The organism is Rubrivivax benzoatilyticus JA2 = ATCC BAA-35 (assembly GCF_000190375.1).
GTDB classification, from domain to species: domain Bacteria; phylum Pseudomonadota; class Gammaproteobacteria; order Burkholderiales; family Burkholderiaceae_C; genus Rubrivivax; species Rubrivivax benzoatilyticus.
Genome location: NZ_AEWG01000047.1, coordinates 1 through 54,250, shown reverse-complemented (window position 1 = coordinate 54,250; position 54,250 = coordinate 1). Strand labels below are relative to the sequence as shown.

Genomic DNA, 54,250 nt, shown 5'->3' with positions numbered 1-54,250 from the left:
CACGCGCCCAGCGCGGCCAGCGACAGCGCCAGTTCGCGGTCGTCGGCCTGGTCACGCGCGGCTTCGCAGCTGTCGTGGGCCAGCGTCAGCGCGAGGTCGAAACGCGCCAGCTCGCAGGCCGACAGCACCATGCGGCGCAGCAGGTCGCCGAGCTCGCGGCGGCGGTCGCTGGCCGCCAGGCGCGGGCGCAGCAGCGCGCCGTCGTCGAGCATGCCGACGTGGTCGCCCAGGCGCAGGTCCAGCGCGTAGCAGGCCAGGCCGGCCTCCAGCGCGATGTCGTCGGCGCCTGCGGCCGCGGCGGCGGCGAAGACGGCCCGCGCGGCGTCGCGCGCGGCGGCCAGATCGCCGGCCTCGCGCAGCCGCGCGACCTCGGCCAGGCGCGCGTCCAGGCCCTGGGGACCGTCGTCGTCGTTCACTTGGCCGTCGGCATGACGAACTCGGCGCCCTTGCCGATGCTCGCCGGCCAGCGCTGCATGACGCTCTTCTGGCGGGTGTAGAAGCGCACACCTTCCTCGCCGTAGGCGTGCAGGTCGCCGAACAGGCTGCGCTTCCAGCCGCCGAAGCCGTGCCAGGCCATCGGCACCGGGATCGGCACGTTGATGCCGACCATGCCGGCCTCGACACCACGCGCGAACTCGCGCGCCACGCCACCGTCGCTGGTGAAGCAGGCGACGCCGTTGCCGTACTCGTGCGCGTTGACCAGCGCCAGCGCCTCGGCGAAGTCCTTCACCCGCACGCAGGCCAGCACCGGGCCGAAGATCTCCTCGCGGTAGATGCGCATCGAAGGCGTGACGTGGTCGAACAGCGTGCCGCCGGTCCAGAAGCCGTCCTCGAAACCCGCCGCCTTGAAGCCGCGGCCGTCGACGACCAGCGTCGCGCCTTCGGCGACGCCGGTGGCGACGTAGCCCTCGATGCGGTCGCGCGCCTCGCGCGTGACGATCGGGCCCATCTCGGCGTCGAGCTCCATGCCGTTCTTGATCTTCAGCGTGCGCGCACGTTCGGCCAGCTTGGGCACGATGCGCTCGGCGATGTCGCCGACCAGCACCGCGACCGAGATCGCCATGCAGCGCTCGCCGGCCGAGCCGTAGCCGGCGCCGATCAGCGCGTCGACGGCCTGGTCGAGGTCGGCGTCGGGCATCACGACCATGTGGTTCTTGGCGCCGCCCAGCGCCTGCACACGCTTGCCGTGGTGGGCGCCGGTCTCGTAGATGTACTGCGCGATCGGCGTCGAGCCGACGAAGGACACGGCCTTGACGTCCGGGTGCACGAGCAGCGCGTCGACCGCGATCTTGTCGCCCTGCACGACCGAGAACACGCCGTCGGGCAGGCCGGCTTCCTTCAGCAGCTGCGCCATGAACAGGCTGGCGCTGGGGTCGCGTTCGCTGGGCTTGAGGATGAAGGCGTTGCCGCAGGCCAGCGCCACCGGGAACATCCAGCACGGCACCATCGCCGGGAAGTTGAACGGCGTGATGCCGGCGACCACGCCCAGCGGCTGGCGCATCGTCCAGTTGTCGATGCCGGTGGAGACCTGGTCGGTGTAGTCGCCCTTGAGCAGCTGCGGGATGCCGCAGGCGAACTCGACGATGTCGATGCCGCGCGCGACCTCGCCCTGGGCGTCGGTGAAGACCTTGCCGTGTTCGGCGGTGATCATCGCCGCCAGCGTGTCGCGGTGCTCGTTGAGCAGCGCGAGGAACCTGTTCATCACGCGCGCACGGCGGATCGGCGGCGTGTTGCCCCAGGCCGGCTGGGCGGCGACGGCGGCGGCGACCGCCGCGTCGACGTCGGCCGGCTCGGCGAGACGCACGCGGCGCGCGACGGCGCCGGTGGCGGGGTTGTAGACCGGCTGCGAGCGCGCCCCGGTGCCGGGCGTGGGCTGGCCGGCGATCCAGTGACCGATGTCGGCGGTGGCGGTGTAGGCAACGGGTGCGCCCATGGGAAACGGCTCCTGAACGGGAAGACGGGTGAGGCGGAAGCTGACCCGCCAGTCTAGTGCGGCGGCCTGCCGGACGACGCCGGCGGCCGCAGGCCGCCGGCAGGCGAGCAAAAAAAGGCCCGCCGGTGACGGCGGGCCCCGCAAGTCCTTCGAAAAGGACGTCGTTGGGACCGGCGGGAGGGGCGGGTGCGCTTGCACCACAATTGCCACTTCCCCTGGCCGCGCAATCTACCGGCCTGCCGCTTGACCGACCATCCCCACGCACGGGGACGTCCCCTCTGCCGATGAACACCAATCCGCTGACCGACGCCGACATCACCCGGCTGCAGAGCCTTCTCGACCGCGTGCCCGAGCCGCTGGAGCCGCTGGACGCGGTCGCGCTCGACGGTTTTCTCGCCGGCGTCGTGCTGCAGCCGCAGACCGTGCCGCCGACGCAGTGGCTGCGCTGGGTGACCGACCTGGAGGGCCGGGCGCTGCCCGCGGCCTATCCCGCGGCCGAGCTGCACGCGCTGGTGCGCCGTCGCCACGCCGAGATCGAGACCGCGGTGGCCGAACGCGACTGGTTCGACCCCTGGATCTTCGAGCTCGACGAGGACGCGCCGCCGTCCGAGGCCGTGCTGCCCTGGGTGGCCGGCTTCGCCGCGGCGATGGACCTGTTCCCGGCACTGATGGCGATCGAGGACCCGGAGCTGGTCGAGCCGCTGGCGCTGCTGTACCGCCACTTCGATCCCGCCGACCTGGAGGACGCCGACGCGCTGGTCGCCGTCATCGAGACGCTGGAGCCGGCCGAGGACCTGGCCGAGGCGGTGCAGGACCTGGTGCGCGCGCTGATGCTGATCGCCGACGTCTCGCGCCCGCTGCCGCGCGACGAGCCCAAGGCCAATGCCAAGCCCAACACCCGGCCGGCCGCCAAGCGCCCCGCGGCCAAACGCGCCGGCGCGCAGCGCCAGGGCGCCAAGCCGCGCCGCGCGTCCTAGCCGTCCGCGCGGCAGAACCGATCCCGCAGCGGCGTTGGCGCTGAACTGGCGTTGCATGCGGGTGCACGGCGCGGCCCGAGAGGCGCAGGACCGCTCGTCGAACTGACCGGAGCCTCCCTCGCGGAGGGAGGCTGGAGGGAGCCCTCGGACGCGCTGGAGCACCCTCGCGGAGGGGGCTCGGGGGAGCTGTGCGTAATGCCGCAGGCTAGGCGTCTGCGCGGCAGAAGCCGCGCAGACGCCTAGCCGAACACCGTGCGCGCGTGCAGGCCCAGGCCCTGCGCGACGCTCGCGAAACGGTCGCCGCGCACGCGGCGCGCCGCCGGGAAGCCGGCGGCGATGCGCTCGACCAGCGCATCCAGCCCGGTCGAGCCGCCGGTGAAGTACAGCGTGCCGACGGCCTCGGCGGCAACGCCAGCGCGGCGCAGCGTCTCGCGCGAGCCTTCGACGATGCGCTCCAGGTCGTCCTCGATGGCCGCGGCGACGGCCGCCGACTCCACCGTCGCCGCCAGGCCGGACTCGACGAGCGACAGGTCGAGTTGGGCCGTGCCCGCCCCGGCGACCTCGATCTTCGCGCGCTCGGCCTCGGCGGCCAGCGCGTGGCCCAGGCGGTGCTCGACGACCGACATCAGACGGCGGTGGTGCGCCGCGTCGGCGTACCAGCTCTTCAGCCGGCGCAGCTCGGCGACGCGGCCGGCGTTGTAGACGGTGTTGATCAGGTGCCAGGTGGCGAGGTCGAAGTAGACCCGGCTCGGCACCTCGCGCGGCGCGCGGCCGCCTTCGGACGGCCCCAGGCTGCGGTAGCCCAGCAGCGGCATCAGCGTCTCCAGCTCGACGCGGCGGTCGAAGTCGGTGCCGGCGACGTGCACGCCGTGGTTGGCGAGGATGTCGTCGCGCCGGTCGGCGCGGCCGCGGCGCTCGGGGCCGACACGCACGATCGAGAAGTCCGAGGTGCCGCCGCCGATGTCGGCGACGAGCACCAGCTCCTCGGCGTCGACGTGGCGCTCGTGGTCCAGCGCGGCGGCGATCGGCTCGTACTGGAAGGTGACGTCGCCGAAGCCGGCGGCACGCGCGGCGGCCTCCAGCGCCGCCGCCGCCTGGGCGTCGCGCTCGGCGTCGTCGTCGACGAAAAACACCGGCCGGCCCAGCACCACGCGCGACAGCGGCGCGCCGGCGGCGGCTTCGGCCGCGCGCTTCAGGTGCCGCAGGTAGCCGACGACGACGTCGACATAACGCACCGAGTGGCCACCGCCGAGATCGGTGGCCTGTTCCAGCAGCGACGAGCCGAGCAGGCTCTTCATCGAGCGCATCAGGCGGCCGTCGTGGCCCTCGACGTAGGCCGCCATCGCGGCGCGGCCGTACAGCCGCGTCGGCTCGGCGGCAGGGTGCGCCTCGTCGAGCCGGTAGAAGACCGCCGTCGGCATCGTCGGATGGCCGGGTTCGAGCTCGACCAGGCGCACGCCGTCGTGCGCCGGCAACGCGATGCCCGAGTTGGAGGTGCCGAAGTCGATCGCGGCGAAGCCGGATGCTGGGTTCATGGGGGGGATGCCGTTCGCCGAAGGGGCGCGGATTGTAGTGACGCCGGCACGAGGCGCGTGCCGGTGCGTGCACTCCGTCACGCGGCGTCACGAACACGGGACAACCCGGGCTCCACGCCGGGCGCGCAGGGCCGATGCTGGTTACACACAGCGACAAGAGGAGACCCGACATGAACACGCAGCGCACGACCGGTTGGTGGCACCGCCTGACGCGCCGTGCGGCCGCGGCGTCTCCCGACGAACAGGACGCGGCCGACCTCGGCACCTGCTTCGGCCTCGAGGCCGTGCTGCAGGCCGAGGCCGAGGCGAGGGCCCGGCCCTCGCCGGCTCCGAGGCCGGCGCCGATGCCGGCGGCGGCGCCGGCGCCTCGTCCTGCCACCTGAAACCCGGCCGTCCGCGCCGGCTGCACGGCGCCGATAGAATTTCCGCATGGCAAGACTGTCGTTTCGCGAACAGGTGCTGAGGGTTCGCGAAGACGCGATCGTCGCCTCGGTCAACCGGCTGCTGGCCGAAAAAGGCTTCGACCTGATGACGGTCGACGAGGTGGCGGCCGACGTCGGCATCGCCAAGGCGAGCCTGTACAAGCACTTCCCGTCCAAGGAGGCCCTGGCCGCCGCGGCGATGGTGCGCCTGCTCGAGCAGACGCACAGCATCGTCGAGAGCCAGGATGCCGAACGCGCCATCGACCGGCTGGCCTCGGTGACACGCTGGGCGCTGCACCTGCAGATCGCCGGCGAGATGCCGTCGCTGCCGTCGCAGAACTCGACGCTGCGCGCCGAGCTGCTGGCCAACAAGGCCTACGTGGACCTGCTGATGGAAGTCAGCGACCGCCTGGGCGAGTGGATCGTGCAGGCCCAGGCCGACGGCGACATCGACCCGGCGCTGCCGCCCGAGGTGGCGCTGTACACGATCTTCGCGCGCGCCTGCGACCCGGTGCCAGCCTATCTGAAGGCCGGCGGCCGCTACAGCGACGAGCAGATCGTCGAGTGGGTGCTCGCGGTCTGCATGAACGGGCTGCGCCCGCGCGCCGCCGGCTGAATCAGCGGATCAGCAGCGCCGGCGTCTTGCAGCGCGCCAGCACCTTGGTCGCCACCGAGCCGAGCACGAGGTTGGCCAGGCTGCCGTGACCGTGCGAGCCGAGCACGACGAGGTCGTAGTCGCCCTTCTCCGCCAGCGCGACGACGACGTCGGCCGCCGGGCCGACCTTGTAGACGAAGTCGGCCTTGATGCCCTGCTTGGCGAAGAAGGCGCGGATCGGCTTGAAGACCTTCTCGGCCTCGTCCTCGTAGTGCGACTTCAGCACCGCCTTGTCGAGCACCGCGGCGGCACGCGGGGGCACGGCGCCGACGGCGTTGACGATCGTGTACTGGTGCTGGCCACCGAACCAGTCGTCGTGGGCGGCGAGATAGGCCAGCATGCGCTTGGTGAACTGGCTGCCGTCGACTGCGGCGAGGATCTTCATGCGCGGGGTCTCCTAGTTCTGGTGCATCGAGTGTGGCACCGCACCGCCGCCGCGGCGCGATTCCCCCCAGCGCGGCACTCGGAACTCGATCAGACCTCGATCGGCTTGAAGGGGTCGAGCCCCTCGTGCTCGGCCTTCTTCTGCAGCCCGCGCGCCTGGCAGACGACACGCGTCGGACGGGCCCCGGCGCGCTCGACGCGGTAGTCGTGGCGGCAGTGCAGGTGGCCGTGCAGCCAGAGATCGGCGCGCGGGATCAGGTCGTCGTCGGCGTTGCAGAAGCTGGCCGTGCCGGGCTGGCGGCCGTAGCGCGGGTCGGCGCTCCTCAGGCTGGGGCCGAAGTGGGTGACGACGACGGTGGCGTCCCAGCGGCCGCGCGGCGGCTCGGCCAGCGTGGCCTCGAGCCAGGCGCGGCAGGCCAGCGCCTCGGCGCGCACCGCCTCGACGTCGAACGGCCGGCCGCCGCGGCGCGCTTCCATCAGGCGCATGAAATAGGCCGCGGCGCGCTGGGCGCGCTCACGCTCGGCGGCGCCGAAGAGGTCGAAGTCGTTCCAGCGCACCGTGCCGGCGAAGCGGATGCGGCGTCCGTCGGCGGCCCCGACGACGACGGTCTCGCGCTCCAGCAGCTTCAGCCCGTGGCGCGCACAGGTCTCGGCCAGCGCCGGCCAGGCCTCGTCGAGCTCGCGGCCGTCGAACTCGTGGTTGCCGGCGACGACGAGCACCGGCACCGGCCAGCCGGCGAAACGTTCGTAGGCCGTCCAGGTGGCGTCGACGTCGCCGGCCAGCACCAGCAGCTCGGCGCCGGGCGCGGGCTCGGGGTCGAAGTGTTCGCTTTCGAGGTGCAGGTCCGACAGCAGCTGGATCTTCATCGTGGCGCGTGCAGCAAAACAAAACGCCCGGCCGAAGCCGGGCGTTGCAGTCTCGCACGGGCCGTGACGGGCACGGCCGCGGCAGGGGGATCAGGCCGAGAGGCGCTCCTCGAGGCGCGCCATCGTCGCCGGCAGCTCGGCCGGCAGGCCGGCGGCGAGCTGGTTGAACAGCTCGGCGTGCAGCTTGAGCTCCTGCTTCCAGGCTTCGGGGTCGATGCCGATGACGCTGGCGAACTGCTCCTTCGTGAAGGCCAGGCCGTCCCAGCGCAGGTCCTCGTAGCGCGGGCTGACGCCGAAGACGTTCTCGACGCCGTCGCCGGCCGTGCCGTCGGCACGCTTGAGCATCCACTCCAGCACGCGCATGTTGTCGCCGTAGCCCGGCCAGACGAACTTGCCGTCGGCGCCCTTGCGGAACCAGTTGACGCAGTAGATGCGCGGCAGCTTGGCGCCCTGGGCCTGCAGCTTGGCGCCGGTGTCCAGCCAGTGCTGGAAGTACTCGGCCATGTTGTAGCCGCAGAACGGCAGCATCGCGAACGGGTCGCGGCGCACGACGCCTTGCGCACCGGCGGCGGCGGCGGTCGTCTCCGAACCCATCGTGGCGGCCATGTAGACGCCTTCGGTCCAGTTGCGCGCCTCGGTCACCAGCGGCACCGTCGTCGAGCGGCGGCCGCCGAAGACGAAGGCGTCGATCGGCACGCCGGCGGCGTTGTCGTAGTCGGGGTCGAGCACCGGGTTGTGGATCGACGACACCGTGAAGCGCGCGTTCGGGTGCGCGGCCTTGGCGCCGGTTTCCTTGGCGATGGCCGGCGTCCAGTCCTTGCCCTGCCAGTCGATCAGGTGCGCCGGCGGCTCGTCGGTCATGCCTTCCCACCAGACGTCGCCGTCGTCGGTCAGCGCGACGTTGGTGAAGATGGTGTCGCCCTTGATCGAATCCATGCAGTTCGGATTCGTCTTGTAGTTCGTGCCCGGGGCGACGCCGAAGTAGCCGGCCTCGGGGTTGATCGCGTAGAGGCGGCCATCGGCGCCCGGCTTGATCCAGGCGATGTCGTCACCGATGGTCGTGACCTTCCAGCCGTCGTAGCCGGCCGGCGGCACGAGCATCGCGAAGTTGGTCTTGCCGCAGGCGCTCGGGAAGGCGGCGGCGATGTGGTACTTGCGGCCCTCGGGGCTGGTGACGCCCAGCACCGTCATGTGCTCGGCCAGCCAGCCTTGTTCGCGGCCCATCGTCGAGGCGATGCGCAGCGCGAAGCACTTCTTGCCCAGCAGCGCGTTGCCGCCGTAGCCCGAGCCGTAGCTCCAGATCTCGTGCGTCTCGGGGTAGTGCACGATGTACTTGGTCTTGTTGCAGGGCCAGGCGACGTCCTTCTGGCCCGGCTCCAGCGGCGCGCCGACGGTGTGCACGCAGGGCACGAACTCGCCGTCGGCCCCCAGCACGTCGTAGACGGCCTTGCCCATGCGCGTCATCAGGCGCATGTTGGTCGCGACGTAGGCGCTGTCGCTCAGCTCGACGCCGATGTGGGCGATGTGCGAGCCCAGCGGGCCCATCGAGAACGGGATGACGTAGAGCGTGCGGCCCTTCATCGCGCCCTTGAACAGCGCCTTCTCGCCGGTCTGCAGCAGCACGCGCATCTCGGCCGGGGCCATCCAGTTGTTCGTCGGGCCGGCGTCTTCCTTCTTCTCGCTGCAGATGAAGGTGCGGTCCTCGACGCGCGCGACGTCGCTCGGGTCGCTCTTGGCGAGGTAGCTGTTCGGGCGCTTGGCCGGGTTCAGGCGCTGCATCGTGCCGGCGTCGACCAGGCGTGCGCACAGCGCGTCGTACTCGGCTTCGGAGCCGTCGCACCAGTGCACGTCGGCGGCTTCGGTCAGCGCGGCGATCTCGGCCACCCAGGCCACCAGGCGGGCATGCTTGACGTACTCGGGCACGTTCAGCTGCAGGCCTTCCAACGCGGGACGGTTCATGGACACTCCAGTTCTGTTCGGACAGTCAAAAAAGGCGGAATCTGGTCAGCTCCCCCTCGCGGAGAAGTTCACCGGATGCCGCCCATCCCGGGCCCTCCCGGGCAGATGAGAATTCGCGCAAGCAATGTAATCGCGTCGTACCTTGCTCGACGGACAGCCCCATGCAAATTCCGAATAGTTCAATGCCGCCCGCGGTGGCGGCAGCGGTGTATTTCCGATGAAGCTGCTCAGCGTCAACGTCGCGGCAGCGCATGAACGCCTGATCGGCCAGCGCAAGGTGCTGACGGCCATCGACAAGCGCCCGGTCGACGGCGAGGTGGCGGTCCAGCCGCTGGGGCTGGCCGGCGACGAACAGGCCGACCTCTCGGTGCACGGCGGCCTGAGCAAGGCGCTCTACGCGTACCCCAGCGAGCACTACGCCTTCTGGCGCACGGTGCGCGCCCAGGCCCGGGTCTCGGGCTGGGACGACACGCTGCCGCCGGGCGCACTCGGCGAGAACCTGACGCTCGAAGGCGTGCTCGAGGACGGCCTGCACGTCGGCGACCGCCTCGTCTTCCCGGGCTGCGTGCTGGCCGTCAGCGAGCCGCGGTTCCCCTGCTTCAAGTTCAACGCGGTGATGGGTTTCCCGCAGGCGTCCAAGCTGATGGCGCAGTCGGGCTTCTGCGGCAGCTACCTGGCGGTCATCGAGCCGGGCACGATCGCCGCCGGGCAAAACTTCGAGCTGGTGCCGGGGCCGCGCGAAGTGAGCATCCGCGAACTCTTCCGCGCCCGGGTGCGGGCCTGAACCCGCCGTCCCCGGCGGGAACCACGACGCGGCGCCGGAGCGCCGCGTCGCGGGGCCGCGATCAGGCGGCGTCCAGCGTCGGGTAGTCGGTGTAGCCCTCGGCGCCGCCGCCGTAGAGCTTGGGCACGTTCAGCGCGTTCAGCGCCGCGCCGCGCTGCAGGCGCAGGCCGAGGTCGGGGTTGGCGATGAACGGGCGGCCGAAGGCCACCGCGTCGGCCGCGCCCGAGGCCACGGCTTGCAGCGCCATCTCCCGGTCGTAGCCGTTGTTGACGATCCACGGGCCGCTGAAGTGGCGGCGCAGCGCGGCGTAGTCGAAGGGCGCGACGTCGCGCGCGCCGCCGGTCTGGCCTTCGACGACGTGCACGAAGGCCAGGCCCAGGGGGGCGACCTTGTCCAGCGCCAGCGCGTACAGCGACTGCGCATCGCTGTCCTGCGCCGCGTCGTTGACCGGCGTCACCGGCGAGATGCGCACGCCGGTGCGGCCGCCGCCGATCGCGCCGGCCACCGCCGTCAGCACCTCGGCGAACAGGCGCACGCGGTTCTCCGCCGAGCCGCCATAGGCGTCGGTGCGGTCGTTGATGCTGTCGCGCAGGAACTGCTCGATCAGGTAGCCGTTGGCGGCGTGCACCTCGACACCGTCGAAGCCGGCCTCGATGGCGCAGCGCGCGGCATGCACGTAGGCGGCGACGACGCCCGGGATCTCGTCGGTGCGCAGCGCACGCGGCGCCGAGCAGTCGACGAAGCCGTCGGCGGTGAAGGTCTTGGACTTGGCCACGCGCGCGGTGGACGACACCGGCGCCACACCGCCGGGCTGCAGCGAGACGTGCGAGATGCGGCCGACGTGCCAGAGCTGGATCACGGCGCGGCCGCCTTCGGCGTGGATCGCCTCGGCGATGCGGCGCCAGCCGGCAACCTGCTCGGGCGAGTAGATCCCGGGCGTGTCCAGGTAACCCTGGCCTTCGGGGCAGATCTGCGCCGCCTCGGTGACGATCAGGCCGGCGCCGGTGGCCGGGTTGGCACGCTGGCGGTAGTACTCGACCATCAGGTCGTTCGGAACCTGGCCGGCGCTGGCGCGGTTGCGGGTCAGCGGGGCCATGACGATGCGCGAGCCGGCGTCGATGTCGCCGTAGCGGATGGGGTCGAAGAGAGTGCTCATCCACCGAGATTACTGCGGCGCAGCATTCCTTGCAGGCCGGCCATGGCACAGTCCGGCCCCATGCTCGCCTACCGACACGCGTTCCACGCCGGCAACCATGCCGACGTGCTCAAGCACCTCGTGCTCGTCTCCGTGCTGCGCCACATGGCGCAGAAGGAGAAGGGCTTCCGCGTCGTCGACACGCACGCCGGCGCCGGCGGTTATTCGCTCGAGAGCCGCTACGCGCGCCAGAAGGCCGAATACGCCGCCGGCATCGAACGCCTCTACGACGCCGCCGACCTGCCGCCGGCACTGGCCGACTACGTCGCCCAGGTGCGCGCCTTCAACGGCGACGGCGCCCTGAAGCAGTACCCGGGCTCGCCGGCCATCGCCCTGCAGCTGCTGCGCCCGCAGGACCAGCTGCGCCTGTTCGAGCTGCACCCGACCGACCACCGCATCCTGGCCTCGTTCATGGCCGACGCGCCGAACGTGCAGGTGGCGATGAAGGACGGCTTCGAGTCGCTGAAGTCGCAGCTGCCGCCGACCACCCGCCGCGGCGTCGTGCTGATCGACCCGCCGTACGAGATCAAGACCGACTACACGCGCACGCTGGCCGCCTTGCGCGAGGCGCTGGAACGTTTTGCCGACGCCGTCGTGATCATCTGGCTGCCGCAGCTGCAGCTGCTGGAGTCGCGCCAGCTGCCGCAGCGGCTGAAGGCCACGGCCGACAAGCACGCCAAGAAAGGCTGGCTGAACGCCCGGCTGACGGTGGCCAGCGCCGACGCGCGCGGTTTCGGCATGCTGGGCTCCAGCGTCTTCGTCGCCAACCCGCCGCACACGCTGCACGAGGCGCTGGCGCCGTGCCTGCCGCTGCTGGCGCGCACGCTGGGCGAGGGCCAGGGCCAGCACGCGCTCGAGAAGTCGACCCACGCCTGAGGCCGACATGACGAGCACCGGGAGGACGCACCTCGTCGCCGGCGCGCTGGCGCTCGCGGCGTCGATGGCGAATGCGCAGACCGCGCAGACGACGCCCGCGGCGCTGATCGCCGGTTTCGAACGCACCGAGCTGCCCGGCGGCGAACACATGGGGCTGGCACAGATCGCCTACCTCGTCGAGTTCGCGCCCGGCTGGCGCGCCGGCCCGGCGCTGTACGGCGCCGCCACCGGCCAGCGCGGCGGCCTGTTCACCTGGGGTGCCGAGGCGCAGAAGCTCTGGCGCTTCGGCGCGCGCTGGCAGGCCGTCGGCGGGCTGTACGTCGGCGGTGGCGGCGGCGCCAGCGCGCCGGTGGGCGGCGGCCTGATGCTGCGCCCGCATGCCGACCTGCTCTACGGCTTCGACGGCTGGGCGCTGGGTGTCTCGGCCTCGCAGCTGCGCTTCCCGAACGGCGACATCCGCAGCTCGCAACTGGGGCTGGTGCTGAGCGTGGACGACCGTTTCGAACACGGCACGCCGGGCGTCGCCTGGCGCGGCAGCGACGCCTCCTGGCTGCGTGTCGACCGCCTCGTGCTCGGCGGCGGCTCTTATGCCGAGCAGGCGCCGGGCGCCGACTCGCTGGGCGTCATCAGCCTGCGCGCCGAACACGATCTCGGGCCGGTCTGGATCGCGAGCGCCGAAGCCGGCGCCGCGGTGCAGGGCGACGGCGACGGTTATGCCGAGTTCGGCGCCGGCCTGGCCGCGCTGTGGCCGACGCCGCTGTCCGGCCTGCGCGTCGGCGGCCGCGCGATGCTGGGCCTGGGCGGCGGCGGCGCCGTGCCGACGGGCGGCGGCATCATCGGCAAGGCCGCGTTGCTGGCGCGCTGGCAGATCGCCGGGCCCTGGAGCCTGGAACTCGAAGGCGGGCGTGTGCACGCCTTCAGCGGCGGCGACCTCGACAGCCACTACGCGATGCTGTCGCTGGGCCGCAGCTTCGGCGCGCCCGACGCCGGCGCGCCGGCGGTCGAGACCGAGTTCGCGCTCGCGGCGCAGAGCTACGACGCGCAGCGCCGCGACGGCAGCCGCCGCCGGCTCGAGACCGTCGGCCTGAAGATCAGCCGCGCGATCAACGAACGCTGGTACGTCACCGGCCAGGCCTACGGCGCGGTGACCGGCGGGGCCGGCGCCTACTCGGTCGGCCTGGTCGGGCTGGGCGCACGCTGGCCGATGGGCGGCGGCTGGCGCGTCGGCGCCGAGGCGCTGGCCGGTGCGGCCGGCGGCGGCGGTGTCGAGAGCCAGGGCGGCGCCATCGTGCAGCCCAAGGTCTGGGTCGGCACCGACGTCGGCCGCCACGGCCGGCTGCAGCTGGGCGCCGGTTACATCCGCTCGCTGCGCGGCGAGTTGTCGGCGCCGCTGGTCGAGCTGAGCTGGGGCGTGGCGCTCGGCCGGCCCTGACGCCGGCCTGGCGCCGCAAGACGGGGCAGGTCGCAGAAGACGGGGTCAGGTCTTGCGAGAAGACGGGGTCAGGTCTTACGAGACCTGACCCCGGGCCACTGGCGCCAAAAGACGGGGTCAGGTCTTGCGAGACCTGACCCCTGGCCCGTGACCCCTGACCCGTTGCGCGGCGGGCGGCTTGCGTCAGCCGATCCCGCGCGACCGGTCGGCCTTGAACTGCTGGCGGAAGGCCTCGAAGCGGCCTTCGTCCAGCGCCTCGCGCACCTCGCGCATCAGGTTCAGGTAGTAGTGGATGTTGTGGATGCTGGCCAGCATCGGGCCCAGCATCTCGCCGCAGCGGTCGAGGTGGTGCAGGTAGGCGCGGCTGAAGTTGCGGCAGCAGTAGCAGCTGCAGGTCTCGTCGACCGGACGGTCGGACGCGCGGTGCTTGGCGTTGCGGATCTTCAGGTCGCCGAAACGCGTGAACAGGTGGCCGTTGCGCGCGTTGCGCGTCGGCATCACGCAGTCGAACATGTCGACGCCGCAGGCCACGCCGTCGACCAGGTCCTCGGGCGTGCCGACACCCATCAGGTAACGCGGCTTGTGTGCCGGCAGCCGGTGCGGCGTGTGCGCCATGATGCGCAGCATCTCGTCCTTGGGCTCGCCGACGCTGACGCCGCCGATCGCGTAGCCCGGCAGGTCCATCTCGACCAGCGCGTCCAGCGACTCCTGGCGCAGATGCTCGAACATGCCGCCCTGGACGATGCCGAACAGCGCGTTCGGGTTCTCCAGCCGCTCGAACTCGGCGATGCAGCGCTTGGCCCAGCGCCGGCTCAGCTCCATCGACGCACGCGCCTGGGCCTCGGTCGTCAGCTGGCCCTTGGTCTCGTACGGCGTGCACTCGTCGAACTGCATGACGATGTCCGAATTGAGCACCGTCTGGATCTGCATGCTGACTTCGGGCGTCAGGAACAGCTTGTCGCCGTTGACCGGCGAGGCGAACTTGACGCCCTCCTCGCTGATCTTGCGCATCTCGCCCAGGCTCCAGACCTGGAAGCCGCCGCTGTCGGTGAGGATGGGCTTGTTCCAGCCTTCGAAGCGGTGCAGGCCGCCGAAGCTCTGCAGCACGTCCAGCCCCGGGCGCATCCACAGGTGGAAGGTGTTGCCGAGGATGATCTGGGCGCCGGCTTCCTCCAGCGAGCGCGGCAGCACGCCCTTGACGGTGCCGTAGGTGCCCACCGGCATGAAGATCGGCGTCTCGACGACGCCGTGGTTCAGCGTCAAACGACCGCGGCGCGCATGGCCCTCGGTCTTCAGCAGTTCGTATCGCAGCATGGGATGGGGAAAGTTCAGGCGCGGCGCTCGAGCAGCATCGCGTCGCCGTAGCTGAAGAAGCGGTAGCGCGCCTCGACGGCATGGCGGTACAGCGCGTGCATGTGCTCGAAGCCCGTGAACGCGCTGACCAGCATCAGCAGCGTGCTCTTGGGCAGGTGGAAGTTGGTGACCAGCAGGTCGACGACGCGGAACTCGAAGCCCGGGCGGATGAAGAGGTCGGTGTCGCCGGCGCCGGCTTCGAGAGCGCCGCCGATCGCCGCCGACTCCAGCGCACGCAGCGTCGTCGTGCCGGCGGCGACGATGCGCCCGCCGCGCGCACGCGTCTCGCGGATCGCCTCGACGGTGGCGGCGTCGACCTCCCAGCGCTCGCGGTGCATGCGGTGCTCGTCGAGGTTCTCGGCACGCACCGGCTGGAAGGTGCCGGCGCCGACGTGCAGCGTGACCGCGGCGCGCTTCACGCCGCGGGCGTCCAGCGCCGCCAGCACGCCGGCGTCGAAGTGCAGCGACGCGGTCGGCGCGGCCACCGCGCCGGGGCGCGCGGCGAACACCGTCTGGTAGCGCTCGACGTCCTCGGCGGCGTCCTCGTGCGTGATGTACGGCGGCAGCGGCACGTGGCCGTGGCGCTCCAGCAGCACGAAGGGGTCGTCGGGCAAGCGCAGGTGGAACAGCGAGCCGTCGACGCCGTCGCGGCCCAGGACCTCGGCGTCGAAGGCGTCGGCGAAACGCACCGTCGTGCCCGGGCGCGGCGACTTGCTGGCGCGCAGATGCGCCAGAACCTCGTGGCCGCCGAGCACACGCTCGACCAGCGCCTCGACGCTGCCGCCGGTGGGCTTCTCGCCGTGCAGCCGGGCCTTGATGACGCGGGTGTCGTTGAAGACCAGCAGGTCGCCCGGGGCCAGCAGCTGCGGCAGTTCGCGGAACACGCGGTCCACCGGCAGCGCGCCGCGGCCGTCGAGCAGGCGCGAGGCGCTGCGTTCGGGGGCCGGGTGCTGGGCGATCAGCTCGGGCGGGAGCGGGAAGTCGAAATCGGAGAGGGCGTAGGAAGTCATCGTGCAGGCTGTACCGGCCTGGAGTCGCGACGGGGGCGATTGTTCCATGCCCTCGGCGGCGACAATCTCGCGCCATGCCGGAAACCGCACGCCAGAGCACGAAATCGGCCCCGCAGCGCGCGATGGAACGCCTGGGCCTGCTGCGCGACATCGACCTCGCGCTGCACCTGCCGATGCGCTACGAGGACGAGACGCGCATCGAGCCCGTCGCCGCGCTGCACGACGGCGACACGGCGCAGGTCGAGGGCGTGGTGCGCAGCTGCCAGGTCGAGATCCGCTCGCGCCGCCAGCTCGTCGTGCGCCTGGCCGACGACAGCGGCGAGCTGACGCTGCGTTTCCTGCACTTCTACCCGTCGACGCAGAAGCAGCTGGCGGTCGGCAGCCGGGTGCGCGTGCGCGGCGAGGTGCGTGTCGGTTTCCTCGGCCGCGAAATGGTGCACCCGACGGTCAAGCGCGTCGACGAGCACACGCCGCTGGCGGCCTCGCTGACGCCGGTCTACCCGGCCAGCGCGCAGCTGCCGCAGGCCTATCTGCGCAAGGCCGTGGCCGCCGGCCTGTCGCGCGCGCCGCTCGACGAAGTGCTGCCGCCCGGCGTCGTGCCACCGGGGCTGCCGCCGCTGCGCGAGGCGCTGCGCCTGCTGCACCACCCGCCGCCGGGCATCGCGATGGGCGCGCTCGAAGACCACAGCCACCCGGCCTGGCAGCGGCTGAAGTTCGACGAGCTGCTGGCGCAGCAGCTGTCGCAGCTGCAGGCGCGGCTGGAACGTTCGCGCCTGGCCGCGCCGGCGCTGCGCGACAGCACGCTGCCGGCACGGCTGCGCACCGTGCTGCCGTTCACGCTGACCGCGGCGCAGGAGCGTGTCGTCGCCGAGATAGCCGCCGACCTGGCGCTGGCGCAGCCGATGCACCGGCTGCTGCAAGGCGACGTCGGCTCGGGCAAGACCGTCGTCGCGGCGCTGGCCGCGGCCACCGCGATCGGTTCGGGCTGGCAGTGCGCGCTGATGGCGCCGACCGAGATCCTCGCCGAGCAGCACTTCAAGAAGCTCGTCGACTGGCTGCTGCCGCTGGGGCTGGAGGTCGCCTGGCTGACCGGCAGCCGCAAGGGCAAGCAGCGAGCCGCGATGCTGGCGAAGATCGCCTCGGGCCAGGCGGCGCTGGTCGTCGGCACGCATGCGGTGATCCAGGAGGACGTGGTCTTCGCGCGCCTGGGGCTGGCCGTCGTCGACGAGCAGCACCGTTTCGGCGTCGCCCAGCGCCTGGCGCTGCGGCGCAAGCTGGAGCTGCAGGCGCTGGAGCCGCACCTCTTGATGATGAGCGCCACGCCGATCCCGCGCACGCTGGCGATGACCTACTTCGCCGACCTGGCCGTCAGCACGATCGACGAGCTGCCGCCCGGGCGCACGCCGGTCGTCACCAAGGTCTTCGCCGACGACAAACGCGAGATGGTCGTCGAGAAGATCCGCGACGAGGTCGCACGCGGGCGCCAGGTCTACTGGGTCTGCCCGCTGGTCGAGGAGAGCGAGCACATCGACCTGCAGAACGCGACGGCCACGCATGCCCAGCTGAGCGAGGCGCTGCCCGGCGTGTCGGTCGGCCTGCTGCACGGCCGCATGGCCGCCGCCGACAAGGCCGCGACCATGGCCGAGTTCTCGGCCGGGCGCATGCAGCTGCTGGTGGCCACCACCGTCATCGAGGTCGGCGTCGACGTGCCCAACGCCAGCCTGATGGTCATCGAGCACGCCGAACGTTTCGGCCTGGCGCAGCTGCACCAGCTGCGCGGGCGTGTCGGCCGCGGCGCGGTGGCCAGCGTCTGCGTGCTGCTCTACACGGCGCCGCTGTCGCCCACCGGCAAGGCGCGGCTGCGCGCGATGGCCGAGACCACCGACGGCTTCGAGATCGCGCGCCGCGACCTCGACATCCGCGGCCCCGGCGAGTTCATGGGCTCGCGCCAGAGCGGCGACGCGCTGCTGCGTTTCGCCGACCTGGCCGAAGACGACGCGCTGCTGGAACGCGCGCGCGAGCTGGCGCCGAAGCTGCTGCGCGAGCAGCCTGCGGCAGCCAAGGCCCACGTCCAACGTTGGCTCGGCGGCAAGGCCGAGTTCCTCAAGGCCTGAAGAGCTGGAGCCCCCAAGCTCGCGTTCGCTCGCTACCCCCGAGGGGGCTCGGCTGGACGCGGACGGTCCAGTGGACCGGCTGCGCCCGCCGAGCGGCCGGGGCACTGCCCCGGCGCGGCCTGCAAGGCCGTCCGCCGACGGACCGGCGAAGCCGGATCCGTGGCGGGAAGCTTGCTCGCGTTCGCCGGGCATCGAAGCCGGCTCGCTGACCGCCCCCCGGCTCTGCGGCTAGCAGGCGACGATGGCTAAACTGACCGAATGAACCCCTCGAACATCGCCTTCATCGGCGGCGGCAACATGGCCGGCGCCTTGATCGGCGGGCTGCTGAAGAGCGGCCGTGCGCCGGCGTCCATCCTCGTCGTCGAGCCTTTTGCGGCGCAACGCGAGCGGCTGCAGCGCGAGTTCGGCCTCGCGCCGCTGGCCGAGGCCGGGCCGGCGCTGGCTTCGGCCGGCATCGTCGTCTGGGCGGTCAAGCCGCAGCTGTTCCGCGACGCGGCGGCGCCCTGCGCGGCGCACGTCGGCGGCGCGCTGCAGCTCAGCGTGATGGCCGGGGTGCGCAGCGACGCGATCGCGCGCGCCAGCGGCAGCCAGCGTGTCGTGCGCGCGATGCCCAACACCCCGGCGCTGATCGGCCGCGGCGTCGCCGGGCTCTACGCACGCGACGCGGTGACGCCGGACGAACGCGGCGCCGTCGAGGCGCTGCTGGCGCCGACCGGGCGCACCGTCTGGGTCGAACGCGAAGCCGACCTCGACGCGGTGACGGCGCTGTCGGGCTCGGGCCCGGCCTACGTCTTCTACGTGCTCGAGGCGATGATGAAGGCCGGCGTCGAGATGGGCCTGCCCGAGGCCCAGGCGCGTGCGCTGGCGCTGGCCACCTTCGACGGCGCGACGGCGCTGGCCGAGGCCTCGCCGCTGCCGCCGGCCGAGCTGCGCGCCCAGGTCACGTCCAAGGGCGGCACGACCTACGCGGCGATCACGTCGATGGAAGCCGACGGCGTCGGCGCGGCCGTCGTGCGCGCGATCGGCCGGGCGCGCGAACGCGCGCGGGAGCTGGGGGACGAGTTCGGCGGCTGAGCCCCCCCGGACAAGGGGCTGCTCTGCCGCAAGGCACGGGCACCCGAGCGGGCTATAACTCGCGGTTACGGGCCGCTCGACAGGCTCGACGGGGGGATCATGAATCCAGCAGCCAGCGGACGCAGAGCGATCGCCTGCGTGATGGCATGTCTCTTGGCCGCGGCGGCATCGGCTGCCGAGCCGTCGTCTTCGGCGCCGCCGGCGCCGACAGCGAAGAAGACGGCAACGAAAGCGGCGCCGCCAGCCCGCGCCTTCGACACCCGCCACGTCGCGCCGGGCTTCGCCGGCCTGAAGGCCCAGGACCGCGTCGCCGTCATGCCTCCCGACATCGAGCTGTTCTCGCTGAGCGCCGGCGGTGTGTCCGAACCGCGCGCCGACTGGACGATGGCGGCCCGGGAGCACATGAAGGCGGCCCTGGCGCAGCGCACCCGCACGCTGGGCCTGGCCGCCGACTTCTTCGACGAGCGCCAGGCCGACGAATTCGCCGAGCCGATCGGCCTCCAGAACGCGGTGGCGTCGGCGATCTGGGTGCACCATGCCGGACAGCGCACCCTGCCGCTGCCGACCAAACACGACAAGCTCGACTGGTCGCTCGGTGACTCGGTGCGGCCGATCGCCCAGCAGGGCGGCCAACGCTACGGACTCTTCGTCTTCGTGCGCGACAGTTATGCCAGTGCGGAGCGCAAGGCCGCGATGATCGGTCTGGCGCTGTTCGGCTTCGCGCTGATGCCTGGGGCGCAGGTCGGCTACGCCTCGCTGGTCGACCTGGAGAGCGGACAGGTGGTCTGGTTCAACCCCTTGGTGCGCATGACCGGCGATCTGCGCGAGATCGATTCGGCCACCGAGACGGTCGCGGAGCTGCTGGGGAACCTGCCCGTCGCGCCATGAAGCGCCGCGCCTGGCTGAAGTGGGGTTGCGCCCACTGCATGCTGCTGTCCGGCGCCGCGCTTGCGGCCGACTGGATGCCGCCCAACCGGCTGGGGCGCCCCGACCCGGCGTCAGACGAAGGCGGGCTGTGGGCGCTGCTGGACCGCGAGGAGACGCGCGTGCGCCGCAGCCCGCTGCGCATGCGTGACGACGGACTGCAGGCCTATCTGGAGGGTGTCGTCGGCCGGCTGGCGGGTGAACACGCGGCGGACATGCGCGTCTACGCGCTGCGCGTGCCGATGTTCAACGCCAGCATGGCGCCCAACGGGATGATGCAGATCTGGAGTGGTCTGCTGCTGCGCGTGGACAACGAGGCCCAGCTCGCCGCCGTGCTGGGACACGAGATCGGCCACTACCTCGAACGTCACTCCGTGGCCCAGCTGCGTGATGCCAAGTCGCGCAGCGCGCTCGGCACTTTTCTGGCGGTCTTCGGCCTCGTCGGTGCCGTCGGCGCACTGGCGACGGTGGGCGGCGCCTATGCGTTCTCGCGGGAGCACGAACGCGAGGCCGACCGCATCGGCGTCGAGCTGATGCGCCGCGCCGGTTACGAGACCGGCGAGGCGTCGAAGATCTGGGGCAACCTGCTGGCCGAACTGAAGGCCGCCGGCGTCGAGGATCCGGCCCAGAACGCGCTGTTCGCCACCCACCCGGCCAACGACGAGCGCCGTGCCGCGCTGCAAGCGCTGACGCAGCAAGACTCCCGCGGCGAAACACGCGAAGCCGAGTTCCGCGCGCTGATCGCGCCCTGGCGCTTCTCGTTGCTCGAGGACGAGCTGCGGCGCCGGCGCTTCGACGAGTCGATCGTGCTGCTCGACCGCCGCTTGGCGAGCGAACCGGGAGACCCCGAACTGCTGTACTTCCGCGGCGAAGCGCGCCGCCTGCGCAACCGCGACGGCGACCTCGACCTGGCGCTGGCGGATCTCGAGCAGTCGGTGCGCAGCGGTCGCGAGCCGGCCGTCGCGCATCGATCGCTCGGCACGCTGCACCGTACGCAGGAACGCCACGATGCCGCACGCCAGGCGCTGCAGCGTTACCTGGAGCGTGCACCCGAGGCACCCGACGCCGCCTTCATCCGACAGACCCTGGAGGAACTCCCGTCATGACTCCCATCGCCACGCGCCGAGGCGCGATCCTCGCGCTCGGCGCGCTGCTGGCCGGCTGCGCGGGCCCGGCATTCGTCGAGGTGGCTCCCGGCGAGACCGTGATCAAGAACCGCCTCGCCGTGACGGCGGGCAGAGCCTGGAACCGTTTCGACAGCTCCGCCGAGGGCAATCAGCACCCGGTCTGGACGCGCGACGGCTTCGCGCTGGACACGCTTCGCTTCTACGTCGGCCTCAAGAGCGGCGACCTGCTGGCACCGACGCCGCGCAACAAGGACGGCGCCAAGCCCCTGGCCTACACCGCCGGTATGGCGCCCCAGGACATCGTCGGGCTGTTCGAGTCGATGGTCTCGCGCGACGGCTCGAGCTTCACGCTCGACAAGATGGAGCCCGCGAGCTTCGCCGGACAGCCCGGCGTGCGCTTCGAGTACACCAGCGTGCGCAAGGGCGACGAGGTGGTCGTGCGCGGAGTCACCTGGTTCGCGGTGAAGAACGGCGAGCTGTTCGCGCTGGCCTTCGCGGCGCCACGCCTGGGTTTCTTCCCGCGCGGGCTGCCCGAGGTCGAAGCGATCGTGCGCTCGGCGCGCCTGGTCTGACGCCGGCGGTGCGCGGCGGGCCGGCCCGCTCAGCGCATCGCCAGGTCGACGACGACCCCGGCGAAGACCGCCAAACCCACCCAGTGGTTGACGCGGAAGGCGCGGAAGCAGCCTTCGCGGCCGCGGTCGCGGATCAGCGACCAGTGCCACAGCGCCTGCGCCGCGGCGGCGGCGATGCCGAGCAGGAACCATGCGCCCAGGCCGAGCGACACGCCGACGACGGCCCAGATCGCGAGGAACAGGCCGTAGAAGGCCATGATGCCGGCGACGTCGAAGCGGCCGAGCGTGATCGCCGAGGTCTTGATGCCGATCTTCAGGTCGTCGTCGCGGTCGACCATCGCGTACTCGGTGTCGTAGGCCAGCACCCAGAACAGGTTGCCGACCAGCAGCCACCAGGCCTGCGGCGGCACCGCGGCGAAGGTCCACTCCTGACCGCCCTGCGCCGCGGCGAAGGCCATCGGGATGCCGAAGCTGAAGGCCACGCCCAGCACCGCCTGCGGCATGGAGACGAAACGTTTGGCGTAGGGGTAGACCAGCGTCACCGCCAGGCCGAAGAACGACAGCAGGATCGTCGGCGGGTTGGTCGTCAGCACCAGCAGGAACGAGACGAAGGCCAGCGCCGCGCCGACGCCCAGCGCGTCGGGCACACCGAGCGCGCCGCTGGTGATCGGACGCTGCGCCGTGCGCTTGACGTGGCGGTCGAACTCGCGGTCGGCGACGTCGTTGATGCAGCAGCCGGCGCTGCGCATCAGCACCGTGCCCAGCGTGAAGACGGCGATCAGGTGCAGACCGGGGAAGCCGTCGGCGGCGATCCACAGCGCGGCCAGCGTCGGCCACAGCAGCAGCAGCCAGCCGGCCGGGCGGTCCCAGCGGATCAGGTCCAGGTAGAGATGGAAGCGGCGCGCGGCGATCACGGCAGCGATTATCCGGCGAGCGGCGGGCCTGGCCGCGACGGCGATGGGGCGGGCTCGCGGGTGACGGGTCACCCGGGGTCGTCACCGCCGCCGGCAGCCGGGACCGCATCCCTCTCGAAGCGGTAGAACCTCGCGGCAAGGGCCCCCGGACCAGAAGGCACTGCGATGGCATCCCTGCAGAATGCCGGCAAGACCAACAGGCTAGTGCATGCAATACGTTCCGGCGCTCGATGGAGTACGTGCCATTGCGGTGCTGGTGGTGCTGGCCTTCCACGCCCGCGTGCCGGGGTTCAACGGCGGTTTCCTCGGCGTCGATCTCTTCTTCGTCCTGTCCGGGTACCTGATCACCCGGATCCTGGCCGAAGAGCACCGGCATCGCGGTTCGATCTCCATCGGCTCGTTCTACCTTCGTCGCCTGCGCCGCCTGTATCCGGCGCTGCTGCTCTTCGTCGGCACCTACCTGCTCGTGGCCGAAACGGTGTTCGGGAACCGGGTCAACCACGTCAGAGACGCGATCGTCACGACGCTCTACCTTTCGGACTACGGACGGGCCTTCTGGCGCGTGCCGGTGGTCCTCCAGCACACCTGGAGCCTGGCGGCCGAGGAGCACTTTTATCTCGTGTGGCCGCTGCTGCTCGTCGGCATCCTGAAGCTCGCCCCGCGCCTTCGGATCGCCAGCCTAGCACTGCTGTTCGTCGCGGCGACGGCATGGCGCTGGAACGTGCTCGGAGAAGGCGACTGGCTGCAGACCTACTACCGTTTCGACACCCGCCTGTCGGGCCTGGTACTCGGGGCCGCGTGCGCCCTCTGGAAGCCGCAGTTCGGCGGCACGGCGGCGCTCGCCGGCTGGGCGATCTTCGCCTGGTGCGTGCACTCCGCGCACTGGTACGGGCGCGACAGCCTGATGGAGATCGCGCTCGCCGCGGAGCTGTCTGCCGCACTGATCATCCTCGGAGCGCAACACCTGAAGGTCTTTGCGTCCGGGCCGCTGACCTGGCTGGGACGCATGTCCTACGGCATCTATCTGTGGCACTACCCATTCGTCTACTGGATGCGCAACGAGGGCCTGCACTGGAGCATCACGTTCCTCGCGGCCGGCGGCGCCGCGATCACCTGCGCGGCGCTGTCGTACTACACGATCGAACGGACTTTCCGATCGCGCCGCGCACGGCGTGCTGGTCCGCCCGGATCGGCCGCAGGCGCCTGACCGACGCCGGCCACGGCCGTGCAGCCAATGCCGGCCGGTGCACGCCCCCAGGCGATGCTGGCGCGCCCGCCCACCGGCGCGGCATGGCGCAATGGCGAGCGCCGCTAAACCACCAGGAGGTTGATCAGCGCGCGCCCGCTGCGGTCGCGGTAGACGTCGAAGTCGGTGTCCACCGACAACAGATGGCGGATCTTCAGCCGGGCCTGCCGGTTGGCGGCCAGCCAGTCCCGCGTCCGGACATGCCAGGCGTCGTGACGGTTCATCAGCGCCAGCAGCGGCCCGCTGTCGACGAGCACCGGGCCACGATGCGGCCGCAGCGGCGCCGGCAGCGGTTCTTCGACGGCGATCGCCGCCGGGGCGGCGACGGCCGGCTCTGACGCCGGCATCGAGACCCGGCCGCTTGCCGGCCCAGACCTCGGCGGCGTGCTGCCGGTGCAGGCCCGCCATGTCGTCAGGACCTTCGTAGCGCCCGAAGATCTCGGCGCCCAGTTCGTAGGCCGAAGGCGGCGCGGCGCCGTCGCCGGCATCCAGGTAGGCCACCAGGGCGGCGCGGAAGCTGCCGCGCCGCCCGTCTCAACCCTCGAGCTGCTTCTGGAACACCAGCCCCGCGTGCTCGCGCAGCGCGTGGAACTTGATCTTCGGCCAGTTCTCCTGCATCGCCCGCAGTTCGCCGGCGTATTCGAGCAGCACGCAGGGCGCGTCGACGGCGTCGAGCGCGACGCGGTGCGAGTTGCCGTCGATGAAGCGCTTGAGCTCACGCTCGCCGCCGTCGGCCTCGTCGCAGGTGACCCAGCGCGCGACGTTGTAGCGCGCCGGCATGATGCGCGCCTTCACGCCGTACTCGTGCTCCAGGCGGTGGGCGACGACTTCGAACTGCAGCTGGCCGACGGCGCCCAGCAGCAGCACGCTGCCGGCGACCGGGCGGAAGACCTGGATCGCGCCTTCCTCGCCGAGCTGGGTCAGGCCGGCGCGCAGCTGCTTGGTGCGCAGCGGGTCGGCCACTTCGACGGCGCGGAACATTTCCGGCGCGAAGAACGGCAGGCCGGTGAACTGCAGGCTCTCGCCTTCGGTCAGCGTGTCGCCGAGCTGCAGCACGCCGTGGTTCGGGATGCCGATGATGTCGCCGCCGAAAGCCTCCTCGAGCAGCTCGCGGCGCTGCGACAGGAAGCTCACCACCGTGTTCGGCCGCAGCTCCTTGCCCGAGCGCACGACCTTCAGCCGCATGCCGCGTTCGAAGTGGCCGCTGGCCACACGCAGGAAGGCGATGCGGTCGCGGTGCGCCGGGTCCATGTTGGCCTGGATCTTGAAGACGACGCCGGTGAACTTGGGCTCGCCCGGCTGCACCTCGCGCTGCAGCGCCGGGCGCGGGCCCGGGGCCGGCGCCATGTCGACGAGTGCGTCCAGCACCTCGCGCACGCCGAAGTTGTTGATCGCCGAGCCGAAGAACATCGGCGTCTGGCGGCCGGCCAGGAACTCGGCCTCGTCGAAGCCCGGCGCCGCCTCGCGCACCAGCTCGACCTCGCTGGCCGCCTCCATGTAGGGGCTGCCGAAACGCTCCTCGAGCACCGGGTTGGCCAGGCCCTCGATGATCTCGTCGTCGTGCGTCGCACGCTCCTCGCCGGGCGAGAAGACACGCATCTGGTCCTTGCCGAGGTCGAGCACGCCGCCGAAGAACTTGCCCATGCCCACCGGCCAGGTGAAGGGCACGACGCTCATGCCGAGTTCGCGCTCGATCTCGTCCATCAGGTCCAGCGGCTGCCGGACCTCGCGGTCCATCTTGTTGACGAAGGTGAGGATCGGCGTGTTGCGCGCGCGGCAGACCTGCAGCAGGCGGCGCGTCTGCGGCTCGACGCCGTTGGCCGCGTCGATGACCATCAGCGCCGCGTCGACCGCGGTCAGCACGCGGTAGGTGTCTTCGGAGAAGTCCTGGTGGCCCGGGGTGTCGAGCAGGTTGATGACGCAGTCGCGGTACTCCATCTGCATCACCGACGAGGCCACCGAGATGCCGCGCTGCTTCTCGATCTCCATCCAGTCGGACGTGGCGTGGCGGCTGGCTTTGCGCGCCTTCACCGAGCCGGCGATCTGGATCGCGCCCGAGAACAGCAGCAGCTTCTCGGTCAGCGTGGTCTTGCCCGCGTCGGGGTGGCTGATGATCGCGAAGGTGCGACGGCGGCGCACTTCGGACTCGATGCGGGAGGCGGTGTCGGAGGACATGGGGCGGCTCTACGGGCGGAACCGCGAATTATCGTCGGCCGGCTGCGCCGCCCGGGGTCAGGTCTCGTGAGACCTGACCCCGTCTTCTCGCGACCACCGGCGCGAAAGACGGCGGCCGGGGCGTGCTCTGGCGGGGTCAGGTCTTGCCGTTTGCAGATTCCGAAGCCCGGAAGCCCGGGGTCAGGTCTCGTGAGACCTGACCCCGTCCTGGCGTGACCCCGTCCTGGCGTTGCGCCCCTCCGACCGTGCCGCCGGGCGGCCGTGGCCTGGCAGCCTGGGCGTGTCTGCGCCCAGCAACTGCCATGCCCCGCGCTGCAGCGCGGGGCGGGAGGACTTACTCCTCGAGCAGCGAGCGCAGCATCCAGGCCGTCTGCTCGTGCACCGTCAGGCGCTGCGTCAGCAGGTCGGCGGTCGGCTCGTCGCCGGCGGCGTCGGCCAGCGGGAAGATGCTGCGTGCGGTGCGCGCCACGGCCTCGTGGCCCTCGACGAGGATCTTGACCATCTCCAGCGCCTTCGGCGGCGTGGCCGGGGCGTCGGCCACCGAGGCCAGCGCGCCGAACTGCGCGTACGAGCCCGGCGCCGGGTGGCCCAGCGAGCGGATGCGCTCGGCGATCGGGTCGACCGCGTTCCACAGCTCCGTGTACTGCGTCATGAACATCGTGTGGAGCGTGTTGAACATCGGCCCCGTGACGTTCCAGTGGAAGTTGTGCGTGGTCAGGTACAGCGTGTAGGTGTCGGCCAGCAGCTTGCTGAGGCCGGCGGTGATCGCCGCTCGGTCCTTGTCGCTGATGCCGATGTTGATCGCCGGCGCGCCGCCGGCAGCTTTTTTCTTCGCCATTCGCTCTCTCCTGAAGGGGACGGGTTCCCTGCGGACTCTACCCAAGCCGCGCGACGGCCCGGTTTCGACCCGGTCAACACGCGGGAACTCTCAGGCCACGGGCCAGATCCCGCCGGCCAGCACGGCCAGCCCGAAAGCGACGATCGCACCGCCCAGGCCCTTGCGCAGCCGCTTCATCGTGTTCATCTCGTACTCCTTGCCGCGTCCGGATAACCGGAGCGGGTGTCAGCGTACGGGCCGCGGCGGCCGCCGGCCAGTTGATCGTCTCGAAGGCGGCGATAGCGCCGCCGGGCGCCGCTACAGGCGGAACAGCTGCACCGAGCGCTTCAGCGTCTCGGTGCGCTGGTACAGCGCCTGCACCGCGCTGGCGGTCTGCTGCACCAGTTCGGCGTTGGCCTCGGTCATGCGGCCGAGCTCGTTGACCGCGCCGTTGACCTGCTCGATGCCGGCCGACTGCTCCTCGGCGGCCCGCGTGATCTGCTGGATCATCTCGCCGACGCGCTGCACCTCGCCGACGGTGCGGCCGATCGTGTCGTTGGCCTCGTCCATCTGGCGCGTGCTGTCGGCGACCTGCTCGACCGACGCCATGATCAGCCCGCGCACGTCCTGCGCCGCCTTGGCGCTGCGCTGCGCCAGCGCCCGCACCTCGGCGGCGACGACGGCGAAGCCGCGGCCCTGCTCGCCGGCACGCGCCGCCTCCACCGCGGCGTTGAGCGCCAGCAGGTTGGTCTGGAACGCGATGCCCTCGATGATCTGGACGATCTCGGTCACCTTGCGCGACGAGTGCTCGATGGCCTGGATCGTGGCGCCGACACGCTCCATCGCCTGGCCGCCGTCGGTGGCCACGGCGGCCGTCTGCAGGCTCTGGCGCAGCACCTCGCCGGCGGTCGCCGCCGCGTGGCGCACCGTGCCGGCGATCTGCTCCATCGACGAGGCGGTCTTCTGCAGCGCGTCGTGCTGGGCCTCGGTGCGCTTGGACAGGTCCTCGCTGCCGCGTGCGATGCCGGCGGTGGCGCTCGCCGTGCCGGCCACCTCCTGGCGGGCGTCGCTGATCGCCGCACGCAGGTTCAGCTGGATCTGCATCAGCGCCCGCGTCAGCCCGCTGACCGGGTGCGGGTGCACGTGCGTGATCGAGGTCGTCAGGTCGCAGCCGGCGAGCTCCTGCGCAAAACGTTCGGCTTCGTCGAGGCGATGCTGGATGTGGCGGCGAAACCCATACGCCGCCAGCACGACGCCAGCCAGGCCGACGGCGGCGGCCACCGGCAGCGGCGCGACCGAGGCCACGCCCAGCGTCAGCGCCAGCTGGACCCCCATCACCGCGGCCAGGCGTGCCGTCAGCGACATGCGGTGCACACGCCCGGGCAGGTCACGCCAGCCCAGGTAGCGCACCCGGCCAGCATGCAGGCGCAAGGTGGCGCGGCCCGACTCGCGTTCGGCGGCGATCTTCGTGTACAGCGCTTCGGCGGCCTGGATCTCCTCGCGCGTGGGCTTGAGCCGCACCGACAGGTAGGCCACCGGCTTGCCGCCCTCCATCACCGGCGTGACGTTGGCGCGCACCCAGTAGTGGTCGCCGTTGCGGCGCCGGTTCTTGACGATGCCGGTCCAGGGACGGCCGCGGCCGATGGTCTGCCACAGGTCCTTGAAGGCCTCGGGCGGCACGTCGGGATGGCGGATCAGGTTGTGCGGCTGGCCGATCAGCTCCTCGTAGTCGTAGCCGCTGACCTCGACGAAGGTGCTGTTGCAGTGCGTGATGCGGCCCTGAGCGTCGGTGGTCGAGACGATCAGCGCATCGGCCGGATAGTCGTATTCCTTCTGCGTGACGGGCAGGTTGACGCGCATGGCAGGACGGTCCTCTCTGTCGATTCGGGACGTACGCGGCACACTGCGCCGCCGCGGGGCGTCGTTTGTCGAAGACTGTAGGAGGACGGCTCGCCGCGTGCCGCGTCATAAGCGGGGCGACTGGCGGACAAATCGCTCAAATTCACGCAAAGCGCGCCCGCGCGGCGCGGGCGCCCGGCGTCAGACGATCGCTCGATCAGGCCGTCAGGCGGCGCACGCCCGGCAGCTCGCAGGCGTAGATCGCGTTGCGCAGCGCGGCAATCGCCTCGTAGCGCGTGAAGGTGCGGCGCCAGACCAGCACCACGCGCCGCGTCGGCACCGGCTCGGTGAACGGGATGTAGGCCACGTGCTTGTCGGCCTCGGCGGGCAACGACAGCCGCGGCACGACGGTGACGCCCATGCCGGCGGCGACCATGTACTTGATCGTCTCCAGCGACGAGCCCTCGAAGCTCTTGCGGATGCCCTCGGCGTCGCTGGAGAAACGCGCGTACTCCGGGCAGACCTCGAGCACGTGGTCGCGGAAGCAGTGGCCGGTGCCCAGCAGCAGCATGGTCTCGGCCTTCAGCTCCTCGGCGCTGACGCTGTCGCGCGCGGCCAGCGGGTGGCTGCGCGGCACCGCGGCGAGAAAGGGCTCGTCGTACAGCGGCGCCACCGCCATGCCGGTGTCCGGAAAGGGCTCGGCCATGATCGCGCAGTCGAGCTCGCCGGTGCGCAGCGACTCCAGCAGCTTGGCGGTGAAGTTCTCCTGGATCATCAGCGGCATCTGCGGCACGTGCTCGATCGCGCTGCGCACCAGGTCGGGCAGCAGGTAGGGCCCGATCGTGTAGATGACGCCCAGGCGCAGCGGGCCCGACACCGGGTCCTTGCCGCGTTTGGCGATCTCGCGGATCGCCTGCGCCTGCTCGATGACCTGCTGCGCCTGGCGCACGATCTCGTCGCCCAGCGGCGTGACGCTGACCTCGCTGGCACCGCGCTCGAAGAGCTTGACGTCGAGCTCCTCCTCCAGCTTCTTGATCGCGACGCTGAGCGTCGGCTGCGACACGAAGCAGGCCTCGGCGGCGCGGCCGAAGTGCCGTTCGCGCGCGACCGCGACGATGTACTTGAGCTCGGTGAGGGTCATGGCGCGATTGTCGCGCGCGCCTGCCCAGGCCTGAAGCCATGCGAAATATGCATGCAAAACCAGGGTCGGCGCCAATCCCGCGCCGCGGCCCGCGGCCTACAGTGCCCCTCACCGCGCGCCCCGGTCCACGAGACCGCCGGCCGCCCGCCCTCTCCCACCAGGAAGAACCGATGCCGCAACCGCTTTCCTTCGTCCACCCGACACCGCACAGCCCCTGGGGCACCTACCTCGCGCAGGTCGACCGCGTCGTGCCCTACCTCGGCCACCTCGCGCGCTGGGTCGAGACGCTGAAGCGCCCGAAACGTGCGCTGATCGTCGACATCCCGATCGAGATGGACGACGGCCGCATCGAGCACTTCGAGGGCTACCGCGTGCAGCACAACATGTCGCGCGGCCCCGGCAAGGGCGGCGTGCGCTACCACCCCGACGTCACGCTCGAGGAAGTGATGGCGCTGTCGGCGTGGATGAGCATCAAGAACGCCGCCGTCAACCTGCCCTACGGCGGCGCGAAGGGCGGCATCCGCGTCGACCCGAAGCAGCTGACGCACAAGGAGCTGGAGCGCATGACGCGGCGCTACACCAGCGAGATCGGGCTGATCATCGGGCCGCAGCAGGACATCCCGGCGCCGGACGTGAACACCAACCCGCAGATCATGGCGTGGATGATGGACACGTACTCGATGAACACCGGCGCCACCGCGACCGGCGTCGTCACCGGCAAGCCGATCCACCTCGGCGGTTCGCTGGGGCGCGTCAAGGCCACCGGCCGCGGCGTCTTCGTCACCGGGCGCGAAGCGGCCCGCCGCATCGGGCTGGACCTGAACGGCGCGCGTGTCGCCGTGCAGGGCTTCGGCAACGTCGGCTCGTCGGCGGCGGAGCTCTTCGCCCAGGCCGGCGGCCGCATCGTCGCGGCGCAGGACCACACCGGCACCGTCGTCAACGACCACGGCCTGGACATCGCCGACCTGACGGCGCACGTGAAGGCCACCGGCGGTGTCGGCGGCTTCCGCGGCGGCGAAGCGGCCGACGGCGAGAGCTTCTGGGACGTGGCCTGCGACATCCTCGTGCCGGCGGCGCTGGAAGGCCAGATCACCGCCGCGCGCGCGCAGCGCCTGAAGGCCCGCATCGTGCTCGAAGGCGCCAACGGCCCGACGCTGCCCGACGCCGACGACATCCTCGCCGAGCGCGGCGTGCTCGTCGTGCCCGACGTGATCTGCAACGCCGGCGGCGTGACCGTCAGCTACTTCGAGTGGGTGCAGGACTTCAGCTCGTTCTTCTGGACCGAAGACGAGATCAACGTGCGCCTCGAGAAGATCATGATCGGCGCGCTGAAGCGCATCTGGGACACCGCCGACCGCCACCAGATCACGCTGCGCACCGCCACCTTCGCGGTGGCCTGCGAGCGCATCCTGATGGCGCGCGAGGAACGCGGGCTGTATCCGTGAGCCAGGAAGGTGAGCCCCCCAAGCTCGCTAGCGCTCGCTACCCCCCAAGGGGGCTCGGCGGGACGCGGACGGTCCAGTGGACCGTCGGCGCCTGCCGAGCGGCCGGGCCACTGGCCCGGCGCGGCCTGCAAGGCCGTCCGCCGACTGCCCAGCGGAGCCGGGCCGTGGCGGGAAGCTTGATCGCAGAGGACCTCGGGTGTTGCGGTCACTCGCTGACCGCGTACCCGGGCTTAACGCGGTGCACCGACGACCCGGCGAAGACGGGCCGTGGCGGGACTCAGGCGCCGGGCTCGCGGAGAAAGATCTCGACGCGGCGGTTCTTGGCGCGGCCGGCGTCGCTGCCGTTGTCGGCCACCGGCTCGCGCGAGCCGCGGCCGGCGATCTCCAGGCGGGCGGCGGGCACGCCGCGGTCTTCGAGGTAGTCGCGCACGGTGCGGGCGCGCGCCAGCGACAGCGGGTCGTTGATCGCGTCGCTGCCGGTGCTGTCGGTGTGGCCGACGATGCGCACGTGCATCGTCTGGTCCAGCCCCTTGGCGAACTGGTCGAGCACCGGGCGCAGCGAAGGCTGCAGGTCGGCGCGGCCGACGGCGAAGGACAGGTCGCTGGGCACGTTGACCTTCAGCTCGTTGTCCGGCGTGCGCGCGACGTCGATGCCGGTGCCGGCGGTGGCCTGCTCCATCGCCCGGCGCTTCTCCTCCATGCGCTTGGACCACAGGTTGCCGCCGACGGCGCCGACGACGCCGCCGATCACCGCCCCGGTGCCCGCCTTGCCGCCGGTGGCCTTGCTGATCACGGCCCCGCCGAGCGCACCGATGGCGGCCCCGGTGGCGGTGCCCTTGCTGCGTTCGTCCATGGTCTCGCAGCCGGCCAGCACCGTCACCGCCAGCGCGACGGCCACGCCACGTGCGGCCAAACGTCTTGCATTCATTCGTCTTCTCCTCGTTCGGATACGGAGCCTCGGCCACGAACTGCGACAAGGTGCGCCGCGGCAGAGGTGCTTAGGATCTTAGGTTCCGCTCCGCCCCCCGGGTTACAACCCGTTTCGACATGAGACGCCGAACCGCCCTCCTCGGTCTGGCCGCGCTGGGCGCCGCCACGGCCCGTGCTGCCGACGCCTGGCCCACGCGGCCCGTGCACCTGGTCGTGCCGACCGGGCCGGGCAGCTCGCTGGACCTGATCGCCCGCCTGCTCGGCGAACGCCTGGCAGCACGCTGGGGCCAGCCGGTGGTCGTCGACAACAAACCCGGCGCCGGCGGCATGCTCGGCGTCGACGCCGCGGCCAAGGCACGCGACGGCCACACCCTCGCACTCGGCTTCAACGGCCCGGTGGCATTCGCGCCCTTCCTCTACCGGCGCATGCCCTACGACCCGGCGCGCGACCTGCGGCCCCTCGTGATGACGACCTCGCAGCCCAACGTGCTGGCGGTCAACGCCGAGCGTGTGCCGGCGCGCTCCGTGGCCGAGTTCGTCGCCTGGGCGCGCACACGCCGCGACGGCATCGCCTACTCGTCGCTGGGCAACGGCAGCTCGGCGCATCTGACGATGGAGCTGTTCCTGCACGAGGCGGGCATCGCCGGCGTGCACGTGCCCTACAACGGCTCGCCGCCGGCCGCGCTGGCGGTGGCCCAGGGCGAAGCCGAAGCGACCTTCATGGTCGCGCCGGCGCTGCTGCCGCACGCCCGCGCGAACCGCCTGCGCCTGCTGGCCGTGACCAGCGCCGAGCGCGTGCACTCGCTGCCCGAACTGCCGACGATGGCCGAAGCCGGGTATCCGGCCGTGCAGTCGCTGGCCTGGAACGGCCTGCTGGCGCCGGCCGGCACGCCCGAGGTGGTGCTCGCGCGCATCGCCGCCGACGTCAACACGGTGCTGCGCGAGCCCGCGGTGCGCCAGGCGCTGGACGCGCAGGGCCTCGCGCCGGTGGGCGGCAGCGCCGCCGACTTCCGTCGTACGATCGACGCCGACATCAAGCGCTGGGGCCCGGTGATCACGCGCCTGGGCGTCCGGCTCGACTGACAAGACCCAGACCCGCCATGACGACCCCGCCGCTCTCCTACGACGTCTCCGACGCCGACTTCGAAACCGCCGTCCTCGACCGTTCGCTCGACGTGCCCGTGCTGCTGGATTGCTGGGCGCCGTGGTGCGGGCCCTGCCGTTCGCTCGGCCCGATCCTCGAGAAGCTGGTGCAGGCCTACGGCGGCCGCTTCGTGCTCGCCAAGCTGAACACCGACGAGTCGCCGCAGGTCGCGCAGGCGATGGGCATCCGCAGCATCCCGCAGGTGACGCTGTTCGCCGGCGGCCGCCCGGTCGACCAGTTCATGGGCGCGCTGCCCGAAGGCCAGATCCGCGCCTTCCTCGACCGCCACCTCGGCCCGGCCGACGAGCAGCCCGAGCAAGAGCCGCAATGGGGCCCGCTGGACGAAGCCGAGGCCCTGCTCGGCGAAGGCGCGCTGGCCGAAGCCCAGGCGCTGCTGGACGCGATCCCCGAAGCCGAACGCGACGAGCGCCACGCCAAGCTGCTGAAGCGCCTGGCGCTGGCTTCGCAGGCGCCGGAGGGCGACCCCGAGGCGCTGGCTGCGCGCATCGCCGCCAACCCGAAGGACTTCGACGCACGTTTTGCGCTCGCCGCGCTGCACGCCCACCGCGGCGACTTCGGCGCCGCCTTCGAGCAGCTGCTGGACATCGTGCTGCGCGACAAGGCCGAGTGGCGCGAGAAGGCGCGGGTGCAGATGGTCGAGTGGTTCGAGGTCTGCCCCGACCCCGAGGTCGTCAGCCACGGCCGACGCTACCTCGGGATGTACCTGAACTGAGACCCGCCCGGGAGGCCGCGAGGCCTCCCGCGCTCAGTGGCCGATCCCGGCCAGCAGTTCGGCGTTGCCGCCGGCGGCGGCGGTGTTCACCGTCAGCGTCTGCTCGGCGCAGAAGCGGTACAGGTAGTGCGGGCCGCCGGCCTTGGGGCCGGTGCCCGACAGGCCTTCACCACCGAAAGGCTGCACGCCGACGACCGCGCCGATGATGTTGCGGTTGACGTAGACGTTGCCGATGCGAGCCAAGTGCGCGATGCGTTCGGCGCGGCTGTCGATGCGCGTCTGCACGCCCAGCGTCAGCCCGTAGCCCAGCGCGTTGATGCGCGCGACGAGCTGCTCGACGTCGCCGCTCCAGCGCACCAGGTGCAGCACGGGGCCGAAGATCTCCTCGCGCAGATCCTCGACGGCGCCGATCTCGAACGCCACCGGCGCGACCAGGCGCGGCACCGCCGGTGCGGCCGGCGCCGGCGTCTCGCCGACCAGGCGCGCTTCGGCCCGCAGACGGGCGACGTGGCGCTCGATATGGGCGAAAGCCTCGTCGTCGATCACCGGGCCGACGTCGGTGGCCAGCAGCGCCGGGTCGCCGAGCGAGAGTTCCTTCATCGCCCCGGCGAGCATCGTGAACACGCCGTCGGCGACGCTTTCGTGCACCGCCAGCAGGCGCAGCGCCGAGCAGCGCTGGCCGGCCGAGCGGAAGGCGCTCTGCACGACCGCGTCGACCACCTGCTCGGGCAGCGCGGTGCTGTCGACGATCATCGCGTTCAGGCCGCCGGTCTCGGCGATCAGCGGCACGATCGCGCCGTCCTTGGCCGCCAGCGTGCGGTTGATGAGCCGCGCGACCTGGGTGCTGCCGGTGAAACAGACGCCCGCGGTGCGCGCGTCGGCCACCAGCGCGGCGCCGACGGTCTCGCCGGGGCCGTGCAGCAGCACCAGCGCGTCCTCGGGCACGCCGGCCTCGTGCAGCAGGGCGACGAAACGTTCGGCCACCGCCGGCGTCTGCTCGGCGGGTTTGGCGGCGACGGTGTTGCCGGCGACGAGCGCGGCCACCACCTGGCCGGCGAAGATCGCCAGCGGGAAGTTCCACGGGCTGATGCAGACGAAGACGCCGCGGCCGTGCAGGCGCAGCGTGTTGCGCTCGCCGGTCGGGCCGGGCAGCAACTGCTCGCCCAGCCGCGCCTCGGCCTGTTCGGCGTAGTAGCGGCAGAAGTCGGCGGCCTCGCGCACCTCGGAGACGGCGTCGCCCAGCGTCTTGTGCGCCTCCTTGACGAGCAGGCCGCAGTACTCGGGCAGGCGTGCTTCGAGCAGGTCGGCGGCGCGGCGCAGCGCGCCGGCACGCTCGGCCAGCGGGCGCGCGCTCCAGGCGCCGAAGCCGGCGGCCAGGCGCGCCATCGCGGCGGCCGTGTCCTCGGGGCGTGCCTCGGCGACGGCGGGCACGCGCGTCGCGGCGACGGCCGCCAGCAGCGGCGCACGCATCGCCTCGCAGGCCAGGTCGGCACCGGCCGAGTTGGGCCGCGCCGGGCCGTACAGCGCCGCCGGCAGCGGCAGGCCGGATTCGGCCGTGGGCGCCAGCGGCGAGGCCAGCAGCACCTCCGGCGCCACCGCCGGGTCGGCGAGCTGGTGCACGAAGGACGAGTTGGCGCCGTTCTCGAGCAGCCGGCGCACCAGGTAGGCCAGCAGGTCGCGGTGCTCGCCGACCGGGGCGTAGACGCGGCAGGCGATGCTGCCGTCCTTCAGCACCTCGCGGTACACGCCCTCGCCCATGCCGTGCAGACGCTGCATCTCGAAAGGCACGCCGGCGGCACGTGCCATCTGCAGGATCGCGGCGATCGTGCCGGCGTTGTGCGACGCGAACTGCGGGTACAGCACGTCGGCGTGGCCCAGCATCGCGCGCGCGCAGGCCAGGTAGGAGATGTCGGTGTGGTGCTTGTGCGTGAACAGCGGGTAGGCCGGCAGGCCCAGCTCCTGGGCGCGTTTGGCTTCGCCGTCCCAGTAGGCGCCCTTGACCAGGCGGACCATGAAGCGCAGGCCGTGACGGCGCGCGATCGCGGCGACCTCGTCGATGACCGCCAGCGCACGCGTCTGGTAGGCCTGCATCGCCAGGCCGAAGCCCTGCCACTGCGGGAAGGCGGCGGCGATGCGGTCGGCGACGGCGTCGAAGACGTCCAGCGACAGCTCCAGCCGGTCGACCTCCTCGGCGTCGATCGTCAGGTTCAGGTTGGCGGCGGCGGCGCGTTCGACCAGCGTCCAGACGCGCGGCAGCAGGGTCTCGAAGACACGTTCGCGCTGCGCGTCCTCGTAACGCGAGAACAGCGCCGACAGCTTGATCGAGATGCCGTCGCCTTCCATCGGCGACAGCGGCCCGCGTTCGGCGCGGCCGGAGGCGATGGCGGCGATCGCGTTCTCGTAGCTGGCGAGGTAGCGCTCGGCGTCGGCTTCGGTGCGTGCGCCCTCGCCCAGCATGTCGTAGCTGAAGCGCAGCATCGGTTGCGCCTTGCGCTGCGCCGCGGCTTCCTTCATCGCCTCGTCGATGCTGCGGCCGAGCACGAACTGGCGGCCCAGCAGCTGGATCGCGCGCACGGTGGCGGCGACGACGGTGCGTGCGCCCAGGCGCTGCAGCAGGCCGGCCGGCTGCTCGGCGCCGGGCAGGAACTTCTTCGACAGCGCGATGGCGCTCGCCGACAGGCTGGCCAGCATCTTGTGCGGGCCTTCGTCGCCCGTGCCGTCGAAGTCGGCGCGGCCGAGCTGGTCGGCGGTCAGCGCGACGGCGGTCTCGGCGTCGGGCACACGCAGCAGCGCTTCGGCCAGACGCATCAGCGCCAGGCCTTCGGCGCTGGAGATCGGGTACTCGCGCAGCAGCGACTCCATCGCCCAGAACGGCGCCGGGTGGGCGCGCACCTGCTCGACCCAGGGCGTGGCGGTCGCGATCACACGCGGCCAGTCGAGCGCGCCCTGCAGCGACGCGAGCGCGGCGGCGACGGCCTCGGACTCGGGGCGGTACGGGAACGGCAGGCGTTCACGCGGCGGCGGGACGGACATGGGGGCACTCCTGGGCGACAAACGGGCGCAGTGTGGGGGCCGACGCACCGCATCCGATTCGGAATGAAGCCGGTTTGACCGAGAATCCCACGGATGGACGACGCCAACACCGAGCAGGGCCTTCGATCCGGCCCCCGCGAACTGGACAAGATCGACCGCCGCATCCTGCGCGTGCTGCAGGCCGACGGGCGCATCAGCAACCTGAAGCTGGCCGAGGAGGTGCATTTGTCGCCGACCGCGGTGCTCGAACGTGTCAAACGCCTCACGCGCGACGGCTACATCGTCGGCTACGAGGCCCGGCTGGACCCGAGCAAGCTCGGCGCCGGGCTGCTGGTCTTCGTCGAGATCCTGCTCGACCGCACGGTGCACGACGTGATGGACACCTTCAAGGCGGCGGTGCAGGTGCGGCCCGAGATCCTCGAGGCGCATCTCGTCGCCGGCGGCTTCGACTACCTGCTGAAGACGCGTGTCGCCGACATGGCGGCCTACCGCGAGTTCATCGGCACCGTCATCTGGACGCTGCCCGGCGTGCGCGAGACGCGCACCTACGCGGTGATGGAAGAAGTGAAGAACAGCGCCCGCATCCCGGTCTGAGCCCTGCCGGCGGCCCGCCGACGGGCCGAATCGCTGAAAACGAGAACGACACCACGGCCTGCCCTCTGCAGCCGGGTGATCCCTGTGCCGATTCACCAAAAACGATGATTAGATCGGCGCCAGCCGCCCGTGCGGCACGACGACATCGGGAACGACAGGGAGTACGAATGTTCTCGAACACCAAACCTGCGGGGCGACACGGCCCCGTCTCGCGCTTCGCCTCGTCCAGGATCGGCGAGTACCCGCCGGGCGCCCTGCTGCCGCCCGAGCCCCGGCCGGGCCATGAACGCCGGCAGCTCGCGTTCGTCGAAGGCATGGCGATCGTGGCGCTGGTCGCCGCGATGGCGCTCGAACTCGGGCTGGCGCTGGGGCTGTACTGAGCCGGCCTGAGGCGCCGGTGCCGGCTCAGCGCCGGCCGAAGATCGCCGTGCCGACGCGCACCAGCGTCGCGCCCTCGGCGACCGCGGCCTCGAGATCGGCGCTCATGCCCATCGACAAGGTGTCCAGCGCCAGGCCGTCGGCGTTCAGCGCGGCGAGCATCGTGCGCAGCCGCGCCAGCGGCTGGCGCTGCGCCGCCGGGTCCTCGCTCGGCTCGGGGATGGCCATCAGCCCGCGCAGCCGCACACGCTCGGCCGGCAGCGCGGCGACGGCATGCGCCAGCGCCGGCAGGTCCTCGGGCGCGCAGCCGCTCTTGGAGGCCTCGCCACTGACGTTGACCTGCAGGCACAGCTGCAGCGGCGGCAGCCAGGCCGGGCGCTGCTCGGCCAGGCGCTGGGCGATCTTCAGCCGGTCCACCGAATGCACCCAGTCGAAGGCCTCGGCCACCGGGCGCGTCTTGTTGCTCTGCAGCGGGCCGATCAGATGCCATTCGAGCTCGGGCCGCAGGTCGACGAGCTCGGCGATCTTGGCCAGCGCTTCCTGGACGTAGTTCTCGCCGAAGGCCCGCTGCCCTTCACCGTGCGCGGCCCTCACCGCCGAGGCGGGAAAGGTCTTGGACACCGCCAGCAGCGTGACGCTTTGCGCGTCCCGGCCGGCCGCATTCGCGGCTGCGGCGATACGCCGCTTCACTTCTTGCAGGTTGCTTCCGATGCTGCCCATAATCGTTCGATCACTGGGCGAATGGCGCCCTCGCGCTCCCGTCATGGACATCACCCAGCTGCTCGCATTCTCGGTCAAGAACAAGGCCTCGGACCTGCACCTGTCGGCGGGGCTGCCGCCGATGATCCGCGTGCACGGCGACGTGCGTCGAATCAATGTCGAACCGCTGGACCACAAGATGGTCCATTCGATGGTCTACGACATCATGAACGACGCCCAGCGCAAGCATTACGAGGACACGCTGGAGTGCGACTTCAGCTTCGAGATCCAGGGCCTCGCACGTTTTCGTGTCAACGCGTTCAACCAGAACCGCGGTGCCGGCGCGGTGTTCCGCACGATCCCGAGCAAGATCCTGACGCTGGAGCAGCTCGGCACGCCCAAGGTCTTCGCCGAGCTGGCGCTGAAGCCGCGCGGCCTGGTGCTCGTCACCGGCCCCACCGGCTCGGGCAAGAGCACGACGCTGGCGGCGATGGTCAACCACCTCAACGAGAACGAGTACGGCCACGTGCTCACCGTCGAGGACCCGATCGAGTTCGTGCACGAGAGCAAGAAGTGCCTCGTCAACCAGCGCGAGGTCGGGCCGCACACGCTGTCCTTCGCCAACGCGCTGCGCTCGGCGCTGCGCGAGGACCCGGACGCCGTGCTGGTCGGCGAAATGCGCGACCTGGAGACGATCCGCCTGGCGCTGACCGCCGCCGAGACCGGCCACCTGGTGTTCGGCACGCTGCACACCTCCAGCGCCGCCAAGACCATCGACCGCGTCGTCGACGTCTTCCCCGCGGCCGAGAAGGAGATGGTGCGCGCGATGCTGTCGGAGTCGCTCGTCGCCGTCATCTCGCAGACGCTGTGCAAGCTGAAGGACGGCTCGGGCCGCGTCGCGGCGCACGAGATCATGATCGCCACGTCGGCGATCAAGAACCTGATCCGCGAGAACAAGATCGCCCAGATGTACTCGGCCATCCAGACCGGCCAGAGCCTGGGCATGCAGACGCTGGACCAGAACCTCGCCGACCTGGTGCGCCGCAACGTGATCACGCCGGCCGAGGCGCGGGGCAAGGCGAAGATTCCCGAGAACTTCCCCGGCTAGGGATGGCCCCCCCCCGAAGCGCCTCCGGCGCTCCCCCCCAGGGGGGCGACGCCAGCGGACCGGCGGAGCCGGATCCGCGGCGTCAGCTTGACTCGCCCGGAACGGCCGCTTCGTGGGCGCAGCGTGCGGCGCAGGTGGGGGCACAAGCCTTCGACGCCGATGAAGGCCTGCGGCGGCTGGCGGCGCTGTGGGCGGGCGGGCGGCGGCCGTTCGACGAGGCGTCGATGGCGCGGCTGGCGCCCTACCTCGTCTTCGTGCGCGTCGGCGCGGGCCAGCGGCTGATCGTCCAGGACGAGCCGGGCGAGTTCATGATCGTGGTGCTCGAAGGCGCGGTCGTCGTCGAGCGCCAGGGCAGCAACGCGGCCACGCGGCTGGCCGAGATCCGGCCGGGCGACGTGCTCGGCGAGATGTCGCTGCTGGACGCCGGCCCGCGGCTGTCGGATTGCCGCAGCACCGAGCCCTGCGTGCTGGCGGTGCTCGAGACCTCGCAGCTGCTGGCGCTGATGAACGCCGACGCGCAGCTGGCCTTGATGCTGCTCGCCGCGCTGGCACGGCGGCTGTCGCTGCGGCTGCGCCAGACCAGCACGCGGCTGTCGGCGCTGCTCGGCGACGCCTGATCGGACAAGGGAGTACACGGATGGAACGCGACCAGGCCTCGAAATTCGTCAACGACCTGCTGCGCCTGATGATCGCGCGCAACGGCTCGGACCTTTTCCTCACCGCCGACTTCCCGCCGGCGATCAAGGTCGACGGCAAGGTGACCAAGGTCTCGCCGCAGCCGCTGACCGGCCAGCACACGCTGCAGCTGGCGCGCGCGGTGATGAACGACAAGCAGGCCGCCGAGTTCGAGCGCACCAAGGAGTGCAACTTCGCGATCAGCCCGCAGGGCGTCGGGCGCTTCCGCGTCAACGCCTTCATGCAGCAGGGCCAGGTGGGCCTGGTGCTGCGCACGATCCCGCAGACGCTGCCGACGATCGACACGCTGGCCCTGCCCGGCGTGCTCAAGGACATCGCGATGACCAAGCGCGGCCTGGTGATCTTCGTCGGCGCCACCGGCTCGGGCAAGAGCACCTCGCTGGCGGCGATGGTCGACTGGCGCAACGAGCACTCCTACGGCCACATCATCACCGTCGAGGACCCGATCGAGTTCGTGCACCCGCACAAGAACTGCATCGTCACGCAGCGCGAGGTCGGCGTCGACACCGACGGCTGGGAGCAGGCGCTGAAGAACACGCTGCGCCAGGCGCCCGACGTGATCCTGATGGGCGAGATCCGCGACCGCGAGACGATGGAGCACGCGGTGGCCTTCGCCGAGACCGGCCACCTGTGCATGGCCACGCTGCACGCCAACAGCGCCAACCAGGCGCTGGACCGCATCATCAACTTCTTCCCCGAGGAGCGCCGCGGCCAGCTGCTGATGGACCTGTCGCTGAACCTCAAGGCGCTGATCAGCCAGCGCCTGCTGCCGCGCCAGGAAGGCCGCGGCCGCATCGCGGCGGTGGAGATCATGCTCAACACGCCGCTGGTGTCGGACATGATCTTCAAGGGCGAGATCGGCGAGATCAAGGAGCTGATGAAACGCTCGCGCGAGCTCGGCATGCAGACCTTCGACCAGTCGCTGTACGACCTCTACGAAGCCAACGCCGTCAGCTACGAGGACGCGCTGCGCAACGCCGATTCGGTCAACGACCTGCGCCTGCAGATCAAGCTCAACAGCCAGCGCGCGCGCAGCCGCGACCTCGCCGCCGGCACGGAGAACATGCGCGTCATCTGACGCGGCGCGGCCGGGCGGCAGAATCGGCGGTCCCCACCGCCTGAGACCGCCCGCCGATGAGCAAGACCTACGACCCCGTCCCGCCCCGCGCCGTCGCCTTCATCGGCCTGGGCGTCATGGGCTACCCGATGGCCGGGCACCTCGCCCGCGCCGGCCACCGCGTCACCGTCTACAACCGCAGCGCCGCCAAGGCCCAGGCCTGGGTCACCGAATACGGCGGCGCCCGCGCGCCGACGCCGGCCGAAGCCGCCGCCGGCGCCGAGTTCGTCTTCTGCTGCGTCGGCAACGACGACGACCTGCGCGCCGTGACGCTGGGCGAGACCGGCGCCTTCGCCGGCATGGCGCCGGGCGCGGTCTTCGTCGACCACACCACGGCCTCGGCCGAAGTCGCGCGCGAGCTGCACGCCACGGCCACGGCACGCAGCCTGCAGTTCGTCGACGCCCCGGTCTCCGGCGGCCAGGCCGGTGCCGTCAACGGCGTGCTGACCGTGATGTGCGGCGGCGACGAAGCGCCGTTCGACGCGATGAAGCCGGTGGCGATGGCCTTCGCGCGCGCCGTCACGCGCATCGGCGACAGCGGCGCCGGCCAGCTCGCGAAGATGGTCAACCAGATCGCCATCGCCGGGCTGGTGCAGGGCCTGGCCGAGGCCATCGCCTTCGGCCGGCACGCCGGGCTGGACATGCCGCTGGTGCTCGACGTCATCGGCAAGGGCGCGGCGCAGAGCTGGCAGATGGACAACCGCGGCAAGACGATGGTCGAAGGCAGGTTCGACTTCGGCTTCGCCGTCGACTGGATGCGCAAGGACCTCGGCCTGGTGCTCGACGAGGCGCGCCGCAACGGCGCGCGCGTGCCGGTGACGGCGCTGGTCGACCAGTTCTACGCCGAGGTCCAGGCCCAGGGCGGCGGCCGCTGGGACACGTCCAGCCTGATCAAGCGGCTGGGCTGAGCGGGCGCGGCGGGTCCACCACGGCCCGCCCCGCAGGCGCTCAGCGGTTGCCGGAAGCCGGCTGCGAAGGCTGCGTGGCCTTCTGCAGGTTGGCGAGTTCGGCTTCGGAGATCACCTCGAAGACGCGCACCACCTTCTGCACGCCCGACACCGAGCGCGCCAGATCCGCGGCCCGCGCCGCCTCGCGTTCGGTGACGCGGCCCATCAGGTAGACCGTCCCGCGCTCGGTGATGACCTTGACCGACGGCGCCTGCAGGTCCTTGGCGTCGACGAAGGTCGCCTTGACCTTGCTGGTCAGCACGAGGTCGTTGGAACGCGAGCTCAGCGAGCTGTTGCCGGCGACGGCCAGCTCGTTGGTGACGCTGCGCACGTTCTCGACGCGGCGCACCGCGTTCTCGACGCGCAGGCGGTCGTCCTCGGTCGGCACCTCGCCGGTCAGCAGCACCATGCGGTTGTAGCTGGTGACGTTGACGTGGCCCAGCGTCGCCAGATCGCGCACGACCGAGGCGCCCTTGAGCTCGATGGCCTGGTCCTCGACCTGCGCGCCGGAGGTGCGCCGGTCGATGATCATCATGCTGCCGCCGACCATCGCACCGCCGACGATCAGCGGTGCGCAGGCCGACAGCGTCGTCGCGGCAGCCGCCGCAGCCAGGGCCAGCGCCAGCGGGCGCATCACGAGTCGGGTGTTCACGGTTCCTGTTCTCCCATCAGTTGGAGGTCGATCGCGTCGCACAGGCAGTGCAGCACGAGCAGCTGGAGTTCCAGCGCCCGGCCGCCGCGGGCGTGCGGCAGCGCGACCTTGACGTCGGTTTCGGCGAGCTGCGCCGCGACGGCCGCAGCCGCCGCCCCGGTGCCGGCGCTGAGGCCGGCCACCGTCATGTCCTTGTCGTGCGCCGCGGCGATCGCCGCGCGAGCGAGCTGGCCGTCGCCGTCGGCGGGCTCGATCCAGAACAGCACGTCGCCCGGATGGCCCAGCGCCAGGATCAGCGGCTCGGCGTCGGCGCCCAGCACCATCGCCGGCAGCGGCGGGCGCTCGCGTTCGTAGCCGGTGACGAGGCGCTGGCCGAAGTGCAGCGCCAGCGCCGAGGCGGCGCCGCTGCCGCCGATCATCAGCTTGCCGCCGGAGGTGATGGCCCCGACCAGGGCGCCGCAGGCCTCGGCGATCGGGCGCGAGAGCGCCTCGGCGGTCTGGTACTTCAGGTCGGCGCTGTCGAAGAATTGCTGCTGGATCCGCTGCTCGAGCATAGGCGGGGGATGATAAGGCCCGGGGTTGGCACGGCCCCGCCGGCGGCGGGTTCAAGCGGCGTCGAAGGCCGCCTGAAGCCATTCAACGCGCCCGTCATCAATGCAGACGACATCGAAGCGGCACGGCGGCAGCACGCGCCAGCGCTGCAGGTAGTGGCGCGCGGCATAGACGATGCGGGCCCGCTTGCTCGCGCCGATGCTGGCCGCGGCACCGCCGAAGCCGCGGCTGCGCCGTGAACGCACCTCGACGAAGACCAGCGTGCCGTCGGCGTCGCGCAGGATCAGGTCGACCTCGCCGCCGCGCGCGTGCGGGCCGCGTGCGACCCGATAATTGCGCTCCAGCAGCGTCAGGCCGCGCGCTTGCAGCCAGGCCAGCGCCCGCGACTCGGCGGCATCGCCGAGCGCCTTCGTCCCCTGCTCCGACGCGCCCTTGAACATCACGCCCTCCGCGCTGCTCGCCGCAGCCGATGCCGCCGCCGGCAGCCAGCAGTTCCCGCCCGGCGCACTCTACGTCGTCGCCACGCCGATCGGCAATCTGGCCGACATCACGCTTCGGGCGGTGCACGTGCTGGCCCGCGCCGACGCCGTCGCCTGCGAGGACACGCGCGTCGGCGCGCAGTTGCTGCGCCACCTGGGGCTGGACAAGCCGCTGATCGCGCTGCACGCCCACAACGAACAAGGCGCCAGCGGCGCGGTGCTGGCACGGCTGGCGGCGGGCGAGTCGGTGGCCTACGTCAGCGACGCCGGCACGCCGGCGGTCAGCGACCCCGGCGCGGTGCTGGTGGCACAGGCCGCGGCGGCCGGCCATCGGGTGATCCCGATCCCGGGCGCGAGCAGCGCCGTCACGGCGCTCAGCGTCGCCGGCGACACCGTCGGCGCGGGCTTCCGTTTCGTCGGCTTCCTGCCTTCGCGCGGCGGCGAACGGCGCGACGCGCTGGCCGCCTGCCTGGGCGAGCGTTCGACGCAGGTGCTTTTCGAGGCGCCGCACCGCATCGAGGCACTGGCGGCGACGCTGGCCGAAGGCGCGCCCGAGCGCCACGTGACGCTGTGCCGCGAACTGACCAAGCAGTTCGAGACCGTGGCGACGATGGCCGCCGGCGAGCTGCCGGGCTGGCTGGCCGCCGATGCGAACCGCGTGCGCGGGGAGTTCGTGCTCGTGCTGCACGCGCTGCCGGCGGTGGAGGCCGAAGGGCTGGCGCCGGCGGCGCTGCAGACGCTGGAGGTGCTGCTGCGCGAGCTGCCGTTGAAGCAGGCGGTCGCGCTGGCCGCCGAGATCAGCGGCGCGCCGCGCAACGCGCTGTACCAGGAGGCCTTGGCGCGGCGCGGCTGAACTCCGGCGAGCGCCACCGCGGCGGCACGGGCAAGACGCGACTCCTACAATTCGCGCCCCACCCGGAGGCGCCGATGATCACCCGCGAACCCACCCTCGAACGCCTGGCCATCGCGCAGTCGTCGCTGCTCGAACCCGCCGGCATCGGCGAGGCGCAGCTCGCCCGGGCGCTGGCGACGATCGCCGAGCATCGTGTCGACGACGCCGACCTGTATTTCCAGTCCACGCGCCACGAGGGCTGGAGCCTGGAGGAAGGCATCGTCAAGGGCGGCAGCTTCAGCATCGACCAGGGGGTCGGCGTGCGTGCCGTCTCCGGCGAGAAGACCGCCTTCGCCTACAGCGACGACCTGTCCGAGGCCGCGCTGCTGGACGCCGCGCGCACCGTGCGCACGATCGCCGCGGCCGGCCAGAACAAACGTGTCAAGCTGGCGCGTGCGCCGCGCATCGCCGCCAGCCGGGCGCTGTACGCGCCGATGGACCCGATCGCGACGCTGGACAGCACGCAGAAGGTGGCGCTGCTCGAGCGTGTCGAGAAGCTCGCCCGCGCCAAGGACCCGCGCATCGTCCAGGTGATGGCCGGGCTGGCCGCCGAGTACGACGTCGTCTTCGTCGCGCGCGCCGACGGCACGCGCGCCGCCGACGTGCGGCCGCTGGTGCGGCTGTCGCTCACCGTGATCGCCGAGCAGGACGGCCGGCGTGAAGTCGGCACCGGCGGCGGCGGCGGGCGTTTCGGCCTCGGCTACTTCCAGGACGCGGTCATCGAAGGCTATGTGCGCCAGGCCGTCGACGCGGCGCTGACCAACCTCGAGAGCCGCCCGGCGCCGGCCGGCGAGATGAGCGTCGTGCTCGGCCCCGGCTGGCCCGGCGTGCTGCTGCACGAGGCCGTCGGCCACGGGCTCGAAGGCGACTTCAACCGCAAGGGTTCGAGCGCCTTCTCCGGCCGCCTGGGCCAGCGGGTCGCCGCTCCGGGCGTCACCGTGCTCGACGACGGCACCCTGCCCGACCGCCGCGGTTCGCTCAACGTCGACGACGAAGGCGTGGCCTCCAAGCGCAACGTGCTGATCGAGGACGGCATCCTCGTCAGCTACATCCAGGACAGCCTGAACGCGCGCCTGATGGGCGTGAAGCCCACCGGCAACGGCCGGCGCGAGAGCTACGCCCACCTGCCGATGCCGCGCATGACCAACACCTACATGCTCGCCGGCGACAAGACGCGCGAGGAGATCGTCGCGTCGATGAAGCGCGGCCTCTACGCCACCAACTTCGGCGGCGGCCAGGTCGACATCACGAGCGGCAAGTTCGTCTTCTCGGCCAGCGAGGCCTTCTGGGTCGAGAAGGGCAGGATCCAGTACCCGGTGAAGGGCGCGACGATCATCGGCAGCGGCCCGGATGCGCTCAAGCGCGTCAGCATGATCGGCAACGACCTGGAGCTGGACACCGGCGTCGGCACCTGCGGCAAGGAAGGCCAGAGCGTGCCGGTCGGCGTCGGCCAGCCGACGCTGCGCATCGAGCGCCTGACCGTCGGGGGCACCGCCTGATGGCTGCCGTCGAGTACGCCGACATCGAGGCCGCCGCCGGCCGCCTGGCCGGCCACGTGCTGGACACGCCCTGCGTCGAGAGCCGCACGATCGGCCAGATCCTCGGCGCCCAGGTCTTCCTGAAGTTCGAGAACCTGCAGTTCACCGCCTCGTTCAAGGAGCGCGGCGCGCTGAACAAGCTCTGCGCGCTGGTGCAGCAGGGCGTGGCCGGCGTCGTCGCCGCCTCGGCCGGCAACCACGCCCAGGGCGTCGCCCACCACGCCCAGCGCCTGGGGCTGCGCGCCGTCATCGTGATGCCGGTGCACACGCCGACGGTGAAGGTCGAGCGCACACGCGGCTTCGGTGCCGAGGTCGTGCTGCACGGCGAGACCTTCGACGAGGCGCGCGAGCGCGCGCTGCAGATCGCCGCCGAGCAGAGGCTCGAGTTCGTGCACCCCTTCGACGACCCGCTGGTCATCGCCGGCCAGGGCACGATCGGCCTGGAGATGCTGCGCGCGCAGCCCGAGCTGGACACGCTGGTCGTCGCCGTCGGCGGCGGCGGGCTGATCAGCGGCATCGCCACCGCGGTGCGTGCGCTGCGGCCGGACATCCGCATCATCGGCGTGCAGACCGCGCGGTTCCCGGCGATGGTCAACGCCGTCAAGGGCACGCAGCACCCGCAAGGCCTGACGACGATCGCCGAAGGCATCGCCGTCGGCCAGCCGGGCGAGATCACGCGCGCGCTGATCGCCGAACGGGTCGACGACCTGGTGCTGGTCGACGAAGGCGACATCGAGCAGGCCATCGTGATGCTGCTCGAGATCGAGAAGACGCTGGTCGAAGGCGCCGGCGCGGCCGGCCTGGCGGCGCTGCTGAAGGAGCCCGAGCGCTACGCCGGGCGCAAGGTCGGCCTCGTGCTGTGCGGCGGCAACATCGACCCGATGCTGCTGTCGGCGATCATCGGCCGCGGCATGGTTCGCGCCGGGCGGCTGGCGCGCATCCGCGTCGGCGCGCGCGACACGCCCGGCGTGCTGGCGCGCATCACCACGGTGGTCGCGCAGGCCGGCGCCAACATCGACGAGGTCCACCACCAGCGCGCGTTCTCGACGCTGTCGGCGCAGAACGTCGAGGTCGAGCTGGTGCTGCAGACGCGCAACCCGCGCCACGTCGCCGACGTCGTGCAGGCGTTGCAGGCCGCCGGTTTCGGCGCGCAAGCGTACTGACGAATGCCGGGGTCAGGTCTTGCCTTTTGCACTGACGCTCTCGGCGCAAGACGCCAACGTCGCCGCGTGCAAAAGGCAAGACCTGACCCCAATCCTCACCGCGTGCTACATTCGACCCCGATGCGTTCGCCCGCCTTCTTCTTCGCGTACTTTTGGTTCTCGCCCCGTTCGGCGGCTGGAGAGGCAAACGCGTAACCCGAAGAAACGCGAGCGAACCCAGAAAACCGCCGGCAGCCCCGGCGGTTTTTTTCGCCCCGTCCCCGACCACAGGAAGCCCCGTCATGAGCCCGAAATCCGCCGCAGCGACCGAGAGCCGCTACGCGCTGAGCGAGAAGACCAGCCAGACCGACGACCAGCGCATCCGCGACGTCACGCCGCTGCCGCCGCCGGACCACCTGATCCGCTTCTTCCCGATCGCCGGCACGCCGGTCGAGACGCTGGTGTCGGGCACGCGGCACAAGATCCGCCAGATCATGCACGGCGAGGACGACCGGCTGCTCGTCATCATCGGCCCGTGCTCGATCCACGACCCGGCCGCGGCCGTGGAGTACGCGCGTCGCCTGAAGGCCGAGCGCGAACGCCACGCCGCCGACCTCGAGATCGTGATGCGCGTCTATTTCGAGAAGCCGCGCACCACCGTCGGCTGGAAGGGCCTGATCAACGACCCCTACCTCGACGAGAGCTTCCGCATCGACGAAGGCCTGCGCATCGCGCGCCAGCTGCTCGTCGACATCAACCGCGAAGGCGTGCCGGCGGCCAGCGAGTTCCTCGACGTGATCTCGCCGCAGTACATCGGCGACCTGATCGCCTGGGGCGCGATCGGCGCACGCACCACCGAGAGCCAGGTGCACCGCGAGCTGGCCTCCGGGCTGTCGGCGCCGGTCGGCTTCAAGAACGGCACCGACGGCAACATCAAGATCGCCACCGACGCGATCCAGGCCGCCGCGCGCCCGCACCACTTCCTGTCGGTGCACAAGAACGGCCAGGTGGCGATCGTCGAGACCCGCGGCAACAAGGACTGCCACGTCATCCTGCGCGGCGGCAAGGCGCCGAACTACGACGCCGCCAGCGTCGCCGCGGCCTGCGCCGAGATCGAGGCGACCAAGCTGCCGTGCCGGCTGATGATCGACGCCAGCCACGCCAACAGCAGCAAGCAGCACCAGCGCCAGATCGACGTGATGCGCGACGTCGGCGGCCAGATCGCCGCCGGCAACCGCTGCATCTTCGGCGTGATGGTCGAGAGCCACCTGAAGCCCGGGGCGCAGAAGTTCAGCGCCGGCAAGGACCGCGCGTCGGCGCTGGAGTACGGCGTGAGCATCACCGACGCCTGCATCGGCTGGGACGACTCGGTCGGCGTGCTCGACGGCCTGGCGGCCGCGGTTCGCGCACGGCGCAAGGCCTGAGGTCGGCGCCTGACCGGCCTCCTAGAATGCCCCGCCCAGGCGATGACGCTGCGGCGCCGGCCGCGTGCGAGGAGTTGGTCATGAGCGCTGTCCCCCACGATGCCGCCGCCCAGGCGGCGCGTCGCCCGCTGCCCGAGACGCTGCTGGCCGCGCTGCGCACACGCTTCGGCGAGCGCTGCAGCACCACCGAGGCGGTGCGCCTGCAGCACGGCCGCGACGAGTCGCCCTTCCCCGTGACGCCGCCCGACGCGGTCGTGTTCTGCGAGAGCAGCGACGAAGTTGCCGCGGTCGTGCGCCTGGCCGGCGAGCACCGCGTGCCGGTCATCCCGTACGGCACCGGCTCGTCGCTCGAAGGCCATCTGCTGGCCGTGCAGGGCGGGCTCAGCGTCGACGTCTCGCGTCTGACACGCATCCTGCGCATCGACGCCGACGACCTGACGGCCACCGTCGAGGCCGGCGTCACGCGCGAGCAGCTCAACGCCGAGCTGCGCTCGCTGGGCCTGTTCTTCCCGGTCGACCCGGGCGCCAACGCGTCGCTCGGCGGCATGGCCGCGACACGCGCCAGCGGCACGAACGCCGTGCGCTACGGCACGATGCGCGAGAACGTGCTGGCGCTGACCGTCGTCACCGGCCGCGGCGAGCTCGTGCACACCGGCACACGCGCCCGCAAGTCGGCCGCCGGTTACGACCTGACGCGGCTGTTCGTCGGCAGCGAAGGCACGCTGGGCGTGATCACCGAACTGACGGTGCGCCTGGTCCCGCTGCCGGAGGCCGTCAGCGCCGCGGTCTGCCACTTCCCCGACGTCGCGTCGGCGGTGCGCACGACGATCCAGACCATCCAGCTCGGTGTTCCGATCGCACGCTGCGAGCTGCTGGACGTCAACGCGGTGCGCGCGGTGAATCGCCAGTCGGGGCTCGCGCTGCGCGAGGCGCCGATGCTGCTGATGGAGTTCCACGGCAGCCCGGCCGGCGTCAAGGAACAGGCCGAGACCGTGCAGGCCATCGCCGCCGAGCTGGGCGGCGAGGACTTCGAGTGGGCCGACACGCCCGAGGAGCGCAGCCGCCTCTGGGCCGCACGCCACCGGGCCTACTTCGCCGGCCTGCAGCAGCACCCGGGCACACGCTCGGTGACCACCGACACCTGCGTGCCGATCTCGCGCCTGGCCGAGATCGTCGAAGCCTCGGTGGCCGACGCCGAGGCCAGCGGCCTGCCCTACTACATCGTCGGCCACGTCGGCGACGGCAACTTCCACCTCGCCTACCTGGTGCGCGACGGCGACGCCGCCGAGCGCGCGACCGCCGAAGCGATGAGCGAACGCATGGTGCGCCGCGCGATCGCGATGGAAGGCACCTGCAGCGGCGAACACGGCATCGGGCTGCACAAGATGGCGTTCCTGGAAGAGGAAGCCGGCGCCGGCGGCATTGCGCTGATGCGCGCGATCAAGCAGGCGCTTGATCCATTTCAAATACTCAATCCGGGAAAGATATTCAGGAACTGAACGCCTCGTTCGATACCGGCCGAGAGACTGTCGAGATATCTGACAAGGTTGTTTCCAAACCTCCCCAAGAGGCGTGCAAGTCTTTGTCAAATAAAGACTTTTGCAGATATCCCTAGTTTGGCGCACGAATTGCTAACGATTCGCCGCAACACGGCGATCGTCCCGATCGCCTTCTGCGGATAACGCGTCAAAACTACGGAGGAACCTCAATGTTCGCGATCAAGTGGGCGGCCACGGCCGGCGTGCTGGCCCTGTCGGCCGTCAGCGCCCAGGCGGCCACGGTGACCCTGGACTTCGACACCGTCGTGACCGGGTCGCGCGCGCCCGGCGTCTGGTACGTCGACCGCGCAGCGCCGGCGGCCTTCGAGAGCGCCGAGTTCGACGGCGAGAACCGCCTCAAGGTGACGACCAACCCGGCCGGTGCCACCGCGGACTTCTACGCCACGCAAGGCCGCAAGTACGACCTGGCGCCCGACACCTACAAGCTGAGCGCGCAGCTCTGGATCGACGAAGAAGCGGCCGGCTACGGCGGACGCTGGGCCGGCCTGTGGGGCACGGGCATCAACACCGCCGGTGCGGTCAGCGCCTATCCGATCATCGAGTTCGCGTCCGGCGGCTTCCGCTTCTGGGACAGCAACGAGCCGGGCTCCTGGACGGTTCCGGTGGTGGCCGTCGGTGACGCCTTCGACCAGTGGTACACGCTGTCGATCACGCTGGGCGGCGGCGGCAGCTTCCTGTACGAGGTGTTCGACGGCGCCGGCGCGCTGTTCGCGTCGCACGCCTACGTCGCCCCGGGCACGACGGCGATCGCCAACGCGATCATCCAGAGCTACAACCACGGCCGCAGCACGGCCTACGACGTCTACTGGGACAAGCTCAGCTACGACGTGCCCGAACCCGGCACGCTGGCCCTGGGCGGCCTGGCGCTGCTGGCCGTCGCCGGCACGCGCCGTCGGCGCAGCCACTGAGACGGCCCGCCGGGCCCTCCACGACACGAAGCCCCGCAAGGGGCTTCGTCGTTTCAGGCCGGCGCCGGCACGTTCCAGCGCTTGGTGACGTCGCCGCGCGTGTTGACGCTCTCCAGGTGCACCGCGAAGCCCCAGAGCCGCGCGACGTGTTTCAGCACCTCGGCAGCGCTGTCGTGCAGCGGCCGATCGTTGTGCTGGAAGTGGCGCAGCGCCAGCGAGCGGTCACCGCGCAGGTTGACGTTCCAGACCTGGATGTTGGGCTCGCGCGTGCCGAGGTCGTACTGGTGCGACAGCGCCTCGCGCACACGCCGGTAGCCGGCTTCGTCGTGGATGGCGCTGATCTCCAGCTCGTTCTGCTTCTCGTCGTCGAGGATCGTGAACAGCCGCAGGTCGCGCATCAGCTTCGGGCTCAGGTACTGGCCGACGAAGCTCTCGTCCTTGAAGTTGCGCATCGCCTGGTCCAGCGCCGGCAGCCAGGGCGTGCCGGCGATCTCGGGGAACCACTGGCGGTCCTCGTCGGTGGGCTTCTCGCAGATGCGCTGGATGTCGTTGTACATCGCGAAGCCGAGCGCGTAGGGATTGATGCCGCTGTAGGCACGGTGCCCGACCGGCGGCTGGTAGACGACGTTGGTGTGCGACTTCAGCCACTCGATCATCACGCCGTCGGTCAGGTAACCGTCGTCGTACATCGTGTTCAGCAGCTTGTAGTGCCAGAACGTGGCCCAGCCTTCGTTCATCACCTGGGTCTGGCGCTGCGGATAGAAGTACTGCGCGATCTTGCGCACGATGCGCACGATCTCGCGCTGCCAGGGCTCGAGCAGCGGCGCGTTCTTCTCGATGAAGTACAGCAGGTTCTCCTGCGGCTCCTCGGGGAAGCGCCGGCTCTCCTGTGACGGGGCGTCCTTCTCGGCGCGCCGCGGCAGCGTGCGCCAGAGGTCGTTGACCTGCTGCTGCACGTAGGCCTCGCGGTCCTGGCGCTCGGCGAGCTCCTGCGCCAGCGACTTGCGGCTGGGCCGGCGGTAGCGGTCGACGCCGTGGTTGGCCAGCGCGTGGCAGGAATCGAGGAACAGCTCGACGGCCTCCAGGCCGTGCTTCTCCTCGCACTTGGCGACGTAGTCCTTGGCGTAGACGAGGTAGTCGATGATCGACGACGCGTCGGTCCACATCCGGAACAGGTAGTTGCCCTTGAAGAAGCTGTTGTGGCCGTAGGCGGCGTGGGCGATGACGAGCGCCTGCATCGCCATCGTGTTCTCCTCCATCAGGTAGCTGATGCAGGGGTTGGAGTTGATGACGATCTCGTAGGCCAGCCCCATGTGGCCGCGCTTGTAGTTCTTCTCGGTGGCGATGAACTCCTTGCCGTAGCTCCAGTGGCGGTAGTTCACCGGCATGCCGACGGACGCGTAGGCGTCCATCATCTGCTCGGCGGTGATGATCTCGAGCTGGTTCGGGTAGGTGTCCAGGCCGAAACGTTCGGCGGTCGCGCGGATGATCGCGTGGTACTTGTCGATCAGCTCGAAGGACCAGTCGCTCGGGCCGGGAAGGGGTTCGCCGGGCCGTTCGCCGGGCGGGATCGGCTCGGTGAGCAGCGTGCGCGCGGTGCCGTGTTTCATGCCGCCTGCTTCCCTTCCTTCTTGAACAGGTCGCGGAAGACCGGATAGATCTGGTCGGCGCTGGTGGCCTTGCGCATCGCGAAGTGGCGGTGCCCGGCCTGCAGCTGGGTGTACTCCTCCCAGAGGTTCTGCTCTTCCTCGGCGACCTGCACGTAGGCGTAGTAGCGCACCAGCGGCAGCAGCTTGTCACCCAGCAGCTCGCGGCAGCGGCCGCTGTCGTGGTGCCAGTTGTCGCCGTCGCTGGCCTGGGCGCCGTAGATGTTCCACTCGCTCGGGCTGTAGCGCGCGCGGATGATCTCCTCCATCAGCACCAGCGCGCTCGACACGACGGTGCCGCCGGTCTCGCGGGCATGGAAGAAGTCGTGTTCACCGACTTCCTGCGCCTGCGTGTGGTGGCGGATGAAGACCAGCTCGATGCGTTCGTAGTGACGCGTCAGGAACAGGTAGAGCAGGATGAAGAAACGCTTGGACAGCTCCTTGCGCGCCTCGTCCATCGAGCCCGAGACGTCCATCAGGCAGAACATCACCGCCTTGCTGGTGGGCACCGGCACACGCACCCGGTTGCGGAAACGCAGGTCGATCGGGTCCAGGTAGGGGATGCGCTCGACCCGCGCACGCAGCCGGGCGATCTCTTCCTCCAGCGCCTCGATCTCGCGTTCGGCGACGGCGTCGCCGGGCTGGAGCTCGGCCTTCAGCACCGCCAGACGGTCCTCCATCTCGTGCAGCTCGCGCCGCGAGGCGGCGCCGATGGCGATGCGGCGGCCGATCGCGCCGCGCATCGAACGCACGACGTGCAGGTTGTTCGGCGTGCCGTCGCTGCTGAAGCCGGCGCGGTGCGTCTTCCACTCGGGTACTTCGGCGAGCTGGGTGCGCACCAGGTGCGGCAGCGCCAGGTCCTCGAAGAAGACCTGCATGAACTCTTCCTTCGTCAGCGCGAAGGCGAAGTCGTCCTCGCCTTCACCCTGGTCGCTGGCCTGCCCGCTGCCGCTGCCGCCGCCTCCTCCGCCCTTGGGGCGCTCGATGCGGTCGCCGCGGATGTACTCCTGGTTGCCCGGATGCACGATCTCGCGCACCCCGCCCTGGCCGTGGCCGAAGACGGGTTCGCTCAGGTCGCGCTTGGGGATGTGGATCTCCTCGCCACGCTCGATGTCGCGGATGCCGCGGCCGTCGATCGCGCGTTTGACCGCCTCGCGGATCTGCTCCTTGTGCCGGCGCAGGAAACGCTCGCGGTTGCCGATCGACTTGTTCTTGCCGGCGAGCCGTCTGTCGATGATCTGCTGCATGGCATTACTCCCTCTCCCGCAGGGCGGGAGAGGGTTGGGGTGAGGGCTGGTGATGCGCCTGC

51 protein-coding genes (1 of these 51 cut by a window edge) are annotated in these 54,250 nt (G+C 71.3%); 27 read left to right on the top strand and 24 right to left on the bottom strand.

What is annotated here, in order from left to right; all coding sequences use genetic code 11:
• Both RBXJA2T_RS05240 and RBXJA2T_RS05235 read right to left on the bottom strand, forming a co-directional pair.
• Positions 1 to 416, bottom strand: partial view of a GGDEF domain-containing protein gene (locus RBXJA2T_RS05240; RefSeq protein ID WP_009856289.1) — the 5' end (the start) only. Its footprint begins 1,207 nt before the window's first position; 416 of the gene's 1,623 nt are visible here — the first part of the coding sequence; the start codon lies at positions 414 to 416; its stop codon lies off the left edge, out of view.
• Positions 413 to 1,933, bottom strand: a complete 1,521-nt coding sequence (locus RBXJA2T_RS05235) for a CoA-acylating methylmalonate-semialdehyde dehydrogenase (protein ID WP_009856288.1) — start codon at positions 1,931 to 1,933, stop codon at positions 413 to 415. The genes RBXJA2T_RS05240 and RBXJA2T_RS05235 overlap by 4 nt, the downstream gene beginning before the upstream one ends.
• Positions 1,934 to 2,217: 284 nt before the next feature.
• Between RBXJA2T_RS05235 and RBXJA2T_RS05230 the strand changes: the two genes are divergently transcribed.
• Positions 2,218 to 2,910, top strand: a complete 693-nt coding sequence (locus tag RBXJA2T_RS05230; protein ID WP_009856287.1) for a YecA/YgfB family protein — start codon at positions 2,218 to 2,220, stop codon at positions 2,908 to 2,910.
• A gap of 239 nt (positions 2,911 to 3,149) precedes the next feature.
• On the opposite strand, the gene RBXJA2T_RS05225 is transcribed toward RBXJA2T_RS05230, so the two are convergent.
• Positions 3,150 to 4,445 (bottom strand): Hsp70 family protein, encoded by a 1,296-nt coding sequence (locus RBXJA2T_RS05225; protein ID WP_009856286.1) that lies wholly within the window; start codon positions 4,443 to 4,445, stop codon positions 3,150 to 3,152.
• 170 nt (positions 4,446 to 4,615) lie between these two features.
• Between RBXJA2T_RS05225 and RBXJA2T_RS05220 the strand changes: the two genes are divergently transcribed.
• Both RBXJA2T_RS05220 and RBXJA2T_RS05215 read left to right on the top strand, forming a co-directional pair.
• Positions 4,616 to 4,828 carry a hypothetical protein gene (locus RBXJA2T_RS05220; protein WP_009856285.1) on the top strand — a complete coding sequence of 71 codons (213 nt, stop codon included), beginning with the start codon at positions 4,616 to 4,618 and terminating at the stop codon, positions 4,826 to 4,828.
• A gap of 46 nt (positions 4,829 to 4,874) precedes the next feature.
• The gene (locus RBXJA2T_RS05215; protein WP_009856284.1) at positions 4,875 to 5,483 is read left to right on the top strand and encodes a TetR/AcrR family transcriptional regulator; all 609 of its coding nucleotides are present in this window, start codon (positions 4,875 to 4,877) and stop codon (positions 5,481 to 5,483) included.
• Position 5,484: 1 nt separating this feature from the next.
• On the opposite strand, the gene RBXJA2T_RS05210 is transcribed toward RBXJA2T_RS05215, so the two are convergent.
• From RBXJA2T_RS05210 to RBXJA2T_RS05200, 3 genes are all read right to left on the bottom strand, one after another.
• Positions 5,485 to 5,907 carry a universal stress protein gene (locus RBXJA2T_RS05210; RefSeq protein ID WP_009856283.1) on the bottom strand — a complete coding sequence of 141 codons (423 nt, stop codon included), beginning with the start codon at positions 5,905 to 5,907 and terminating at the stop codon, positions 5,485 to 5,487.
• Between the two features lie 89 nt (positions 5,908 to 5,996).
• Positions 5,997 to 6,773 (bottom strand): metallophosphoesterase, encoded by a 777-nt coding sequence (locus RBXJA2T_RS05205; RefSeq protein WP_009856282.1) that lies wholly within the window; start codon positions 6,771 to 6,773, stop codon positions 5,997 to 5,999.
• Between the two features lie 90 nt (positions 6,774 to 6,863).
• Positions 6,864 to 8,732 (bottom strand): phosphoenolpyruvate carboxykinase (GTP), encoded by a 1,869-nt coding sequence (locus RBXJA2T_RS05200; protein WP_009856281.1) that lies wholly within the window; start codon positions 8,730 to 8,732, stop codon positions 6,864 to 6,866.
• Positions 8,733 to 8,949: 217 nt separating this feature from the next.
• On the opposite strand from RBXJA2T_RS05200, the gene RBXJA2T_RS05195 reads away from it, so the two are divergent.
• Complete coding sequence (locus tag RBXJA2T_RS05195; protein ID WP_009856280.1) at positions 8,950 to 9,516, top strand: MOSC domain-containing protein; 567 nt, start codon at positions 8,950 to 8,952, stop codon at positions 9,514 to 9,516.
• Between the two features lie 61 nt (positions 9,517 to 9,577).
• On the opposite strand, the gene RBXJA2T_RS05190 is transcribed toward RBXJA2T_RS05195, so the two are convergent.
• Positions 9,578 to 10,672 (bottom strand): alkene reductase, encoded by a 1,095-nt coding sequence (locus tag RBXJA2T_RS05190; RefSeq protein WP_009856279.1) that lies wholly within the window; start codon positions 10,670 to 10,672, stop codon positions 9,578 to 9,580.
• 60 nt (positions 10,673 to 10,732) lie between these two features.
• Here RBXJA2T_RS05190 and RBXJA2T_RS05185 point away from each other — a divergent pair, with 60 nt between their 5' ends.
• Positions 10,733 to 11,587: a 23S rRNA (adenine(2030)-N(6))-methyltransferase RlmJ gene (locus RBXJA2T_RS05185; protein ID WP_029718421.1), complete on the top strand. Its 855-nt coding sequence runs from the start codon at positions 10,733 to 10,735 to the stop codon at positions 11,585 to 11,587.
• 7 nt (positions 11,588 to 11,594) lie between these two features.
• Positions 11,595 to 13,019, top strand: a complete 1,425-nt coding sequence (locus RBXJA2T_RS05180) for a hypothetical protein (RefSeq protein WP_009856277.1) — start codon at positions 11,595 to 11,597, stop codon at positions 13,017 to 13,019.
• Between the two features lie 183 nt (positions 13,020 to 13,202).
• On the opposite strand, the gene tgt is transcribed toward RBXJA2T_RS05180, so the two are convergent.
• Both tgt and queA read right to left on the bottom strand, forming a co-directional pair.
• Positions 13,203 to 14,333, bottom strand: coding sequence for a tRNA guanosine(34) transglycosylase Tgt (gene tgt / locus RBXJA2T_RS05175; RefSeq protein WP_009856276.1), 1,131 nt, complete (start codon positions 14,331 to 14,333; stop codon positions 13,203 to 13,205).
• A gap of 14 nt (positions 14,334 to 14,347) precedes the next feature.
• Positions 14,348 to 15,382: a tRNA preQ1(34) S-adenosylmethionine ribosyltransferase-isomerase QueA gene (gene queA, locus RBXJA2T_RS05170; RefSeq protein WP_009856275.1), complete on the bottom strand. Its 1,035-nt coding sequence runs from the start codon at positions 15,380 to 15,382 to the stop codon at positions 14,348 to 14,350.
• 74 nt (positions 15,383 to 15,456) lie between these two features.
• Here queA and recG point away from each other — a divergent pair, with 74 nt between their 5' ends.
• Complete coding sequence (recG, locus tag RBXJA2T_RS05165; RefSeq protein ID WP_009856274.1) at positions 15,457 to 17,496, top strand: ATP-dependent DNA helicase RecG; 2,040 nt, start codon at positions 15,457 to 15,459, stop codon at positions 17,494 to 17,496.
• Between the two features lie 258 nt (positions 17,497 to 17,754).
• Complete coding sequence (gene proC, locus RBXJA2T_RS05160) at positions 17,755 to 18,570, top strand: pyrroline-5-carboxylate reductase (protein ID WP_009856273.1); 816 nt, start codon at positions 17,755 to 17,757, stop codon at positions 18,568 to 18,570.
• A 65-nt stretch (positions 18,571 to 18,635) separates the two neighbouring features.
• Here proC and RBXJA2T_RS19435 read toward each other — a convergent pair whose 3' ends face one another.
• Positions 18,636 to 18,887, bottom strand: a complete 252-nt coding sequence (locus tag RBXJA2T_RS19435; protein WP_009856272.1) for a hypothetical protein — start codon at positions 18,885 to 18,887, stop codon at positions 18,636 to 18,638.
• Here RBXJA2T_RS19435 and RBXJA2T_RS05155 point away from each other — a divergent pair.
• Genes RBXJA2T_RS05155 through RBXJA2T_RS05145 form a run of 3 tightly spaced genes read left to right on the top strand, consistent with a single transcriptional unit; the run spans position 18,886 to position 21,193 of the window.
• Positions 18,886 to 19,458 (top strand): hypothetical protein, encoded by a 573-nt coding sequence (locus RBXJA2T_RS05155; protein ID WP_009856271.1) that lies wholly within the window; start codon positions 18,886 to 18,888, stop codon positions 19,456 to 19,458. The two genes, RBXJA2T_RS19435 and RBXJA2T_RS05155, sit on opposite strands and share 2 nt — an antisense overlap.
• The gene (locus tag RBXJA2T_RS05150; protein WP_050801736.1) at positions 19,455 to 20,600 is read left to right on the top strand and encodes a M48 family metalloprotease; all 1,146 of its coding nucleotides are present in this window, start codon (positions 19,455 to 19,457) and stop codon (positions 20,598 to 20,600) included. The genes RBXJA2T_RS05155 and RBXJA2T_RS05150 overlap by 4 nt, the downstream gene beginning before the upstream one ends.
• The gene (locus RBXJA2T_RS05145) at positions 20,597 to 21,193 is read left to right on the top strand and encodes a hypothetical protein (RefSeq protein ID WP_009856269.1); all 597 of its coding nucleotides are present in this window, start codon (positions 20,597 to 20,599) and stop codon (positions 21,191 to 21,193) included. The genes RBXJA2T_RS05150 and RBXJA2T_RS05145 overlap by 4 nt, the downstream gene beginning before the upstream one ends.
• Before the next feature lie 29 nt (positions 21,194 to 21,222).
• Here RBXJA2T_RS05145 and ubiA read toward each other — a convergent pair whose 3' ends face one another.
• Entirely contained in the window at positions 21,223 to 22,107 is an 885-nt protein-coding gene (gene ubiA / locus RBXJA2T_RS05140) for a 4-hydroxybenzoate octaprenyltransferase (RefSeq protein WP_009856268.1), read from the bottom strand.
• A 208-nt stretch (positions 22,108 to 22,315) separates the two neighbouring features.
• Between ubiA and RBXJA2T_RS05135 the strand changes: the two genes are divergently transcribed.
• Positions 22,316 to 23,314: an acyltransferase family protein gene (locus RBXJA2T_RS05135; protein ID WP_081467591.1), complete on the top strand. Its 999-nt coding sequence runs from the start codon at positions 22,316 to 22,318 to the stop codon at positions 23,312 to 23,314.
• 104 nt (positions 23,315 to 23,418) lie between these two features.
• Here the strand turns inward: RBXJA2T_RS05135 and RBXJA2T_RS05130 are convergent, their stop codons facing one another.
• The 5 genes from RBXJA2T_RS05130 to RBXJA2T_RS05110 all read right to left on the bottom strand — a co-directional run bounded on the left by RBXJA2T_RS05130 (position 23,419) and on the right by RBXJA2T_RS05110 (position 29,325).
• Positions 23,419 to 23,700, bottom strand: coding sequence for a hypothetical protein (locus RBXJA2T_RS05130; protein ID WP_009856266.1), 282 nt, complete (start codon positions 23,698 to 23,700; stop codon positions 23,419 to 23,421).
• A gap of 187 nt (positions 23,701 to 23,887) precedes the next feature.
• On the bottom strand, positions 23,888 to 25,528 hold the full coding sequence (locus tag RBXJA2T_RS05125; RefSeq protein ID WP_009856265.1) for a peptide chain release factor 3: 1,641 nt from the start codon (positions 25,526 to 25,528) through the stop codon (positions 23,888 to 23,890).
• Positions 25,529 to 25,862: 334 nt separating this feature from the next.
• Entirely contained in the window at positions 25,863 to 26,366 is a 504-nt protein-coding gene (locus tag RBXJA2T_RS05120; RefSeq protein WP_009856264.1) for a Dps family protein, read from the bottom strand.
• Between the two features lie 297 nt (positions 26,367 to 26,663).
• Complete coding sequence (locus tag RBXJA2T_RS05115; protein ID WP_009856262.1) at positions 26,664 to 28,205, bottom strand: methyl-accepting chemotaxis protein; 1,542 nt, start codon at positions 28,203 to 28,205, stop codon at positions 26,664 to 26,666.
• A gap of 196 nt (positions 28,206 to 28,401) precedes the next feature.
• Positions 28,402 to 29,325, bottom strand: coding sequence for a LysR substrate-binding domain-containing protein (locus tag RBXJA2T_RS05110; RefSeq protein WP_009856261.1), 924 nt, complete (start codon positions 29,323 to 29,325; stop codon positions 28,402 to 28,404).
• Between the two features lie 170 nt (positions 29,326 to 29,495).
• Between RBXJA2T_RS05110 and RBXJA2T_RS05105 the strand changes: the two genes are divergently transcribed.
• Positions 29,496 to 30,770 (top strand): Glu/Leu/Phe/Val family dehydrogenase, encoded by a 1,275-nt coding sequence (locus RBXJA2T_RS05105; protein ID WP_009856260.1) that lies wholly within the window; start codon positions 29,496 to 29,498, stop codon positions 30,768 to 30,770.
• A 277-nt stretch (positions 30,771 to 31,047) separates the two neighbouring features.
• Here the strand turns inward: RBXJA2T_RS05105 and RBXJA2T_RS05100 are convergent, their stop codons facing one another.
• Complete coding sequence (locus RBXJA2T_RS05100) at positions 31,048 to 31,698, bottom strand: YiaD family glycine zipper/OmpA-like lipoprotein (protein ID WP_029718415.1); 651 nt, start codon at positions 31,696 to 31,698, stop codon at positions 31,048 to 31,050.
• 119 nt (positions 31,699 to 31,817) lie between these two features.
• On the opposite strand from RBXJA2T_RS05100, the gene RBXJA2T_RS05095 reads away from it, so the two are divergent.
• Positions 31,818 to 32,783 (top strand): Bug family tripartite tricarboxylate transporter substrate binding protein, encoded by a 966-nt coding sequence (locus tag RBXJA2T_RS05095; RefSeq protein WP_009856258.1) that lies wholly within the window; start codon positions 31,818 to 31,820, stop codon positions 32,781 to 32,783.
• Between the two features lie 17 nt (positions 32,784 to 32,800).
• On the top strand, positions 32,801 to 33,577 hold the full coding sequence (locus RBXJA2T_RS05090; RefSeq protein ID WP_009856257.1) for a tetratricopeptide repeat protein: 777 nt from the start codon (positions 32,801 to 32,803) through the stop codon (positions 33,575 to 33,577).
• A gap of 33 nt (positions 33,578 to 33,610) precedes the next feature.
• Here the strand turns inward: RBXJA2T_RS05090 and RBXJA2T_RS05085 are convergent, their stop codons facing one another.
• Entirely contained in the window at positions 33,611 to 36,610 is a 3,000-nt protein-coding gene (locus RBXJA2T_RS05085) for an L-glutamate gamma-semialdehyde dehydrogenase (RefSeq protein WP_009856256.1), read from the bottom strand.
• Positions 36,611 to 36,703: 93 nt separating this feature from the next.
• On the opposite strand from RBXJA2T_RS05085, the gene RBXJA2T_RS05080 reads away from it, so the two are divergent.
• Both RBXJA2T_RS05080 and RBXJA2T_RS05075 read left to right on the top strand, forming a co-directional pair.
• On the top strand, positions 36,704 to 37,204 hold the full coding sequence (locus RBXJA2T_RS05080; RefSeq protein WP_009856255.1) for an Lrp/AsnC ligand binding domain-containing protein: 501 nt from the start codon (positions 36,704 to 36,706) through the stop codon (positions 37,202 to 37,204).
• A gap of 167 nt (positions 37,205 to 37,371) precedes the next feature.
• On the top strand, positions 37,372 to 37,584 hold the full coding sequence (locus RBXJA2T_RS05075; RefSeq protein ID WP_009856254.1) for a hypothetical protein: 213 nt from the start codon (positions 37,372 to 37,374) through the stop codon (positions 37,582 to 37,584).
• A gap of 25 nt (positions 37,585 to 37,609) precedes the next feature.
• Here the strand turns inward: RBXJA2T_RS05075 and RBXJA2T_RS05070 are convergent, their stop codons facing one another.
• Complete coding sequence (locus RBXJA2T_RS05070) at positions 37,610 to 38,302, bottom strand: YggS family pyridoxal phosphate-dependent enzyme (protein WP_009856253.1); 693 nt, start codon at positions 38,300 to 38,302, stop codon at positions 37,610 to 37,612.
• Between the two features lie 43 nt (positions 38,303 to 38,345).
• Between RBXJA2T_RS05070 and RBXJA2T_RS05065 the strand changes: the two genes are divergently transcribed.
• From RBXJA2T_RS05065 to RBXJA2T_RS05050, 4 genes are all read left to right on the top strand, one after another.
• Complete coding sequence (locus RBXJA2T_RS05065) at positions 38,346 to 39,389, top strand: type IV pilus twitching motility protein PilT (protein WP_009856252.1); 1,044 nt, start codon at positions 38,346 to 38,348, stop codon at positions 39,387 to 39,389.
• A 134-nt stretch (positions 39,390 to 39,523) separates the two neighbouring features.
• Positions 39,524 to 40,006 carry a cyclic nucleotide-binding domain-containing protein gene (locus tag RBXJA2T_RS05060; RefSeq protein ID WP_009856251.1) on the top strand — a complete coding sequence of 161 codons (483 nt, stop codon included), beginning with the start codon at positions 39,524 to 39,526 and terminating at the stop codon, positions 40,004 to 40,006.
• A gap of 20 nt (positions 40,007 to 40,026) precedes the next feature.
• Positions 40,027 to 41,163 carry a PilT/PilU family type 4a pilus ATPase gene (locus RBXJA2T_RS05055; protein ID WP_009856250.1) on the top strand — a complete coding sequence of 379 codons (1,137 nt, stop codon included), beginning with the start codon at positions 40,027 to 40,029 and terminating at the stop codon, positions 41,161 to 41,163.
• Between the two features lie 56 nt (positions 41,164 to 41,219).
• On the top strand, positions 41,220 to 42,110 hold the full coding sequence (locus RBXJA2T_RS05050; protein WP_009856249.1) for an NAD(P)-dependent oxidoreductase: 891 nt from the start codon (positions 41,220 to 41,222) through the stop codon (positions 42,108 to 42,110).
• A gap of 40 nt (positions 42,111 to 42,150) precedes the next feature.
• On the opposite strand, the gene RBXJA2T_RS05045 is transcribed toward RBXJA2T_RS05050, so the two are convergent.
• Genes RBXJA2T_RS05045 through RBXJA2T_RS05035 form a run of 3 tightly spaced genes read right to left on the bottom strand, consistent with a single transcriptional unit; the run spans position 42,151 to position 43,793 of the window.
• Entirely contained in the window at positions 42,151 to 42,783 is a 633-nt protein-coding gene (locus RBXJA2T_RS05045) for a BON domain-containing protein (protein ID WP_009856248.1), read from the bottom strand.
• 14 nt (positions 42,784 to 42,797) lie between these two features.
• Positions 42,798 to 43,355 carry an SIS domain-containing protein gene (locus tag RBXJA2T_RS05040; protein ID WP_009856247.1) on the bottom strand — a complete coding sequence of 186 codons (558 nt, stop codon included), beginning with the start codon at positions 43,353 to 43,355 and terminating at the stop codon, positions 42,798 to 42,800.
• 51 nt (positions 43,356 to 43,406) lie between these two features.
• Positions 43,407 to 43,793, bottom strand: coding sequence for a YraN family protein (locus RBXJA2T_RS05035; RefSeq protein ID WP_009856246.1), 387 nt, complete (start codon positions 43,791 to 43,793; stop codon positions 43,407 to 43,409).
• On the opposite strand from RBXJA2T_RS05035, the gene rsmI reads away from it, so the two are divergent.
• The 6 genes from rsmI (at position 43,786) to RBXJA2T_RS20555 (ending at position 51,295) form a co-directional block, all read left to right on the top strand.
• The gene (gene rsmI, locus RBXJA2T_RS05030) at positions 43,786 to 44,685 is read left to right on the top strand and encodes a 16S rRNA (cytidine(1402)-2'-O)-methyltransferase (RefSeq protein ID WP_029718412.1); all 900 of its coding nucleotides are present in this window, start codon (positions 43,786 to 43,788) and stop codon (positions 44,683 to 44,685) included. The genes RBXJA2T_RS05035 and rsmI overlap by 8 nt on opposite strands.
• 74 nt (positions 44,686 to 44,759) lie before the next feature.
• Positions 44,760 to 46,223, top strand: coding sequence for a metalloprotease TldD (gene tldD, locus RBXJA2T_RS05025; RefSeq protein WP_009856244.1), 1,464 nt, complete (start codon positions 44,760 to 44,762; stop codon positions 46,221 to 46,223).
• Positions 46,223 to 47,425 carry a threonine ammonia-lyase gene (locus RBXJA2T_RS05020; protein WP_009856243.1) on the top strand — a complete coding sequence of 401 codons (1,203 nt, stop codon included), beginning with the start codon at positions 46,223 to 46,225 and terminating at the stop codon, positions 47,423 to 47,425. Before tldD ends, RBXJA2T_RS05020 begins: the two co-directional genes overlap by 1 nt.
• A 281-nt stretch (positions 47,426 to 47,706) precedes the next feature.
• Positions 47,707 to 48,828, top strand: a complete 1,122-nt coding sequence (locus tag RBXJA2T_RS05015; RefSeq protein WP_009856242.1) for a 3-deoxy-7-phosphoheptulonate synthase — start codon at positions 47,707 to 47,709, stop codon at positions 48,826 to 48,828.
• Positions 48,829 to 48,908: 80 nt separating this feature from the next.
• Complete coding sequence (locus RBXJA2T_RS05010) at positions 48,909 to 50,327, top strand: FAD-binding oxidoreductase (RefSeq protein ID WP_009856241.1); 1,419 nt, start codon at positions 48,909 to 48,911, stop codon at positions 50,325 to 50,327.
• A gap of 209 nt (positions 50,328 to 50,536) precedes the next feature.
• Positions 50,537 to 51,295, top strand: coding sequence for a PEP-CTERM sorting domain-containing protein (locus tag RBXJA2T_RS20555; protein ID WP_009856240.1), 759 nt, complete (start codon positions 50,537 to 50,539; stop codon positions 51,293 to 51,295).
• 53 nt (positions 51,296 to 51,348) lie between these two features.
• Here RBXJA2T_RS20555 and RBXJA2T_RS05000 read toward each other — a convergent pair whose 3' ends face one another.
• Positions 51,349 to 52,905, bottom strand: a complete 1,557-nt coding sequence (locus RBXJA2T_RS05000) for a SpoVR family protein (RefSeq protein WP_009856239.1) — start codon at positions 52,903 to 52,905, stop codon at positions 51,349 to 51,351.
• The gene (locus tag RBXJA2T_RS04995) at positions 52,902 to 54,188 is read right to left on the bottom strand and encodes a YeaH/YhbH family protein (protein WP_009856238.1); all 1,287 of its coding nucleotides are present in this window, start codon (positions 54,186 to 54,188) and stop codon (positions 52,902 to 52,904) included. The genes RBXJA2T_RS05000 and RBXJA2T_RS04995 overlap by 4 nt, the downstream gene beginning before the upstream one ends.
• Between the last annotated feature and the right edge of the window lie 62 nt (positions 54,189 to 54,250).

Excerpts from the sequence above, each read along its gene's own strand:
- RBXJA2T_RS05235 (WP_009856288.1), bottom strand. The coding sequence starts at position 1,933 with ATGGGCGCACCCGTTGCCTACACCGCCACCGCCGACATCGGTCACTGG.
- RBXJA2T_RS05230 (WP_009856287.1), top strand. The coding sequence starts at position 2,218 with ATGAACACCAATCCGCTGACCGACGCCGACATCACCCGGCTGCAGAGC.
- RBXJA2T_RS05225 (WP_009856286.1), bottom strand. The coding sequence starts at position 4,445 with ATGAACCCAGCATCCGGCTTCGCCGCGATCGACTTCGGCACCTCCAAC.
- RBXJA2T_RS05220 (WP_009856285.1), top strand. The coding sequence starts at position 4,616 with ATGAACACGCAGCGCACGACCGGTTGGTGGCACCGCCTGACGCGCCGT.
- RBXJA2T_RS05215 (WP_009856284.1), top strand. The coding sequence starts at position 4,875 with ATGGCAAGACTGTCGTTTCGCGAACAGGTGCTGAGGGTTCGCGAAGAC.
- RBXJA2T_RS05210 (WP_009856283.1), bottom strand. The coding sequence starts at position 5,907 with ATGAAGATCCTCGCCGCAGTCGACGGCAGCCAGTTCACCAAGCGCATG.
- RBXJA2T_RS05205 (WP_009856282.1), bottom strand. The coding sequence starts at position 6,773 with ATGAAGATCCAGCTGCTGTCGGACCTGCACCTCGAAAGCGAACACTTC.
- RBXJA2T_RS05200 (WP_009856281.1), bottom strand. The coding sequence starts at position 8,732 with ATGAACCGTCCCGCGTTGGAAGGCCTGCAGCTGAACGTGCCCGAGTAC.
- RBXJA2T_RS05195 (WP_009856280.1), top strand. The coding sequence starts at position 8,950 with ATGAAGCTGCTCAGCGTCAACGTCGCGGCAGCGCATGAACGCCTGATC.
- RBXJA2T_RS05190 (WP_009856279.1), bottom strand. The coding sequence starts at position 10,672 with ATGAGCACTCTCTTCGACCCCATCCGCTACGGCGACATCGACGCCGGC.
- RBXJA2T_RS05185 (WP_029718421.1), top strand. The coding sequence starts at position 10,733 with ATGCTCGCCTACCGACACGCGTTCCACGCCGGCAACCATGCCGACGTG.
- RBXJA2T_RS05180 (WP_009856277.1), top strand. The coding sequence starts at position 11,595 with ATGACGAGCACCGGGAGGACGCACCTCGTCGCCGGCGCGCTGGCGCTC.
- tgt (WP_009856276.1), bottom strand. The coding sequence starts at position 14,333 with ATGCTGCGATACGAACTGCTGAAGACCGAGGGCCATGCGCGCCGCGGT.
- queA (WP_009856275.1), bottom strand. The coding sequence starts at position 15,382 with ATGACTTCCTACGCCCTCTCCGATTTCGACTTCCCGCTCCCGCCCGAG.
- recG (WP_009856274.1), top strand. The coding sequence starts at position 15,457 with ATGCCGGAAACCGCACGCCAGAGCACGAAATCGGCCCCGCAGCGCGCG.
- proC (WP_009856273.1), top strand. The coding sequence starts at position 17,755 with ATGAACCCCTCGAACATCGCCTTCATCGGCGGCGGCAACATGGCCGGC.
- RBXJA2T_RS05155 (WP_009856271.1), top strand. The coding sequence starts at position 18,886 with ATGCCTCCCGACATCGAGCTGTTCTCGCTGAGCGCCGGCGGTGTGTCC.
- RBXJA2T_RS19435 (WP_009856272.1), bottom strand. The coding sequence starts at position 18,887 with ATGACGGCGACGCGGTCCTGGGCCTTCAGGCCGGCGAAGCCCGGCGCG.
- RBXJA2T_RS05150 (WP_050801736.1), top strand. The coding sequence starts at position 19,455 with ATGAAGCGCCGCGCCTGGCTGAAGTGGGGTTGCGCCCACTGCATGCTG.
- RBXJA2T_RS05145 (WP_009856269.1), top strand. The coding sequence starts at position 20,597 with ATGACTCCCATCGCCACGCGCCGAGGCGCGATCCTCGCGCTCGGCGCG.
- RBXJA2T_RS05135 (WP_081467591.1), top strand. The coding sequence starts at position 22,316 with ATGCAATACGTTCCGGCGCTCGATGGAGTACGTGCCATTGCGGTGCTG.
- RBXJA2T_RS05130 (WP_009856266.1), bottom strand. The coding sequence starts at position 23,700 with ATGCCGGCGTCAGAGCCGGCCGTCGCCGCCCCGGCGGCGATCGCCGTC.
- RBXJA2T_RS05125 (WP_009856265.1), bottom strand. The coding sequence starts at position 25,528 with ATGTCCTCCGACACCGCCTCCCGCATCGAGTCCGAAGTGCGCCGCCGT.
- RBXJA2T_RS05120 (WP_009856264.1), bottom strand. The coding sequence starts at position 26,366 with ATGGCGAAGAAAAAAGCTGCCGGCGGCGCGCCGGCGATCAACATCGGC.
- RBXJA2T_RS05115 (WP_009856262.1), bottom strand. The coding sequence starts at position 28,205 with ATGCGCGTCAACCTGCCCGTCACGCAGAAGGAATACGACTATCCGGCC.
- RBXJA2T_RS05110 (WP_009856261.1), bottom strand. The coding sequence starts at position 29,325 with ATGACCCTCACCGAGCTCAAGTACATCGTCGCGGTCGCGCGCGAACGG.
- RBXJA2T_RS05105 (WP_009856260.1), top strand. The coding sequence starts at position 29,496 with ATGCCGCAACCGCTTTCCTTCGTCCACCCGACACCGCACAGCCCCTGG.
- RBXJA2T_RS05100 (WP_029718415.1), bottom strand. The coding sequence starts at position 31,698 with ATGAATGCAAGACGTTTGGCCGCACGTGGCGTGGCCGTCGCGCTGGCG.
- RBXJA2T_RS05095 (WP_009856258.1), top strand. The coding sequence starts at position 31,818 with ATGAGACGCCGAACCGCCCTCCTCGGTCTGGCCGCGCTGGGCGCCGCC.
- RBXJA2T_RS05090 (WP_009856257.1), top strand. The coding sequence starts at position 32,801 with ATGACGACCCCGCCGCTCTCCTACGACGTCTCCGACGCCGACTTCGAA.
- RBXJA2T_RS05085 (WP_009856256.1), bottom strand. The coding sequence starts at position 36,610 with ATGTCCGTCCCGCCGCCGCGTGAACGCCTGCCGTTCCCGTACCGCCCC.
- RBXJA2T_RS05080 (WP_009856255.1), top strand. The coding sequence starts at position 36,704 with ATGGACGACGCCAACACCGAGCAGGGCCTTCGATCCGGCCCCCGCGAA.
- RBXJA2T_RS05075 (WP_009856254.1), top strand. The coding sequence starts at position 37,372 with ATGTTCTCGAACACCAAACCTGCGGGGCGACACGGCCCCGTCTCGCGC.
- RBXJA2T_RS05070 (WP_009856253.1), bottom strand. The coding sequence starts at position 38,302 with ATGGGCAGCATCGGAAGCAACCTGCAAGAAGTGAAGCGGCGTATCGCC.
- RBXJA2T_RS05065 (WP_009856252.1), top strand. The coding sequence starts at position 38,346 with ATGGACATCACCCAGCTGCTCGCATTCTCGGTCAAGAACAAGGCCTCG.
- RBXJA2T_RS05055 (WP_009856250.1), top strand. The coding sequence starts at position 40,027 with ATGGAACGCGACCAGGCCTCGAAATTCGTCAACGACCTGCTGCGCCTG.
- RBXJA2T_RS05050 (WP_009856249.1), top strand. The coding sequence starts at position 41,220 with ATGAGCAAGACCTACGACCCCGTCCCGCCCCGCGCCGTCGCCTTCATC.
- RBXJA2T_RS05045 (WP_009856248.1), bottom strand. The coding sequence starts at position 42,783 with ATGCGCCCGCTGGCGCTGGCCCTGGCTGCGGCGGCTGCCGCGACGACG.
- RBXJA2T_RS05040 (WP_009856247.1), bottom strand. The coding sequence starts at position 43,355 with ATGCTCGAGCAGCGGATCCAGCAGCAATTCTTCGACAGCGCCGACCTG.
- RBXJA2T_RS05035 (WP_009856246.1), bottom strand. The coding sequence starts at position 43,793 with ATGTTCAAGGGCGCGTCGGAGCAGGGGACGAAGGCGCTCGGCGATGCC.
- tldD (WP_009856244.1), top strand. The coding sequence starts at position 44,760 with ATGATCACCCGCGAACCCACCCTCGAACGCCTGGCCATCGCGCAGTCG.
- RBXJA2T_RS05020 (WP_009856243.1), top strand. The coding sequence starts at position 46,223 with ATGGCTGCCGTCGAGTACGCCGACATCGAGGCCGCCGCCGGCCGCCTG.
- RBXJA2T_RS05015 (WP_009856242.1), top strand. The coding sequence starts at position 47,707 with ATGAGCCCGAAATCCGCCGCAGCGACCGAGAGCCGCTACGCGCTGAGC.
- RBXJA2T_RS05010 (WP_009856241.1), top strand. The coding sequence starts at position 48,909 with ATGAGCGCTGTCCCCCACGATGCCGCCGCCCAGGCGGCGCGTCGCCCG.
- RBXJA2T_RS20555 (WP_009856240.1), top strand. The coding sequence starts at position 50,537 with ATGTTCGCGATCAAGTGGGCGGCCACGGCCGGCGTGCTGGCCCTGTCG.
- RBXJA2T_RS05000 (WP_009856239.1), bottom strand. The coding sequence starts at position 52,905 with ATGAAACACGGCACCGCGCGCACGCTGCTCACCGAGCCGATCCCGCCC.
- RBXJA2T_RS04995 (WP_009856238.1), bottom strand. The coding sequence starts at position 54,188 with ATGCAGCAGATCATCGACAGACGGCTCGCCGGCAAGAACAAGTCGATC.